The sequence below is a fragment of the Streptomyces sp. NPDC026672 genome, assembly GCF_040638185.1.
GTDB lineage: Bacteria > Actinomycetota > Actinomycetes > Streptomycetales > Streptomycetaceae > Streptomyces.
Genome location: NZ_JBEZXS010000014.1, coordinates 55122 through 103607 on the forward strand (window position 1 = coordinate 55122; position 48486 = coordinate 103607).

Sequence of the window (48486 nt, forward strand, 5' to 3'; positions counted from 1 at the left end):
GGGCCGTGGCCTTCCCCCAGGACCGCACCTGCCCCTACCACCCCCCGACCGCCTACGACCCGCTGCGTGACGCACGGCCGCTGACCCGCGTCACGCTCTTCGACGGCCGTCAGGCATGGCTGGTCAGTGGACACGCCGCCGCCCGCGCCCTGCTGTCGGACGCACGGCTGTCCACCGACCGCACCGCCCTGGACTTCCCGGCGACCACCCGCCGGTTCGCGGAGTCGTCCAAGGACCGCAAGGCCGCCCTGCTGGGCGTCGACGACCCCGAGCACCGCACCCAGCGGCGCATGATGATCCCCTCGTTCACCCTCAAGCGCGCGGCCGAGCTGCGCCCGGAGATCCGGCGGATCGTCGACGGCAGGCTCGACGCGATGATCGCCCAGGGCCCGCCGGCCGAACTGGTCGGCGCCTTCGCGCTGCCCGTGCCCTCCATGGTGATCTGCGCCCTGCTGGGCGTCCCGTACGCCGACCACGAGTTCTTCGAGGAGCAGTCGCGCAAGTTGCTGCGCGGCCCGGCCGCCGAGGACACCATGGCCGCCCGGGACCGCCTGGAGGAGTACCTCGGCGACCTCATCGACCGGGAGGCCGCCCGGCCCGAGGCCGGACCCGGCATCCTGGGCGAACTCGTCCACCACCAGCTGCGCGACGGCGATCTGGACCGCGCCGAACTCACCTCGCTCGCGCTCATCCTGCTCGTCGCGGGGCACGAGACCACCGCCAACATGATCTCGCTCGGCACCTTCACGCTGCTCCAGCACCCCGAACGGCTCGCGGAGCTGCGCCGCGACCCGGCGCTGCTGCCCGCGGCGGTCGAGGAGCTGATGCGGATGCTGTCCATCGCGGACGGGCTGCTGCGCCTGGCCACCGAGGACATCGAGATCGACGGCACCACCATCCGGGCGGGCGAGGGCGTGGTCTTCTCGACCTCGGTCATCAACCGCGACAGCGCCGTCTACCCGGACCCGGACAGCCTGGACTGGCACCGCTCGGCCCGCCACCATGTGTCGTTCGGTTTCGGCATCCACCAGTGCCTGGGCCAGAACCTGGCCCGCGCGGAGATGGAGATCGCCCTCGGCGCCCTCCTCGAACGGCTGCCGGGGCTCCGTCTCGCGGCCCCCGCGGCGGAGATCCCCTTCAAGCCCGGCGACACGATCCAGGGGATGCTGGAACTCCCCGTGACCTGGTAAGAGGCTCGACCCATGCACATCGAGATCGACACGGACCTCTGCATCGGCGCCGGGCAGTGCGCCCTGGCCGCCCCCGCGGTCTTCACCCAGGACGACGACGGGTTCAGCACGCTGCTCCCCGGCAAGGAGGACGGCGGCGGTGACCCGATGGTGCGGCACGCGGCCCAGGCGTGCCCGGTCGGCGCCATCAAGGTGACCGAACCGGCCGGCTGACCCCGCCGGCCGCCGCGACGAGCACCTCGGCCGCCGCCCGGGCCTGCCCGGCCGGTTCCGCGGTGCGGGTGATGCCCGCCGTGACCATGGCCCCCTCCGCCAGCAGGAAGAGCGGACCGGCCAGCACGGCGGGCAGTCCCGCGTCCGTCACCAGCGCGGTCAGGTACTCCCGGAACGCCCGCTTGTGCGCGAGCACCTGCTCGCGCACCCGCTCGGAGGTCGCCCCCAGCTCGCCGTTGGCGTTGATCCAGGCGCAGCCGCGGAAGTCCGGCTCGCCGAACCACAGCTCCAGCCAGTCGTAGACGGCGAGGATCCGCCGCTCCGGGTCCCCGTGCGCCGCCACATGGGCCGCGAGCCGCCCCCGCCAGCGCTCGTCGCGCCGCTCCAGATAGGCCACGACGAGCTGCTCCTTCGCGGGGAACAGCTGGTAGAGGCGCTTGAGCGAGACGCCCGAGGTGCCGCGCACGTCGTCCATGCCGACCGTCTGTATGCCCCGGCCGTAGAACAGCTTCTCCGCGGCGTCCAGCGCCTGCTCACGGGCGGCTGCGCTGTCCATGGACCATCACTCCTTGACGAGAGAACGTGCGTTCTCCTATGGTAGCAGCCAACCCGAGAACGCACGTTCTCCGCTGTCGGCGCAGCCCGCGCCCCGTCGAGGAGGAACCATGGCCGACCGTCCGCCCCTGCCGCCCTTCACCCGTGAGACCGCCGCCCGGAAGGTCCAGGCCGCCGAGGACGCCTGGAACACCCGCGACCCGCACAAGGTGTCCCTCGCCTACTCCGAGGACTCGGTCTGGCGCAACCGCGACACCTTCGTCACCGGCCGCGCCGCCATCGTCGACCTGCTCACCGCCAAGTGGGAGCGCGAGCTCGACTACGCGCTGCGCAAGGACCTGTGGTCCTTCGACGGCAACCGCATCGCCGTCCGCTTCCAGTACGAGTCCCGGGACGCCGACGGCCGGTGGTGGCGCTCGTACGGCAACGAGCTGTGGGAGTTCGACGAGCACGGGCTGATGACCCGCCGTGAGGCCAGCATCAACGACGTGCCGATCGAGGAGGCGGACCGCCGCATCTTCGGCCCCCGCCCCGAGTCGGAGCGCGGGCGGACCTTCCCGCTGCAGTAGGCCACCCGCCCGGCCGTCCGGCACAGGGTGACGACGTACGCTCCGTGTGACAACCGTTCCGAAGTCAGGAGCAGTGACGATGCAGTACGTGAAGCTCGGTTCGACCGGCCTGGACGTGTCGCGGATCTGTCTGGGCTGCATGACGTACGGCGATCCGGACCGCGGCAACCACGAGTGGACCCTCGACGAGGAGGCGTCCCGCCCGCTGATCCGGCAGGCGCTGGACGCGGGCATCAACTTCTTCGACACGGCCAACGTCTACTCCGACGGCACCAGCGAGGAGATCGTCGGCAAGGCGCTGGCGGACTTCGCCCGGCGCGACGAGATCGTCCTCGCCACCAAGGTGAACGGCCGGATGCGGCCAGGACCCAACGGCGGCGGTCTGTCGCGCAAGGCGATCATGTCCGAGATCGACCACAGCCTCGGCCGCCTCGGCACCGACTACGTCGACCTCTACCAGATCCACCGCTACGACCGTGAGACGCCGATCGAGGAGACCATGGAGGCGCTCCACGACCTGGTCAAGGCCGGCAAGGTGCGCTACATCGGGGCGAGTTCGATGTACGCGTGGGAGTTCTCCAAGGCCCAGTACACCGCCGAGCGACACGGCTGGACCCGGTTCGTCACCATGCAGGACCACTACAACCTCCTCTACCGCGAGGAGGAGCGGGAGATGCTGCCGCTCTGCGCCGACCAGGGCGTGGGCGTACTGCCCTGGAGCCCGCTCGCCCGTGGCCGGCTCACCCGCGACTGGGGCACGGTCACCGGGCGCAGCACCACCGACGAGTTCGGCAGCCGCCTCTACCTGGAGGGCGACCGCTCCATCGTCGAGGCCGTCTCCCGGATCGCCGCCGACCGCGGTGTGCCGCGCGCCCAGGTCGCCCTCGCCTGGCTGCTGCACCAGGACACGGTGACCGCCCCCATCATCGGTGCGGCGAAGCCCCAGCACATCGAGGACGCGGTGGCGGCGGTCGAACTGACCCTCACCGACAAGGAGACCGAGGAACTGGAGGCGCCGTACACCCCGCGCGCCGTCAGCGGTCACTGAGCAGGCCCTCGGGGCGCCGGAAGGCGCCCCGACAGGGGCGCGGGGAGCTGCGCGACCGACCACGACGGACCCGCGCTCCACGACGCCCCCGAGTCACTACGGCACCGGCCCCGGCGGGAACTCGGTGCCGCACGGCCCGGCACCCCCGCTCTCGGGGAGCGGCACACGGTCGCCCGACATCGACAGCGTCCGGTAGTGCGTCCCGACCTGCCGCGCCGACCGTCCCACGTAGTGCGCGATGAACGACCGCCGGAAGCGGTCCGCCGTGCGGTTGGGCTGCGAGCCGTGCACCAGGCTGCCGTTGAAGAACAGGACGTCCCCCGGCGCCAGGTCCACCGGGACGGCGCTCAGTCCGGGCGGCGGTGGCACGAACTCCCGGGCGAACGAGAGCCGTTCGTCCGCCTCCTCCGGGCAGAACAGATCCATCCGGTGGGTGCCGGGCACCACTTCGAGCCCGCCGTTGTCCCGGTCGATCGCCTCGCAGGCCAGCCACGCGGCCACACAGGTGCCCGGCTCCACGCGCAGATAGAAGTTGTCCTGGTGCAGCGCCTGCCCGCGTGCCCCCGGCGGCTTGAAGTAGAACATGCTCTGCGCGGCCAGCACCTCCTCGCCGAGCAGCGCCTCCAGGACCGTCCGCAGCCGCGCGTCCAGCAGCACGTCCCGCGCCAGGCCGTCGATCTCGTGCGGATGCATCACCCGCGGATACGCGTGCAGCGGGTCGACCGGTGCGCCGTCCGCCGGCACCCGGGGCTCGTAGTGCCCCGGCACCGGTCGGCCGGCCGCGTGCAGCGCCGCGAACACGGCGCACAGCCGGTCGACCTCGTCGCGCCCGAACAGCCCGGGTACGACCGTGAAGCCCTGCTCCTCGAACTCGGCGACCCGCCGCCGCAGCAGCGGCGCGGGCGGGGTGGGGGCGCCGGCGGCGCCGCTGTCCGTGGCTGTCATCCGTCCACTCCTCGGTCCGGTGTCCTCACTCCGTCACGCTAGGACGACCCGCACGATCGGAGGATGCCCATGACCGCTGCGCACCTGCCCCGGGCTGCCGTGCCCGGCGACCCCTCGCCGCCGCCGGGCCCGGTGGTCGTCGGCCGCTACGACCGCGGGCCCGGCTACGGCGTCGAGCGGCCCGCCGGCGCGGACAGCTGGCTGCTGACCTGGACCACGGCCGGACGCGGACTGGTGCGCCAGGGCACGGCCGAGGTCCACGCGGGCGAGGGCGACCTGGTGGTGCTTGCGCCCGGTGTCCGGCACCGCTACGCGGTCGCGCCCGGCGCCCCGCGCTGGGACTTCTGGTGGGCGCACTGCCAGGTCCGGCCCGGCTGGGCGGCCTGGCTCGGCCCGTACGCCGTCGCCGACGGGATGTACGCCGTCGGCCCCGTCCCCGCCGACCTGCGCGAGCGCGTCGACGCGGTGTTCCGGCGGATGCTCGCCGACGCCCGCTGGACCGGCGCAGGCGCACCCGCCCCGCTCGCCCCGGCCGAGGGCGAACCGGTGGCCGTCGCCCACGGCGGCGCCGCGCGTGAACTCGCCCTGTGTGCACTGGAGGAGGCCGTCGTGCTCGCCGCCGCCGCGGCCCGCGCGCCCGCACCGCCGCCGGGCGGCGACGCACGCGTGCGCCGGGCCGAGGAGCTGATCGCCGCCGACCCCGGAGCCCCGCACACCGTGCGCTCGCTCGCCGCGGACGTCGCGCTCTCACCCTCCCGGTTCGCCCACCTGTTCACCCGGCAGACCGGCCGCTCCCCGATGCGCGCCCTGCGCGAGGCCCGGCTCGGCCATGCCGCGCGGCTCCTGGAGAACACCGACCTGACCGTGGAGCGGGTGGCCGCCGCCTCGGGGTTCCCGAGCCCGTTCCACTTCCACCGGGTGTTCCGCGAACGGTACGGACTGCCGCCCGGCGCGTACCGCTCCCGCGCGCTGAACGGGCCGTAAAAAGAAATGTCGATTCGGCGACAACGCGTGAATGCGCGTTATTGACGGAGGGTCAAATCGCCTACCTCGTGAGGGAATCCGGAAAATTTCGGGATCGCTTGTTCTGACATGACGGGCTGTGCAAAGGTGAGTGCTGTTCGCATGCAGACATTCACGTATCCCTCTGCAGGCGCGTGGCCCCTCCCCGTACGCCCCCACGCTTCACAAGAGCCGCCGTAGGCGACGTCCGAGATGCCGCGGACCCCTGGTACGGACTAATTCCGCGTTGTGTCTGGGAGGAATGCAGCCGTGAATGACGCAGGCTTGTCGAATTCGCCGCGTCCCGCTCGTCCGTTCGATGTGACGGACGAACAACTCAGTGCCGAACTGAAGAAGTGGACCGGATCGACACCCGCGCTGCACCCCGTCGGTGAACTCCTCGACCGGCACTGGGAGGCGGCCTTCGCCTACGCCCGGCTGTGCACCGCCTCCACGCGCGCCGCCGGCATGCTCACCACCGCCGCGTTCACCCGCCTCTTCGGCGAGTCGCTGCGGCAGTCGGGCCCCAGCGCCGCCTGGCGCCCCCATCTGCTCGTCACCGTGCGGCGCATCGCCGCCGAGTGGGACAACGACGGACGCCAGGAACTGCTGCACCCCGCCCTGCGCACCCCCGACGGCGAGCGGACCGGGGCCCGGCTGCTGCCGCCCGCCGACCGACGGCTGCTCTCCCGCGCCTTCCAGCGGCTGCCGCAGTCCGCCCGCGCGGTGCTGTGGCACACGGAGGTGGAGGCCGAGGCCCTCGCCGTCCCCGCCGCGCTGCTCGGCCTCGACGAGGACGGCGCCCGGGTCGAACTCGCGCGCGCCCGCGCCCGGTTGCGCGAGGAATGCCTCCAGGTGCACCGCGAACTCGCCGACGACGACGAGTGCCTGCGCTACATCCGCATGCTCGACGTCACCTTCCGGCGCGGCGCCCTCCACGTCGACCCCGACCTCCACGACCACCTCGGCCGGTGCCGCCACTGCCGGCACGCCGCCGACCAGCTCGCGCAGTTCAACGACGGCCTCGGCCCCGCCCTCGCCGAGGCCGTCCTCGGCTGGGCCGCCCAGGACTACGTCCGGGCCCGGGCCGGCCTCCTCGACAACCCCGGGCCGCTCCCGCCCGAGTCCGCCGCACCCGCCGGCGGCGAGGCGTTCGGCGCCCCGGCCGCGCCCCGCCCGCGCGGCGGCTCCCGACGCTCCGCGCTGCGCGCCGCCCGCCGCGCCCGCCGCCGCAACGTCGCGCTCGCCGCGCTGACCGTGAGCGGCCTCGTCGTCCTGCCGCTCGTCCTGTGGTCGGTGCTCGGCTCCGGCGACGACGCGGGCCACCGGCCCGGCCCCCGGCAGACCGTCACCCCCGGCTCAGGCGAGTCCAAGTCCGACCCCACCTGGACCGGCACCGGCGCCCAGGGCGTGCTGCACGGCCGACTGCACAACCTCGAATCCGGGCTGTGCGTCGCGGTGACCGGCGGCCGGGCGACCGCCGGCGCCGAGGCCGCGCTCGCCAAGTGCTCCACCGCCGCCACCCAGCAGTGGACCTACGAACGCGACGGACTGCTGCGCAGCACCGCCGAGCCCGACCTCTGCCTCGACTCCCGCCTCGGCTTCTCCGTCCGGCTCGCCCCCTGCGCACGGGCGTCCGAGGCGAACGGCAAGAGCGTGCGCTACGACTTCACCCTCCAGGGCGCCCTCGTGCCCCGCTTCGACCAGGACCTCGCGCTCGCCCCCGCCGCCACCGACGGCGGGGGCGCCCTCGTGCTCAAGAACCGCGTCGACACCCGGGTCCAGCGCTGGGTCGTCGACACCTCACGGCCCGACCTCCAGATGGAGGTCGTCAACTGGGGCGCCGAGCGCACACAGTCCGCGTCCCCCTCCGCCACCCCCGCGCCCCCACCGCCCGCCGGCTCCCGCCCCTCGACCACCGCCCCGGCCCCGCCGGCCGCGCCGCCGTCCCCCTCCCGGACCCCCGGCCTCACCGACCCCTGCGTCCGCCACCCCGCCTACTGCGCCTGGGACCGCTGGGGCGACGCACCCGAGTCCGGATACGGCCACGACGGCGGAGGCCGGCGCCACCGCTGAACCCGCCCGCCCGCTCAGCGGTGCCGCGGCGGCGGGGGCGGCATCGTCGTCAGACCCGGCGCCGCCTCCGGCCAGACCAGCAGCACGGCGCACGGCGCGTGGTCCACCACGAACCGCGCGGCCGGCCCGAGGCTGTGCGGGCCCAGCCGGGAGCGGTCGCCGTCCCGGGCCAGCACCAGCAAGGAGGCGCCCTCCGCGGCGCCCACCACCGCCCGCTCCACCCGTCCCGTCCGTTCGAGCCGTGCGCACGGCCGCCCCAGCCGTCGCGCCGCCGCGTCCAGCAGCTCGGCCGCCGAACGTCCGTCCTGCTCGTCCATCAGATCCCCGGGGTCGTGCTCGTGCCCGCGCCCCAGCAGCCCCGCGAACGCCCCGTGCCCGAGGCCCGGCACCCCCGCCCCGGCGACATGCAGCAGCACCACCTCGGCCCCGTCCGGCACCCGCTCCCGCACCGCGTCCACACACGCGGGCCACGTCCCCTCGGCGACCCATACGACGACACGCATCCAGGCGACCTCCTTCGGCTCGGGCGGCCCGTGACGGTCAGGCGCCCAGCACCCGCAGCGACCCCCACAGTGCCACCACCGCCACACCCAGCGCGGACGGCACGGCGAGCAGGCCCAGAGCGGTGAACTCCTTCAGGTCCACGCCGTGTTCGTGCTGGTGCACGATCCTGCGCCACAGCAGCGTCGCGAGGGAACCGGCGTACGTCAGGTTCGGGCCGATGTTCACCCCGAGCAGCACCGCGAGCACCGCGCCCGGCCCGGCCGGCGCCACCGCGGGCAGCAGGACCAGGACCGCGGGCAGGTTGTTGATCAGATTGGCCAGGACCGCGGCCAGCGCCGCGATGCCGAGCAGCGCGGGCAGCCCCGACCCCGACGGCACGACGTGCCCGAGCACGTCCGCGAGCCCGTTGTCCACCACCGCGCGCACCACGATGCCGAGCGCCAGCACGAACGCCAGGAACGCCGGGGCCGCCGCCCGCACCACCTCCAGCGGTGTGGCCCGTCTCCGCAGCAGCGCCCGCCCGGCCAGCACCAGCGCGCCCGCGCACGCCGCCCACGCCGGTTCGATCCCGGCCGCCGACGTCACCACGAACCCGGCGAGCGTGCAGCCCACCGTGACCAGCGCGAACAGAGGCAGCCCGGGAGCCTCGCCCGCCTCCGGCGACACGGGCGCCGCCGCCGAGAGATCCCGTGCGAAGAACCGCCGGAACACCAGGTACTCGGCCCCGATCGCCACCAGCCACGGCAGCGCCATCAGCGCCGCGAACCGGGTGAAGGCCAGCCCGCTCGCCGCGAACGCCAGCAGGTTCGTCAGATTGGACACCGGGAGCAGCAGCGACGCCGTGTTGGACAGGTGCGTACAGGCGAACACGTGTGGCTTCGGCCGTACGCCCGTGCGGGCCGCCGTGGCGAACACCACCGGCGTCAGCAGCACGACCGTCGCGTCCAGGCTGAGCACCGCCGTGATCACCGACGCCAGCGCGAACACCGCGGTGAGCAGCGGCACGGGGCGGCCCGCCGCCCAGCGCGCCATCCACGCCCCGCAGGCCCGGAACAACCCCTCGACGTCGCAGAAGTGGGCGAGCACCAGCACCGCCGCGAGGAAGCCGACGACCGGCCCGAGCCGTTCGGCCTCCGCCCGCGCGTGACCGAGACCGATCGCCCCGCTCGCGATCGCGACGCCCGCGGCCGGCACCGCGAGCACCGCCTCGGGCAGACCGCGGGGCCGGATCACGGCCCAGGCGAGCACGGCGGCGAGCAGGACGACGGACAGGGCCTCGGCGAGTGCGGTGTTCAGGGCTCCTGCCTCCAGGACGGTGCGGACGGTGCCCGCCCATGAAAACAGACCCGGCCCTCATGCCTGCGCCGCCACCGGGGGACGGCGGCACAAGGACGTCGGGTTCAGGTTCCGGAGCCTGGGCCGAACACCGTGAGGCGGACGGAGGAGGAGTTGCCGGACACCGGCACCGCGCCCGCCTTCCACGTCACCTTCAGGCTGTCCCGTTCGTCGGGCGGGGTGACCAGCACCGCGGCCGGCTTCGCGCTCTTCGCCCCGCTGATCTCCGGGTTGGAGAAGGACAGCCCCGCCCAGGCGCGCTGTCCGGGCCGCAGCGTCACGGTCGTGGGCGAGCCGGAGGAGCGCTGCGGGTCGGCGCCCAGCTGGTCCCCCGAGGCGTTCACGAACGCGGCGCCGGGATAGCCGCGCAGCGTGCAGGTGCGGCCGGAGGTGTTGGTCAGCACCAGCGGGAAGTTCTCCTGCCCGGCGCCCGGGTCGTTGCCCCCCACGGTGGCGCTCAGCTCCGAGGTGTGGCACCGGCCGCTCGCGCTCGCCGTCCTCGTGCCGCCGCCCGAGGCGTCCGCGCCGCCGGACGCGGCGGACGACGGGGACGACTGCGACGTGCCGGCGGGCGGGGCGGCGCTCCGCGACGCCGACCCGTCGCCGCCCGTGCCGGACGAGGCGGTGCCGGTGGTGTCGTCGCCGGTGGCGGGCGCGGCCGTGCCCGAGACCTTCTCGGGGCCCGCCTGGCCGCCGGACCCGTCGCCGCAGGCGGTCAGCAGGCCCAGCACGGCGACCGAGCTCACGAGCAGGGCCGCCCGACGCGTGGAACGGGACGTGTACGCCATCTCTCAACACTCCTGACGGTCACGGCACGCGGTGGGGCGTGCCTACGGCGCCTCGTGCGCCGTCACCCAGGTGCGATGCGCACACCGCCGTAAAAGTTCGCGGCCGGGCGAAGATTTCTCCCGTACGGGCGACGGTCCCGTCCCGCCGCGTACCCCCGCAGGGGCATCTTCCCCGCCGCGGCCGTCTCCCGCCCTCCGGTCAGACGATCCGCAGCGAGCGCAGCACCGGGTCCGTCGCGTCGTCCCCGTCGCGCTCGCGGACCTGCACGTACACCCCGGGTCCCGATCTGCCGCCCGCCGGGGTCAGCGCGGTCTCGGTGATCGCGCCCCCGCCCGCGCAGCCGCTCCAGGCCCGGGTACGGCCCGTCCACGTGCCGTCCGCGAACCCGCGGGCGCCGTCGTAGTGGCAGCCCCGGTGGGCGAGGGCGGCCACCTTCGCCGCCAGGTCGCCCCGCTCGCTCAGACCGACGAACGCCCCGTTCACCGGGGCCGAGAGGTCCGGCCACTTCGTGAGGTCGTCGGCGACCGCGAGCCCCGGCTCGTGCCCGGCGGCCAGCCCGAGCGCCCGCGGGTCCCAGCCGGAGTCGCGCAGCCGGCGGCCCCAGCCCGCGGGCACCTCCACGCTGATCCGCCCGGTGGCGTCGGCGACCCGCACGGTGTCGGCGGGGCGGTCACGGGTCACCAGGGTGACGGTGACCGCCGCTGCCGCCGCCGCGAGGAGCGCGGCCCCGGCGAGCGCCCGGCGGCCCAGCCGCCGGCGCGCCCCGTCGCGCCGTCCGCGGGACGTGCCCCGCGGCGCCCGCGCGGCCAGCCGGTCCAGTTCGTCCGCGAACTCCCGCGCCCCCGGCCAGCGCCGCTCCCGGTCCGGTTCCAGGGCCCGCAGCAGCGCCCGTACGACGTCCTCGTCCAGCTCCGGACGCAGCCGGTCGGGCCGTACGATCCGGCCCGGCGCCCCCGGCACGGTGCCGGTCAGCAGCTCGTAGCCCAGCGCGCCCAGGCTGTAGACGTCGGCGCGCGCGTCGATGCCCGCGCCGGGCTCGGCCTGCTCGGGCGGCTGGTAGCCCGCCGAACCGGCGGCCAGGGTCAGCCCGGACGCCTGCGCCAGGCTCTTGGCCAGCCCCAGGTCCGCCAGCAGCACCCGGCGGGTGCCGTCCGGCGCGGTGCGCAGCAGCACGTTGGTCGGCTTGACGTCCCGGTGCACGATGCCCGCCTCGTGCAGTGCCGCCGCGCCCCGGGCGGCCAGCGCCGTCAGCGCGAGCGCCTCGGCCGGCGGCAGCGGGCCGCGGGCGAGCAGGTCGGCGAGGGTGCCGGCGTCGGCGTACTCCATCACGAAGTACGGCCTGCCGTCGTCGAGCTCGCCGATGTCGTAGACCTGGACCACCCGGTTCGAGTCGGCCCTGCGCAGCAGCCGCGCCTCGGACAGGAAACGCTCCCGGACGTCGAGGCGGTGCGACCAGTTCTCGGCGAGGACCTTCACCGCCACGGGGGCCTCGAGCTGGTCGTCGTGGGCGAGCCACACCGTGCCGAAGGCGCCGGTGCCCAGGCGCCGTTCGAGACGGTAGCGGCCGATCCGCTCGAGGGAGTGCATGCGACTATCATGCCTGGCCCGAGATCGACTCCGAGAGGGACTTCCGTGTACGACGGCGAGCTGACCGAGGACCTCGCCCGGAGCGCCGCCGCGGGCGACCCGGCGGCACTGGACCGGCTGCTGAGCGAGGTCGGGCCCGAGGTCGTGCGGCGCTGCGGGCGTTTCCTGCCCTGCCGCGAGGACGCCGAGGAGGCCGCGCAGGACGTCCTGCTCCAGATCGCCCGGAAGATCACCACCTTCGAGGGCCGCAGCCGCTTCAGCACCTGGCTGTACACCGTGGTCGCCAACTGCTCGCGGCAGAAGTACCGCGAGCTCAAGCGCCGCGCCGCCGAGCAGCCCGCCGTGATCGAACCGGCCCAGTACGTCGACCCGCGCACCACCAGCGTCATCGCGGGCTCCCGCGTCGACCTGCTGGAGGCGCTGGACCGGCTGGAGCGCGAGCACCCGCACCTGGTGGCGCCGCTCGTCTACCGCGACCTCTGCCAGCTGGAGTACACCGAGGTCGCCGAGCGTGTCGGCATCCCGCTCGGCACCCTCAAGTCCCGGCTGCACGAGGCCCGCAGACAGGTGCGCCCCTGGCTGGCCGCGCCCTGATCCGCGCCCTGATCCGCTCCCCGGGTCAGTCCTGCGCGAACAGGGCCAGCTCGGCCCAGATCGTCTTGCCCTCGGCCGTGTGCCGGCTGCCCCAGCGCTGGGTGAGCTGTGCGACCAGCATGAGCCCGCGCCCGCCCTCGTCCCAGGTCCGCGCCCGGCGCAGATGGGGCGCCGTGTGGCTGGCGTCGGACACCTCGCAGATCAGCGTGGCCGCGTCGTGGATCAGCCGCAGCCGCACCGGCGCCGAGCCGTAGCGGATCGCGTTGGTGACCAGCTCGCTCACCACCAGCTCCGCCGTGAACGCGGCCTCGGCCAGCGACCAGGCGTCCAGCTGCTCGACGACCTGTTTGCGGACGGGGGCGACCAGCGCCGGATCGGCCGGCACCTCCCAGGTCGCCACCTGGCGGGCGGGCAGGCCACGGGTGCGGGCCAGCAGCAGGGCGACGTCGTCCTGGGCGCCGCCCGGCGGCAGCAGCGCGCCCAGCACCCGGTCGCAGGTCTCGTCGAGGCGGTTCGAGCCGTCGGCCAGGGCGGCGCACAGCCCGCGGTAACCGGTGTCGGCGTCCCGCTCGCGGCTCACGATCAGCCCGTCCGTGACCAGCGCGAGCACACTGCCCTCGGAGAGTTCCATCTCGGCCGACTCGAAGGGCAGCCCGCCGAGGCCCAGCGGGGGACCGGCGGGCAGGGCCAGCCGCCGGGGCGGGCCGCCGGGCGGGACCAGGACCGGCTGGGGATGTCCGGCGCGGGCCAGCGTGCAGCGGCGCGACACCGGGTCGTAGACCGCGTACAGACAGGTCGCGCCGACCTCGCCGGTGCTGCCGTCGCCGCCGGCCTCCTCCGACAGCCGCACCACCAGGTCGTCGAGGTGGGTGAGCAGCTCGTCCGGGGCCAGGTCGAGGTCGGCGAGGGTACGCACGGCGGTGCGCAGCCGGCCCATGGTCGCCGACGCCTGGACGCCGTGCCCGACGACGTCGCCGACCACCATGGCCACCCGCAGCCCGGACAGCGGGATCACGTCGAACCAGTCGCCGCCCACCCCGGCGCGGGCCGCCGGCAGATAGCGCGAGGCGGCCTCGACCGCCGCCGTGCGCGGCAGGGAGCGGGGCAGCAGGCTGCGCTGGAGGGCGAGGGCGGTCTCCCGCTCGCGGGAGTAGCGGCGGGCGTTGTCGATGCAGACCGCCGCGCGGGCGGTGATCTCCTCGGCGAGCAGCACGTCGTCGGGGGTGAACGGCTCCGGACGGCGGTGGCGGGTGAAGACCGCCACCCCGAGGGTGACGCCCCGGGCCCGCAGCAGCACGGACATCACCGCGTGGATGCCGAACTCCGTCATCCGCCGGGCGCGGGCCGCGTCCCAGGCGGGCCGCTCCAGGTCGCCGGCCGCGAGCGAGCCGACGACGGTGCGGCCCGCGGTGAGCGAACCGGCCTGCGGGGAGGCCGCCGGGTACGTCGCGACCCGGCCCGGCTCGACCAGCGCCTCCGGGGCGCCGCCGAGCACGGAGCGGTGCGCGGCCCGGCGCAGCCGCACGGGCGCGGTGATCCGGGCCGGGCCGTCCAGTTCCTCGGGGTCCAGCAGGTCGACGCGGACGAAGTCGGCGAGGGCCGGCACGCAGACGTCGGCCAGCTCCTGCGCCGTGAGGGAGACGTCGAGGGTGGTGCCGATGCGCACGCTGGCCTCGTTGACGAGCTGGAGGCGTTCGCGGGCGAGGTGGTTCTCGGTGAAGTCGTGGGCGGCCAGGCACACCCCGCGCACCCGTCCGTCGGCGTCGGTGACCGGGGCCAGCCGGGCCAGCCAGGCGTGGGCGCGGTCCTCGCCGCCCGCGCGGGAGTAGGTGTGCACGTCGCGGGCCCTGCCGGTGCGCAGCACTTCGAGCAGTTCGCCCTCGACGGTGATGCTCTGCGGGGTGCCGCCGATCTCGGAGGCCCGCAGACCGCGGGCCCGCTCCTCGGGCAGGCCGATCACCGCGGACATGGCGTCGTTCAGCCGGCGCAGCCGCAGCCGGTCGTCGTAGACCGCGACGGCGCACGGCGACTGGGTCAGCGCGACATCGGCGAGCGGATCGTCCCCGGACGCCGGTGTGTCGCCTTCGAGAGGGGTGACCAGGAGCCAGTCGGCGGCGGGGCGGCGCTCGCCCGACGGCCGGTGGTGGGCGAGCAGCCACACCGTGACCGTGCGACCGTCGCGGTGGCGCAGACCGACCGTGCCGTCCCAGCGGCGGCCGGCGAGCGCGGGCGGGGCGGTGTCGTCGGCGAGGAGGTCGGTGGCGGGGCGGCCCAGGACGTCGGCGGCCCTGTGGCCGAGCAGCCGGCGGGCGCCCTCGTTCCACTCGGTCAGCGTGCCGTCGGCGGCGAGCACAGCCCGGGCCGTCGCCCCCTCGTCGAACGGATAGTCCGGGCTCATCGTCGCCACTCCCGAGCGCACACTCACAGTGAGCAGGTGCGTCACTTGGGTTCCAGCGTAGTGCGTCGGGGCCGTCCGCGAGGGGTCGCTGCGCAGGACCGGACCGGACAGGTCGCCGCTGGTCAAGCGGGGATTCCGGCCGTTGTGCCGCATGGCGTCGGACTCTGTCCGGAGTCTTGACGTCCCTGTGTGGCACACCGTCAGAATCTGTTTGGTCACGATCAGTTGTGAGCGCTTCCGGGTTCCGGCGCCGGGACGTTCCAAGGCCGCCCTAGCCGCGGCACCTCATTCCGGCTGGCTCAACCGTTCACCAACGCGCTGGGCTCTGAGGAGACGAGGAAGGGCAGGAGGCTTCCGCTGCGAGGCTGACCGGCAGGACGCGCATCGCCGACCGCCGTCGTTGCATCCCGCGCGGAGACGGCCCAGATGGCCAAGGCCCCCCGGGCCCGCGACACCCACCCGCAACTGTTGGCAGGCGCGCGGTGCCCGGAGGGGAAACGCTCACGACCAAGATCCATTTTCGCAAATAGACCCTAGCTAGCCCTGGGTCACCTGGTCGGCGGGGTGGCCGACGGGGGCTTCGGTGCCGGCGACCGAGAGGGAGCCGGGGCCGGCCGGGGGCGGGTCGGTCAGCCAGCGCTGGGACGTGGAGTGGTCGCGGGCCCGGACCTCCAGGCCGGTGCCCGCCACGGCCCCGGTCGCGGTGAGCGCGAGCGTCTCGTCCCAGTGCGGCAGGAACTCGCCCTGGACGGTGAGGTCGTAGCGCACGTCGTCGCCGCGGCCCGTGCCCTCGTCGGCGCAGGTGCCGAGGATGACCACGCCGGCGTCGGCGTGCGAGTCCAGGCACAGACCGGTGTCGGCCGCGGTGTGCAGCAGCCCGTCGTCCTCGTACGTCCACTGCTGGGTCGGCGCCGGGGAGCAGTCGGCGAGCACCACGTGCGCACCGGCGTGCGCGCCGCCTTCGGCGTCGAGGCACAGGTCGGCCGACGCGTTGCGCAGCCGTGTCGGCCGCCCGGCGGCGGGCAGCTGCGACGTGACGGGCGGGGTCGCGGCCTGGGCGTCGGGCAGCGCCTCGCGGGCGCCGGTGGCGGTGGTGGCGGTGACGGGACCGGAGTCGCCGCCGTCCGGCCAGGCGCTGACGGCGAGGACGGTGGCGAGCAGTCCGGCACCGGCGATGCCGACGCCGGTGAGCAGGGTGCGGGAGGCCCGCGCGGTGCCGTCGGCGCGGCGCGCGGGCAGCGGGATGCGGGCCAGCAGCCGCTGCCGGCCGCGTGCGTGGCCGCGTCCGCCGCCGTGCCGGGAGGAGCCGCGGCCCCGGGTCCCGGTGGAACTGCCGCGGCCCGGACGGGAGTCGAGGTAGCGGCGGGCTCCCCAGCCGAGGACGGCCTCGGCGAGCAGCGCGCCCGGCGCGGTCTCGATCTGGCCGAGCTGTTCGGCTGCCTGCCGGCAGTAGCGGCACTCCCCCAGGTGCTGCTGCACGTCGGGCAGCAGGGCGCCGCCGCGCCGGATGGGCACGTCGAGGAGCCGGTTGTAGTAGCGGCAGTCCTTGGACGGCGCGAGGTCGCGGTGGGCGCGCACACAGCCCTCGCGGAACCGCTCCTTCGCCTGGTCGAGGGCGACGGCCGCCGAGTCGGGGTCCATGCCGAGCAGCGCGGCGGGCACGTCGAGGGGCTCGGCCTCGACGGCGGTGTGCCACAGCAGGCACTGCTCCATCGCCGACAGTCCGTGGAAGGAGCGTTCGGCGAGGGTGCGGTTCTCGGGGATCATCGACTTCGTGGCACGCATGCCACGGCCCCCGGCGGGTTTCTGGAGGGCGGGGAGCACCTCCGATATGCGGTCCTCGGCGGACCAGTTGGCGACCGTGTCGCGGACGGCGACGAGCAGCCGGGGCCGCAGTCCGTCGGCGGGCTCGCCGAGCACCAGCCGGTCCAGGATCTGGTGGAAGGCGCCGGCGGTGACCATGTACGCGACGGGGCCCGAGGTGGCCAGGCAGATGGCCGCGTACTCCTGGGCGGGCCGCCAGTGCCGCGCCATGAGGAGCGCGGCGGAGCGGGACGCCTCGGCGTCCGAGCCGGCTCGCAGCGGGGCGGCGAGCGACTCGTCCGATTCTCCCGCTGGGCCGCCGGGGGGCGGATAGGGAGGGCGAGGCGGGTGGGGGGTGGGCACGAAGCGGTTTCCTTTGGTGCGTGGGATGCGTACCGGGACGGAGCGTGTACGGGCGGAGCGTGGACGAGGTGTACGGGGCGGCGGCTCGACCGTCGTCGTGTCGACGCGGGTTCCTCGGCCGGTCACCGGGAACCGGCCGTCGTCACCGCACAAGCGTTTCAGCCTTGCACAGGTGCCTCACGGGCAACAAGGCGCGCACGTCACATCCATGGCTTTGAAAGAAAGTCAGAACACGTGCGGGGCCTGCGCTTCGTATGTGCTCGGACGTCCCCGGATCGGCCAGGAGCGCAGCCGGTCGGCCACGCCGTACAGGTCCGTCCTGCCGGACATCACGTCGCGGGCGAGGCCGGCGAGGGCGCCGCGGGGCGGGTCGACGCCGACGCCGCTGACCACGAGGTAGGCCATCGCTGTGGCGCAGGCGAAGCGGGCGTTGGCCGTGGGCAGCGGTTTGAGCAGGGCGAGGGTGTGCAGCAGGGCGGCGGCCCGCCAGGCGGGGTCGGAGGCGACACCGGGGCGGGGCGGGTCGACGCGGTGCCTGGCGACGGCGGCGACCAGGGTGGAGAAGTCGTTGATGGCGGGCTGGCCCGGCAGGACTTCCTCGTGGCGCTGGAGCAGCCAGGGTACGTCGATGTGGAGGACCGGCGGCATCGCTCAGGCGGCCCGCTCCTTCGCGGCGGGCGGTTCGTCGTCGGGGAACGCGGCGGCGAACTCGTCGGCGTGGGCGGCGAAGAAGCGGCGGAACGCCTCGGCGCCCTCCTGGAGGGCCCGGTGCCGGGCGATGTCGGCGGCGGCGGCCTGCCGGACGAGGGCCTTCATCGACGTACCGCGCTCCTTGGCGATCTCGCGCAGGTCCTCTAGCTCGCGGTCGCTGAACTCCACATTGAGAGCTGGCATGCGTTCACGGTACCGCGCGGGTACTTGACCGTAAATCAGCCCAGGTCGTCGCCGACGCCGCACGGTACCCCGGGCGGTGGCCCCGCGGGACCGGCGGGTTGACGGCGGACGTGACGTGTGTCACACATCCGCCCCGGTCTGTCACATCCGGGCCTCCCGGACGCCTCGCAGGGGTGGGCGCACACCGCGCCGGGAGGGAGAGCGATGAAGGGCGAAAGGGTCGCGGACTGGCTGGACGGGCGCCTCGGCGTCCACGGTCTCGGACGGCGTTACCTGCGCAAGGTGTTCCCGGACCACTGGTCGTTCCTGCTCGGGGAGATCTGTCTCTACAGCTTCGCCGTGCTGGTCCTGACCGGTGTGTACCTCACCCTGTTCTTCCATCCGTCGATGAACGAGGTGACGTACCACGGCAGTTACGTGCCGCTGAACGGCATCCGCATGTCGGAGGCGTACGCGTCCACCCTGCACCTCAGCTTCGACGTGCGCGGCGGGCTGCTGGTGCGCCAACTGCACCACTGGGCGGCGCTGGTGTTCGTGGCGGCGATGCTGACGCACATGATGCGGCACTTCTTCACGGGCTCCTTCCGCAAGCCGCGCGAGGTCAACTGGCTGTTCGGCTGGAGCCTGTTGTTCCTCGGCCTGTTCGAGGGCCTCTTCGGCTACTCGCTCCCGGACGACCTGCTGTCCGGGACGGGGCTGCGGTTCGTCGACGGCGCGCTGCTGTCGGTGCCGGTCGTGGGGACGTACCTGTCGATGTTCCTGCTGGGCGGCGAGTTCCCCGGCCATGACATCGTGCCCCGCTTCTACGCGCTGCACGTGCTGCTGCTGCCGGGGATCATGGTCGCGCTGGTCGTGGTCCACCTCCTGCTGGTCGTCCACCACAAGCACACCCAGTTCGCGGGGCCCGGCCGGACCGAACGCAACGTCGTGGGCTCGCCGTTCCTGCCGGTGTACCTGGCGAAGGCGGGCGGTTTCCTCTTCCTGGTGTCCGGGTTCCTGACGCTGATGGCGGCGGTGGCCACCGTCAACCCCGTGTGGCAGTACGGCCCGTTCCGCCCCGACCAGGTCTCCACGGGTGCGCAGCCCGACTGGTACCTGGGCTTCGCCGAGGGGCTGGTGCGGATCATGCCGGACTGGGAGATCACCCTGTGGGGCCACACGCTGGTCCTCGGGGTGCTCGTGCCGGTCGTGGTGTTCCCGCTGCTCCTGCTGTTCATCGGCGCCTACCCGTTCCTGGAGGCGCGGTTCGCCGGGGACGGCCGCGAGCACCACCTCCTGGACCGGCCCCGCGACCGGCCCGTGCGCACCGCGATCGGCGCCTCCTGGATCAGCGTCTATCTGATCCTGCTGGCGGGCGGCGGCAACGACGTCGTCGCCACCCGCCTCCACCTGTCGATCAACGCGGTGACCTGGACCGTCCGGATCGCGGTCCTCGTGGTCCCGGTGGCGGTGTTCGTACTCACCCGGCGCGTCTGCCTGGGGCTGCGGCTCCGGGACCGCGAACTGGTGGCCCACGGCAGGGAGACCGGGGTGCTGAAGCGGCTGCCGCACGGGGAGTACGTCGAGGTGCGCCGGCCGCTCGACCCGGCCCGGCTGCACACCCTGACCGCCCACGAACGGCCGGGCGCCCCCGTGGAGCACCTGCCCGCGGTGGAGCGGGCCGGCGCGGCCCCACCCTCCCCTGCGCCCCCGGCCGACTGACCCGCACGGCGCCCCGGGGTCGGCGGGGTGGGCGCTGATCAGAGTGAGCCGGACGCGGGAGCCGTGCGCCGGGTCGAAGGTGATCACGGTGGGGGCGTCGGACTCCGTCGCCCAGTCGACGGCCGCGCCCCGCACCGGTCGAAAGGCGTATCCGTCCCACACGGCGGCCTCGACCGACGCGGGCCGGGTGTGGCCGGCGTCCACGGTGAAGGACACCTCGACCCGGTCCAGGGTCTTCCGCCGCCCGAGGGATCGCCGTCGAGCACGGCGGCGGGCAGGGCGTCCGGACGGTCGGAGTAACTGGCGTTGCAAGCCGTGGCCACTCAGGGAGACGCGGTAGTGGACGAATCCGTTACGCCAAATGCGGCCAACGGATCACCGTCCCAAAATCGCCTCTCGTGCAACGCGCGACCAGATTGCTTGCTGCCTGGTGCTGAAGCCCATGCGGTTCCAGTGGAAGAGGACATGCCGGGCCAGGACGCCCCTGAGCCCGAGGCTCAAAAGGTTGGTCCCAGCGGCGTCCTTGAGGCTTCTGCCGCCGTCCTCGAAGCCGGTGATCCAGTCCGCCAGGTGTTGGAGCGGGCCGTCGACGAGTGCAGGTACAGGGTCGAAGGAGACAAGCGCGCGCATCGTGTCTGCCATGGCGCTGACCTTGTCAGGGGAGACAGTGGCGGGTAGCGGCCGTTTGGCCTCGACGCTGCCCCACACGTCTCCCTGCTCACCCCATTCCAGCCCGGCAGCGCGGAGGAAGAGCGTGAGCACGCACAGGGACGTAGCCTTGGCGTCAAGAACCATTTTTGGGTGTATTTCGGAGATTCGGTCGTAAGTGAGCACACCCACGCTGTCGACGTGGAAGATCCGCTCGGCGACCGCTATACCGTCGAGTCCGCCGAAGGCGATGATCTCCGGTTCGTACAAGGACGCCTGCCACTCCTTGACGACCCTCTGGGAGACCGCTGAGTCCAGAGCCTTGGCCAACTGTTCGACGGTTTCTTCCAGAGATCCGTTCGCAGCCGGCCGCACGCGCAGTCTCCAGCACGGATACTTCCGGACGAACCACCAGGCGCCGACAGCCGCGCTCTGCAGAGTGGGCAGAAGGCAGGTGCGAAACGCGGGGGCGGCAGACGGATAGTCGGCGAACGCGACGTACACCTGGTACCAGCCCGTGGGCAGGGGGTCGATCGCGGCCCGGCCGGCAGCACGGTAGCGCTCGACTGCTTCGGCTAGCTGCAGAGGCGATGTCGGTACCCGCAGGGCCACTTCGACGAGCGGGGGTGCCGCCGAGGACGGCCAGGACGGCGTCCTCGCTGAGGCTTACGGTGTTGCGGTGCTGCATGTGGCCGACTCCTAGATCAGCAGAAGGCAGGCGTCCCAGTCCGTGGTGGCCGCGACACCCGGCTCAGCACTCATGAATGCGAGTGCGGCCCCGGCCGTGCCCTCGATGAAGTCGGACCGTTCCGGCACGGGGGCCGCGAGGAAGCGTTCAGGTGCACGCCTGAGCCAGTCGTGGAACGCTTTCGGCTTCTCCGCGTCTTCGGCGACGCGTTGGACGGTACGGATCAGCCCGCCGACACCGTGGCACAGACCGCGGCTGTTGAGCTGGTCGAGCTGCCGGCGGTCGGCCAGGCAGTACAGCAGGGCGCGCTCGGCCATACGCTTGCGGTCCTCGTCCCCGAGGGCGATGGCGGCGAGTTGCTGTGCGCGGACGATGCCAGGGGTGCCGTAGCACCAGGACGGTGCGGCTGCGTGAGTAGGAGCAGGGCCGAGCGCGCTGACCCAGCGGGGCCAGCGGGTTCCGTAGTGGTCGCTTCGCCGGATGGAGTCCAGCCAGCGCAGAATCCGCGCCATCGCGTGTTCGTGACCGTCCACCCTGACGCCGCGGCGCTTGGCCAGAGCGAGCAGGGCAAGGGGTCCCGTGATGCCGTGGGCGAGGCCGGCGTTGGCATGACCACCGGGGGCGGCTGCCTCATTGCTGGCTGGTGCATGACCGACCCACCAGCCAGGCAGCGGCCGTCCTTCGGGATCGGCCATCGGCTCCGTGAGCCGGACCAGGTACTCCAGGACACGCCGCAGCTCCTGGCTGTGGGGCTGCCGGAGCAGTAAGAGTGCACCGATCCCGGTCAGCCCCCGGAAGAGGTCGTACTCGGCGAACACGGTGTGCCGCCCTTGGTCGATGCGTGCGTGAGCTGCGGCGACGCGGCGTCGGGCATGGGCCGCTATGACGTCGTCCAGGGTGCGAAGGGCGCCGCTGTACCGGCCGGTCTCGGCGGCGGCCATGTGCAGGACGTAGGCCATCGCGGGGGCGCCGAGGAACAGGTTGGCGTCCTCGCCGTCGATGAGGGGGCCTGCGCCGGCGAGTTTGCGGTGCGCGACCTGGAGCGTGGTGAGTCCGGCGGCGGCTCGCTCGATGTCGAGGAGGGCTGTGCCGAGCGGACCGTGAGCGAGGGACTGCCGGGTGGCAGAGGTCGGGTCGGTCGGGGCGGTGGTCACCGCGGGGCTCCTTCTGAGCGGGTGGTCCAGGACAGCGCGGCGGTTCGTGCCAGGCGGCGGCAGGCGGCTTCGGCGCTCGGGTCGATGCCCACGGCACGGTTGTGGTGCATGTGGAGCAGGGAGGGCAGCACGCCGACGGGATCGTGTCCGGCATTTTCGAGGGCCTGCCGGTAAGCGGACAGGTGCTTACGGCGTAGCGCCCAGGCGCTGGCCATGTGGGTGCCTTGCGGCACTTCCCGGAGCGTGCTGGCTACGGTGTCAGGGTCGGCGCTGAGCTGTACGGCCAGGGCTTGGACGGCGCGCGGGGCGGTGTTCCCTTCGTTCTTCAGGAAGTTGTTCGTCAGCCAGGTCCAGCCTGCTGCCGGGGATCCGAGGAAGCCGGTGGCGATGTCGACCATGCTGGCAGCGGTGAGGGCCGGCCGATCGCTGTCGGCGATGGGCAGGACGATTTGCGCGAGGGCTGCGGCAGAGTCCGCGGTGAAGTACCGCTCGGCGGCTTCCAGGACGGTTCCTGCTCCGTAGCGGCCGGTCTCCGGAGAGTCGGTGTCCCACTGCACACGTTGGATCAGGCCCTCGCCGATTAGCTCGGACGCCCATGCCGCAATGCGCTGTGCCGCTTCGCCGAAGGCCGCTGCGGCAGGCAGCTTCAGGCGGAGGCGAATGTGGCTGTCGGGGTCGGCGTAGCGGACGAACCAGATGTCCGATGGCGCGTTTTCTCCGAAGTCGCCCAGCAGCCGCGGCAGATGAGAGGTCAGCACCTCCGAAGCGCGGTCGGCGTTCCCGTAGACCTTCAGGTACGCCGACGCGGAGGCGCCGGGCAGCCGTGCGGTTGCCCGGCTGTGGATGGCCGCCGGCGGACAGCCGGGGCGGGCCGGGGGCTGGTCGGAGGCGAACGCCATGGTGACTTCGTGGGCGCGACCGATCCAGCCGAACAGGCTGTCGGCGGGCGCCGCCTGCAGGACGGCTGTGCCATGGCGTCTCACTTCGGTGTGCAGGAGGTACTGGTGGGCGGGCACGTCGAGGTCCAGCCTCAGACGGCGGTCGTCGGAGCCGACGTAGACGGTGCGCGGCACCCCGTAGCGGATACGCCAGTTCATCAGGGCGCTCATCCAGTTCGGTCCGTTGCCCAGGTCGCGGTCGTGCAGCCGCCAGCGGGCAGGTGCCAGGACGGTGCGGCCGACGCGGATCTCGGGCAGGAACGGCAGGCTGGAGGCGGCGCCCCAGGCGAAGGGGATGAGGATGGCGCAGTGGGAGCGGTGGAGTTCGCAGACGAACCGGATCAGCGGGTGGGTGGCGTTGCTCAGTTCTACCGCGTTCATCACAGCCGGTTCGAGGAGCTGGCCCGTCGACAGCTGCGTCAGGTAGAGGCGGGTGGAGTCGGCGAAGACGCCGAGGTCGTCCAGTTCGAGGGTGGCGTTCGGGTTGTACTCGCCGAGGGACAGCATGGCGGGGACGACGGCCGGTGCGCGGCTGACGTTGTACGTCGGGATCTTCAGCGGAGGACCGGAGACCTGCGCTCGCTCGGCGCCCTCAGTAAGCGTGGGCAGCGCGGCGTAGGCGGCGGTGACCCGGTTGCGGTCGGTCGGTTCGAGGGTGGTGAGGAACCGGCCGGTGGTGGTGCCGGCCGTGAGGGAGAGCCCTACCACGGACAGGTTGAAGCGTCCCTCGTCCAGTTCCTTGCGGGTCTGGGCGAGCACTGTGAAGCAGAGTTCTATGTGCGCCGGCACCTGGGACGGCTCGCCGACGGAGAGTGCCGTGATGTCCTCCTCGGTCAGGTCGACTGTCAGTCGGTGGTCCAGCGCTGCGTTCTGGGCGAGCGTCAGCAGGTACTCGTCGCGCAGACTGGTGGCCAGGACCGGGCGCTCGAAGACGGTGCCCCGGTAACCGACGGGAAAGCCCAGACCGGTGTCGGGGTCGGTGAGGTCGCGCAGTGGCACAACGGTGCCCATGCTGTAGCGCTCCAGGAACCGTGTGCGATAGTCCGACCAGGCCGGAGTGCCGTAGGGAAAGGGCGTGATGCGGGCGATGGCCTGCAAAGCGGCCTCCGCCTCCCGGGCGACGCTCTCGGGGAGGACGACGTCGCAGTGGGGCCGCAGGTTTACGGCGAGGCTGGGCCCGGCAAGACTGCTCAACTCGGTCATGGCCGTCGTTGCCTGCGCCCTCAAAACCCGCTGCGCCCTGGGGGCTGCGTGGTCGTGTCGGCCCAGGATCCGATGGACCCGGCGCAGCGCCGGAACAGCCGGCAGCAGTGATGCGGCGCCGATGCGCTCAAGCTGTTCCAGCAGATGGGCGAGGCCGTCGGTGCTCGTCATCGGGGCGTGCAGGCTGCTCAGGAGTACCCGGTGCTTGACCAGGTCGCCCACCATCGCAGTGATCGTCTCGGCGGGGGTGTTCGGGTACTCGGCGTGCAGCTTGTCGACGATGTCCCCGACGGTGGTGGGGAACTGTGCGAGGGACAGTGCCTTCTCAGCGGCCCGCGTACGGCGGAGGGTGGTCGTCGTGGGCCCGTCGGGGCCCGGTTGATGGTTGATGGTGATTCGGGTCCCTCGAACCGTGCACGTGGGGTCGGCGATGACCCGCAGGTGCCGCAGTACGTTCGGATCGAGTTCCAGGCCGGTGATGATGTTGCGGAGCCACTCGGCGTCGGCACTGGCGAAGGCCCGGTGTGCTGTGCCGAAGCGGACACGTACGGTAGGGCCGAGGCGCAGCGGGGCAGGTCCGGCGAAGAGGCCGAACGGAGTGGCTCGGTACCGCATTCGCAGCAGGTAGCGCATCAGTGAGGTGACGGTGCGGACGGCTCGGGGGCGATGGACGGTCCTGGCGAGAACCCTGCTGACACCGTCGGCGAGGGCGGGTGCGGCAAGTTCGATGGCGGCGCGGGTGTCGTCCGTCCACACCTTCTCGATCCACGCCTGGGAGTGTGCGGGGTCGATGCCGCCGTTGGCTGAGACGGTGGGCCAGGCCGACACCGGGTTCGTCAGCGAGAATGCCGACACTCTGATCATGCTCGCGTCAATAACGTGGTACATGGCTCTGCCTCCTTCGGATGGTGATGCCGTGGGGTGAGACCGGGCCGGCTGCTCGGTCCCACCCCACGGCGAGAGCGGCGTCAGCCGCTGATGCAGGTGCTGTTGGAGCAGGCGGACTGGCAGGTCGCGCCGCAGCCGTCACCGGTGTCGTTCAGCAGCGCGCCGGGAACGGCTGCGGAGGTGACGGTCTCGATGTCGAGGTCGAAGTCCGACCCGGTCTCGCCCGTGAAATCGGTCGCGGCCTTCAGGGCGGTGGTGCCGTTGTGCGGTGCCATCTCGTACTCCTCCAGGAAGGGGGTGGATGTGCTCTGCCAACCTGGTCACAACGTCAGCGGCGTCATGGCCAGGAGATCGTGACCCGTGAGTGCGGCCGGTCGATGATCCGGCCCGCGGGAAGTTGGTCGTCCGGTGTTCCGGCCGGGTAGACCTCGATGTGCGCGCGGTCGCCGCGGTGTACGCGGTTCCACGTCTGCATCTCCTGGACCAGCCGCTCGGCGACATCCTGGGCGCGAGGCCCGTGGCCGATCGCGCCGAGTTCGAACCGGTCCGGGTCCTCGGTGCCTCGTACGGTGCGGTAGGCGAAGCTGCCGCCGTCCACGAGAGTGGGGATGCCGAGTGGGGAGGCGGAGGCGACCAGGCCGCGCTGCCGGGCGGCGGGCTGTGCCGCCATGAGGGGCAGGTTGTCCAGGGCAGTCGTCAGCCACAGGTCCAAGTGCTCGTTGGACTCGTCACCGGCGAGCATCACGCCGGACCACACCTCGCGGCGGGCCGTGGCCAGTGCTTCCGCCAGGGCCTTGGTGTCCGGCTCGGGGTGGTCGTCCAGGCGCAGACCGATCTCCTCGCCCTCCACGTCGTGAATGAGGGCCACCCGCATGCGGTTCTCGCCGGCACCCTGCATCGGGACGAAGCCACACAGCTCGAAACCGTCGCTGATCAAACGGTGATCGTCGCGGACGAAGGCGATGGTCCGGGTCATGCCACGCATACGCAGCGGGACGACGAGCCGGCCGCCTTGGGCGAGTTGGTGCACCCAGGAGGGCGGGATGTCGGCGGCCTGCACGGTGACGACGATGCGGTCGAAGGGCTGGAAGTCGATCATGTCGCCTGCGCCGTCGGCGGTGATGGCGGTGACGTTGCGGTAGCCGGTCTCGCTGAGGAAGTTGTTGGCTCGCTGGATGACATCGGGGTCGATGTCGACAGTGACGACACGGCCGTGCTCTCCGACCATCTCGGCGAGGTAGGCCGCATTCACTCCGCCGGATCCGATCTCCAGCACCTTCATACCGGGCTGAATGTCGGCCTGTTCGATCTGCATGGCTTGGATTCGAGGAGCCGACACCGAGCTGATGTCTACCCCGGTCGTGTCGGTCTTGGTGATCAGCGCGGACTCGGCGTCGTAGCTCTTGGCCATCTCCACGCCGGGTGCAGCCAGGTGCCGGGGCACGTGGCGGAAGGCGGCCACAACGTGCGGGTTGCGGGCGGCTCCCTTCTCGATGAGCTGTCGCACCATTTCGTCACGCAACTCCTGCTCGGTGGCAGGGGCAGTCTGGGGGGCGTCGTTCGTCATGGCGGGGACGTTATCCACGTGCGGTCTCCTTCTCGGCGCTTGTGCGCCAAGGGTCAAAGGGCTGAGAAGGTGCGACGGCGCAGCCGAAGGCGCGTGGGGCGCGCGAAGCGCGCCCATGGCCGGGAGGCGATCCGGAAGGGGCCGGCGCGGAGCACCGGGGAAGAGGAACGCGGGATGGTCGGGCTGCACCGTCGTTGGACGTCGGGCCCGCGCACGGTCATGCGGATGTACGGGGGACGACCGTGGGCGGGAGTTTTGTCAGGGCGTGGGTGAGGGAAGCTCCGTCAACGATGGACTCCGGGGCCTGGTGTTCTGGATGATCTTGGGGGTTTTTATGGCCTTTTCCAGGTCCCAGCCCAAGTTGTACCGGTTGTAAAGAACGTTGCCGTTAACCTTGCACCGTGGGTCCTGCGCCCATTCGGCGAGCGTGCGGGTTTCACCGAAGGCTTCCAGCTTTTGCCTTCCGGGCGTCCGGCGCGCGGACAACTGCAGCAGTTCTTTCACTGGAATTTCGATGATCCGGTGAGAGACGAATCTGAACCTGACGTTCTGGACTTCCAGGATCCCCTGTCCCTGCAGAGCCCTCACGGATTTTCGAACCGTGGCGATGGATACTCCGAACTCCTCCGCCAGGACATGCAGTTGAGGAAACAGTTCCCCGGGCTTGTAGATCTTACGGTGAAGGCGTGCCCTCAGGACGGCCTCGATGTACACGTCGTGGGGGAGGCCTGAATTTTCGTCGGGAGGACTCCACGACTCCCCTTCTATGACTACCCGTATGCCCACACGCGGGCGGCTTTCCAGTAGTCCTTCTTCACGTAAAGTCCGTACGGCAGGAAAAATGACGTACGGCATGTGGTTTACCGTGAGGGAGAACTCTTCCGCCACTTGCAGATAGCTGAATATGTGGCCTGGCGGCCATTTCCGGGTTTCGATGCGGAGGCGGAGTATGCCCGTCAGCTCTATGGCCTGGTCTTTCATGAGCCCAGGCCGCAGTTGCTGCCTGTTCACTTGCTCGCCGAATGAAAGGTGAGGATCGGTCATCGGTTTGATCGCCTGCGGACTAGACGCTCACCGTCTCGTCGGTCACCGGGGGCTGGATGGGGTTGGCGTGCAGTGCGGACCACGACGTGCGTGGGCTGCTGCCGGTCTCCTCTTCCAGGAGGCTCTCGGCGAGGCGTCGGCGTTGGACTTCTCCGGTGCCGGCGGGAGCGTAGGTGGCCTGCATGTCGCGCCAGACGCGTTCGATGGAGTGCCGGGAGTCCAGGCCGTTGGCGGCATGGAGCTGCATGGCGTCGTTGCCGGTCTCGGAGGCGAGATCGTGTCCGAGAGCCTTGGCGGCGATGAGTTCGTCGTCGCAGGACAGGCCGCGGTCGAGCATGTCGACGGCGTGGTAGGCCAGGACTCTCGCCATGATGAGCCGGGCGGACATGCGGCCGAGCCGTTCCCGTATGACGCTCAGGTCGGCGAGTCTGCCGTTGTAGCGAGGGCGGTTGCTGACGTACTGGGCGGTCAGGGCTACCGCGGCCTCGTGCAGTCCGAGTGAGACCGCGGTGAGGTTGGGGCGGCCGTAGAGGATGCTGCTGGACTGGGCGATCTCGAAGCCCTGGCCGATGTCCCCGAGCACGTTGTTCGGGTAGACCCGTACGCGGTCGAAGCCGATCTGGCCGAAGCTGAAGCCGTGCAGCCCCAGCTTGCCGGTGTGCCGCACGAGGGACACCCCTCGCTGATCGCTCTCGACGAGGAATGCGGTGAGGGCCTGCGAGGTGCGGGTGCCGGCGGGGGCGGTGCGGGCGACGACGACGTGGAGATCCGCGATGTGGCTGTTGCCGACGTGGGCTTTGGCTCCGGTGAGCACCCATGCCTTCCCGTCCCACTCGGCCGCGGAGGTCATGCCGCCGATGTGGCCGCCCTGGTCCGGCTCGGTCACGGCGATCGACATGAGTTTGCTGCCGTCCGCCACGCTCGGCAGCAGCGTGGCGTGCTGGTCCTCGGTGCCGTAGTAGAGCAGGGCGGCGACAGGGATCAGGCTGGCTTGGAGCGTGCCGGCAGCCGCGCCGGAGACACGAGCCAGGCGGTGGATGAGAATCGTCTTGGCGACATGACCGGCGTCCATACCGCCGAAGGCCTCGGGCGTGGTGACACCGAACCAGCGCTGTCCGGCCATCAGGCGGGCGAGCTTGCGGTCCACGCGGTGCGGGGTGCCCTCCATACGCTCTACGCGGGGCAGGACCTCCTGAACGGCGAAGTCGTCGACGGCCTCCCACAGCGCCCTGTGGGCAGGCGTGAGAACCCTGTCGAGGTTGGTGGGTGTGGCGGGCATGGACATGAACGATGCCTCTCCCTGGATGAGCGCTGATGGTGGGTGTGGCTCCGGTGGGGTTCCGGTCAGGGCGTGCGTCAGGGGGCGGGCAGCGTCGGGATCTTGAGGACATCGGCCGCCGCGCGGGCCGCGTTCCGGACGATGGTTTGCAGCCGGGCCGCGTCGGCGAGGGTTCGCGGTTCGGGGTCGATGACGCAGACAGTGAGCAGAGCGAGGCCGGTCGCCTCGTCGATGACGGGGCTGCCGAAGTAGGACTGGATGCCGATGGAGTCGACGATCTGGTTGCTCTGGAAACGCGGCGAAGCAGCCACGTCCGGCAGCGGCAGGCCACGCCTGCGCTGGATGACCTCGGGGCACCAGCCGTGGTCACGGCTCATGGTGCGCCCGACGATGGGGTAGCCGGACTCCTGCGGAGGGTTGTGCAGGCCCAGGAACGTCTGCTCGTCGCTGAAGGCGTTCACCATGCCGTAGAGGAAGCCGCTCTTGCCGGCCATGTCGGTGGCGATGTCATCGAGCACCTCCCGTCCCTCCATGCGAATGCCCAACTCGGCGAAGCGGGTGAGACGGGTCGCCATTTCGGACAGTTCGGTGGCCGGGTCGTCCGTGAATGCCTCGACCTGGTGCTGCGTGGTGGAGGGCGTGCCAGGGGCGTAGAGGGAAGTCATCAGGCGTCCAAGAGGGAGGAGTTCGGGGAACGGGTCTGTACGGCGTGCTGGACCAGGGTGAGGAGAACCGAGGCCACGGATTCGGGGTTGCGGGCGTCGCAGAACAACAGCGGCACACTGTCGTCGACGTCGAAGGCATGACGGATCTCCGCGAGGGTCCGCGGGGCGGTGCCGGGGAAGCGGTTGACCGCAATGACGAACGGCATACCGAGCTGTTCGAAGAAGTCGGCCGCGTGGAAGCTGGACTCGATCCTTCGGGTGTCGGCGAGGACGACGGCTCCGAAGGCGCCTTCGGCCAGGTCGTGCCAGAAGCTCCAGAAGCGGGGCTGTCCCGGGGTGCCGAACAAGTACAACTCGATCGGCTCGGGGACGTCCCAGCCGACCCGGCCGAAGTCGAAGGCGACCGTCGTGGTCGTCTTCTCCTCGATGCCATGAAGGCTGTCGGTCGCCGCGCTCTGCCGGGTGAGCACTTCCTCGGTGCGGAGCGGTGCGATGTCGCTGATGGAGCCGATCGCGGTGGTCTTGCCCACCCCGAACCCTCCGGCAACGACCACCTTGACGATCATCCGCTCACCCGGCTGGACCGGCTGCGTCATGGTGCCGTCACCCGGCCTTCGCGGTCGCGTGCGGGTACCGGCGTTTGAGAGCGGCGCTCAGCGCGAGCAGCTTCTGCGTGTCCTGGGCAACACCAGGCGTGTCCGGTACGGGCAGGCTCAGGGCCCCGGCGTCGATCAGGTCGGAGACGAGGACTGTCACCGCGGCGACGTGCAGACCGAGCGTCCCGGCCAGCTCGACGAGCGGCCGCGTGCGCTGCCGACACAACGTCATGATCCTCATGCTCTCCTCCGGAACACCCTGCGGAGAACGTGGGCCGGGGCCGAGGACGGTGTGCATGCTGAGGGTGTGACGGGCTCGGGTGCGTCCGTCGGTCACCGCGTACAGCCGCACGATGCTGTCTGTCTCGTCCGGCACGGATTCCGGGTCGACGCGGGAGTTCATTCGACACCGGGGCCCTGACCATCACGCGTGCGGACGGGGGTAGTCATGAAGGGGGTGAACCGCTGCACCAGGCGGCCGGCCGAGAAGGCGACCGTTCCCACGTTCGCGTCCGTGCGGGCGAGGACGACCAGGATCGTCGCCACCGCCTTGCCGTTGAGGGCGAAGGCATGCCCCGTGCCGGCCTCGGTGGCGAGGAAGAGGGTGTCGTCCCGCTCGATGAGGATCTGTCCCGCCGGCATCTTCTTGGAGGTCGGACCCGTGACGCCCTTGGCCAGCCCCACCATTCCGGAGAACGCCGCGGCCACCTCGTCCGCCCAGTCGGGATCCATGTGGGAGGGGATCGCCTGCTTCAGCCCGTCGCGGGAGACGAGCAGGGCGTGCGTCACTCCGGCGGTGTCGTTCACGAAGTCGTCCAGCAGCCGCGCCATCTGGCCCTGGACCTCCTTGGGAGGAGTCACGGGGGCGGTCGTGTCGATAGTCATGTCGAAAGGTCTCCAGGGGGATCAGGGCTGTGTGGGGGAGTTCTCGGCTCGCAGCCCGGCCTGCAAGCCCGTGCGCCAGTCGGCGGCGACCGCGGGGTTTGCCGCACGGGGAGGCAGGGAGGAATCCGCCCTGGCGGGCATGGGGCGCTGTTCCCGTCGCCGCCGAGGCAAAGGGGCCTCTTCGCTGTCGGTGGTCCGTGGCGTGGGAGCGACGGCGCGAGGGCCAGGAGACTGATGTGAGACGTCCGTATACGCGCCCTCTCGGGGCAGTCGTGTGATCGGCACCGAGACAGTTCCGACGATGGGCGCGGTCGCGACGAGGTACTGGTTGGGGACGACGACGGTGGCGGTGGTGCCGCCCGTCGGGTTCATCGCCAGATAGACCTCAAGTCCGTACTTTTTGGCGATCTTGGCGGTCGTGACCAGGCCCAGGCTGCCCTTGCGGACCTGATCCGCGACGTCGGCGTGGCTCGGGTTGCTCAGCAGAAGGTTCAGCCTGTCCCGCTCGGCGGGATCCATCAGGAGCAGCGCGCGGTCCTCGACCTCGAAGGCCAGACCGCGGGCCACCTTCTGCGCCCGGACGACGACTTTGGACGCCGGGTCGGAGCTGTCCAGGCCGTTGTCGATGAGCTCGGCCAGCAGGTGGGTGACGTCCGGGTGCACGTGCGCGGGCAGCGCGAACGTGGCGCCCACGTCGCCGGCGGCGGTCTGGACGCGGGTGTACTTCACGACCTCCGACTTTGCACCGCGCAGCACAGTGTTGACGGGAACGGGCGCCCGGGTCTCGCGCAGGGACTGACCGCCCAGTACGACAGAGACACTCTCGACCATGCGGCGCAGCCGCGTCGCGAGATGGTCGATCTTGAAACTCCGGTCGAGCAGTTCCGGGTCCTCGGTTGCCTTCTGCAGAAGCGTGAGGTGCTCCAGCATTTCCCCGATCAAGCCGTGCTGACGTCGGGACAGCGTCTGGTGCATTGTCACCAGAACGGCAGCCTGCGATTCGTCGTGCACGCGCAGCAGACAGTCGGCTCCCTGCACCTGCAGGTTGCCGATCTGCTCCAGAACCTTGACGAGTGAGTCGGGTCCCTCCCAGCCGGCCTCTGCGGGGAGCGGGGGACGCGAACCCCGGCACAGCTCCTCGGCCGTCCAGATCACACTTTTCTCCGCAGCCCCTACGGCGTCCGCGATCCGCTGCAACTCGGCGTCACGGTCGGCCTGCAGGGAAACCGCCACTGCGCGAACACGGACGCCACCGACGACTCCGGTGACGAGCATGCTGCCCGCGAGACAGAGGGCGATCTGCGCGGGGGCGAGGCGGTAGGACCAGCTGACGGCCACCGTCAGGCATGCGGTCACGGCGATGCACGCCAACGGGACGTACAGGACGCCGGCGACCTCGCTGAAGAGGCCACGATCTAACCGGGCACGGGCTCGCCTGCGGCGGGGGTTGGCCGGGCAGGAGAGGGATCGGGGGGAGGGCATGGGGTCCTCGGGATGGGATTGGTTTCAGCAGGGGAATGCAAGAGATGGTCAACGAGGTCTCAGCGCGGCCTGTTCGGTGTCGCCAGGCCGGGCGGGTACGCGGTGACCAGCGGATACCGTGGTCAATGAGAGAGGCCATCAGGAGGGCTCTTCCTCCGCAGGCCCTCGCCGCTCCCGGCGGGCCTGGCTCAGAGCGTTGTGCAGAGCATCGGGCCGTGTCAGCGATCGCGGGCCTTGAGGGAAGACATGCCAGTACATGCCCGGCGGCGTGGTGCTCTCCGCGGACGGCACGACGACGTGGCATTTCTGTCCAAGGGCAACGGTCCCCGGCTCCTCCCATCGGGCCGCGGTGCCCACGGGCACGAGGAAGTAGAGGCGGGGCTCCGGCCCTCCGGGGTCGAGAATCACGGGGCCGATCGGTTCCTCCCTCTCAGCGAGGATCTCGATCGCGCGTCGGCCCACGGCCTCCACAGCGCGGACGGCGTCCCACCACTTTCCCGCCGAGCACAGCTCGGGCTCCTCGCCGATGGGCATCCAGCGCGGCGGGATCGCGCGAGCTGCGGGATTGTCATCGGACATGGAAATGGCCTCCTCACCACTGTGTGTGAAGAGACCATTCCATTCAGCAAAGCGTCCTGTGCGTACAGTCTGTCCGTGGGCTCCGCTCACCGAAGCCCTTGACACAGCATCAGGTTGTGCTAATGCCCGTCCAACTGCCAAAGGCTGAGAGCTCGTTGGACGGATGCGTATCCATCCTGAGCAGTGCAGCGGCGGTCTCGCGAACGGACGGATGGAACCGCGTGTGGTTGGGTGCGACCTTCCGGGCGCGCTTGAGATCCGCGAAGGCACCGCCCCGGTCACCCGTGGCGAGCTTCGCGGAGGCCACGTCGATGAAGTGGTGACTCGACCGCTCGCCGACGGTCGAACTGGGCGGCGCCCACTCGCCACCAGAGACCGGAGACCATTCGGCGAGGCGGGCGAGGGCCTGCTCGCTATCGCCCATATCGATCATCGCGTGCACCTCATGGATGCGGATGTTTGTCGGCCCGAACGACATCTCGTACGCCAGGGAGTCCCGGCTTCCCGCCGTACGTGCGACCTGCTCAGCCTCCCGCAGGTACGCGTCGGCACGGTCGGAGTTGTTCTCACGTGCTTCCAGGACGGCCAGCTTCAGCAGCAGCGCACCGTCAACCGCCAGCGCGTCCTCCGTGAAGGAGCGTTCAGGCTGGAGCCGCTCCAACTCGGTACGTAGCGCGAGGAGCTTGCGACGGGCCGGCGCGTACGCGCCCTGGCGGAGCATTGCTCCTGCGACGAGGTAACCGGCGGTGAACTGCATCAGGGGGTCGCCTGAGTGATCAGCCGCCCAGCGGACACGCTCCAGCGCCGTGTTCGAGAGGTCATGGTGACCCATCTTGTGGGCCAGGGAATTCACCGCACGGTAGGCGCGCGCCAGGTGCCAGAACGCCTTACTACGGTCACCGTTGCCGCCGCCGAGGGCCACATGCGTCAGCTCAGTGATGATCGGCGGCAGCAGGGGTCCCATCGGCGCGTACCGGGCGTCGCGACGCAGGGCAGACACCTGGTCGACCTCCGACGCGAGTACCGGAAGTGCACGGGGAGCGATGTCGAGGTCGTCGGGGCTGTCGTAGCAAAGCAGGAGGCGACGCAGTTCGGGGATGACAGCGTGCACACCGTCCTCAGCCTCTGGCTCACCGTAGTACGGCTGGCCGGTCAAAACTTCAGGACCGAAGCGCAGTGCCTTCGCGAGCGCCAGGAGCAGCGAGGGTGAGGCCTTGCGCGCGCCCGACTCCAGCTTCTGCACGTAGCTCGGGGAGATCGCCACCTTCTGTGCCAGTTGGGCAGCAGACAGCTTCCGCGTCCTGCGAGCTACACGAAGACGGTCTCCCAGCGTCAGATTTTCACTCATCGTTGGATCATCCCTTCGGATGGAGCACTCGAATCAGAGTACGGAAAAGACCTTGGACCGTGACCGCGGTCGCCAAGTGTTAACAGAGCCGGAAGCGCCGCGATCAGCGGACGATGCTGCCGGTACGACGTCCAAGACCTCAGCAAAGCCTCTTGAGGTGGAGCGAATATGGGCAATCCGCCACGATGTGGCCAGTATCTAGACCCCATTGAGACTCTGCCGTCAAGAGCTCACGAAGAAGAACCTACGCACAAAGTGTCCGTGCCGCTTTTTACTCATGCTGTCGTGCACCTCACCGGCCGAAGTGAGGACGCAGGACAAGTTCCATGCGGCAGCGGCGATTCTGGCGAGTGTTGGTTCACCGACCCTACGAAGCCAGATCTGGTGAAGGCCGTAGAGGCTGACGAGCTGACGCAATGCCACTTGCTCTTCGGCCCCAGAGGCATCTCGCAGTGCCGCGTGCCCGTGCCGGAGGAGCTGGGGCAGGCGGGCCCCCACGTCCTGGTAGCGGTCCTTGGGCTGCGTCTCGTAGATCCTCCACGCCTCATCGACGGATGCCTTGAATTCACTGACGGACACAGAACCGGCAGCGGCAGGCAGCAGCGACGAGGGAAGGGACAGAGCACTCCGGATCTCAGGAACGTGCTCGTGCTCTGTGTCCAGGTCGGCCCCGACGCCGGACAGGAAGCCGCCTGTGAGGTCTTCCAGGCTGCAGCGCAGGACCCGCGCCAGGTCGAAGAGCAGCGAGATCTTGTCGATCGGGATCTGCTCGTGCTCTACCTTGTAGACCCAGTTCTCCGAACGGCCGATCAACTCCCCGAGACCCTTCTGTGCCAGGCCGCGGCGCTCACGGAAGTACTTGACCCGTTGCCCGATGGTGAACAACTCGCGCAGATTTAACATGGTTGTGGGAGGGCATTCAAAGGTCCCCCACCGAAAATGGCGGGGGGCGCCTTACGAAGCGCGTCTCGCAAGGAGTTTCTCTTGTCGTCCTCCTACCGCGGCCTGATCCTCGACTTCGGTGGAGTCCTCACCACGCGGATGCGGCTCAACGGCCAGGCATTCGAACGCTCTGAGGGCCTGGAGCCGGGTGCCTACTTCCACGCCCTCAACGACAACCCCGAGGGCGTGGCCGTGTACTCGAAGCTCGAAGTCGGCAAGGCATCCCAGGAGGACTGGAACCGGGTCATCGGTGGCATCCTCGGCATCGACCCGACTGACCTCATGCGCCGCGCACTGGCCAACCTCCGACCAGAGCCGGCCATCGTGGCGGCCACGGACCGGGCCCGCGCTGCAGGGATCAAAGTGGCGATGCTTTCGAACAGCTTCGGTCTGGAGCCCTACAACCCTTACAAGGCCTTGGGGATGTGGGAGGACGCGTTCGACGCGGTGATCCTTTCCGAGCGGGAAGGCGTACGGAAGCCGTCGACCTTGATCTACCAGCGGACACTCGATGCTCTTGGACTGACCGGGCCCGAGTGCGTGTTCGTCGACGACCACGCCGAGAATCTGCCGCCGGCCGAAGCTCTCGGCATCCGCACCATCCACCACACGACGGACCCTGAGTCGACTGTGGCGAAACTCGACGCCTTTCTTGAGCGCGCTGCCGCCTGAGCGGTCGTGATTGTGTGGGTTGTTACTGGATTAGCGCATGAGGCTTCCAGGCCCCTGCGCCACCGGGCCCGCGACGGACGCCTCGCCGACGGCGCCCGCCACGGGCCCGGGGCCACGGCCCGGTGACCCCGGGCGGTGTCACGCGGGGGAGTCCGTCAGGTCCGACGCGGTGAGCGTGGCGGGCTTGGCGTGGCCCGAGAGGGCCAGCGTGAGGTCGAACTCGGCCAGCAGACAGCGGATCACGTGTTCCACGCCGGGCTGTCCGTCCAGGCCGAGCCCGTAGACGTACGGCCGCCCCAGCAGGACCGCGCGGGCGCCGAGCGCCAGGGCCTTGAAGACGTCGTCGCCGGTGCGGATCCCGCTGTCGAACAGCACCGTGAGCCGGTCGCCGACCGCCTCGGCGACCCGGGGCAGCGCGTCGGCCGCCCCGACGGCCCCCGCCACCTGCCGGCCGCCGTGGTTGGACACCACCACGCCGTCCATCCCGGCGTCGGCCGCGAGCCGGGCGTCGTCCGGGTGCAGGACGCCCTTGAGGACGATCGGGCCGTCCCAGTGCTCCCGCAGGAACGCCAGGTCGGGCCAGGTCCTGCCGGGGTCGCCGAACATGCCGGCGAAGTGCAGCACCGCCGCGTTCGGGTCCTCGTGCACCGGCTTGGCCAGCCCGGCCAGGAACGCAGGGTCGGAGAAGTAGTTGGCCGTGCCCACCCCGTGCAGGAACGGCAGGTACGCCCGGTCGAGGTCGCGCGGCCGCCAGGCGAGCAGCGGGGTGTCCAGGGTGACCACCAGCACCGAGAACCCGCAGGTACGCGCCCGCTGAAGGAAACTCCGCGTCACCTCGCGGTCCTTGGCCCAGTACAGCTGGAACCACCGCTCGGCGTCCCCCATCGCCTCGGCGACCTGCTCCATGGGTGTGCTGGACGCGGAGGACAGGACGTACGGCACCCCCTGGGCGGCGGCGGCCCGCGCGGCGGCGGTCTCCGCGTCCGGGTGCACGATCGACAGCACGCCGACGGGCGCGAGCGCCAGCGGGGCGGGCAGCGGCCGGCCCAGCACCTCGACCGACAGATCGCGCTCGTGCACGTCCCGCAGCATCCGCGGCACGATGCGGCGCCGCTCCAGGGCGGCCCGGTTGGCGCGCGCCGTGCTGCCGTCTCCCGCGCTGCCCGCCACGTACCCCACAGGACCGGCCCCGAGCCGACGCTCCGTCAGCTCCTCCAGGGCGGTCAGATCGGTGGGCAGCCGCGGGACGGCCCCGGACATCCCCTGGAGATAGATCTCGTACTGGAAGTCCGCCCAGTGCCCGGCCATCCGTCCCGCCCCTCGTCGTCGAGTCCGTCGCCCGCCGACCATACCCGCGGGTAGGCGTGGAGTGTTCCAGGCCCGTCGGGTGGGCGGCGCGGGCCGCGCGAGTCGGGCCCCGGCACGGGGGAGGGGCCGCCGTCTCCCTGCGGACGGCGGCCCCTCGGCCTGTGGGTGTCGCTCCGCCCGGCGGCTTCTCGGGCGGGTCGGGACGTCACATGTGGACGACCGTGACGGCGTCGGCGTCCTGCCGGGGCACCCCGGGCCGGAAGAGCAGGAACGCGAGGACCGCGCCCGCCGCGAAGAAGCCCGCCGACCACCAGAACGCGGTGGTGTAGCTCTCGATGGTGGCCTGCGCCTGGACGAGCTTGCTGGTGCGGTCCCGGCCGGCCAGGTAGTCGCTCGCGGCGCTCGCGGCCAGGGTGTTCAGCAGGGCCGTACCGATCGAACCGCCCACCTGCTGCATGGCGTTGACGGTCGCGGAGGCGACACCCGCGTCCTCGGCCGCGACCCCGCCCGTGGCCATCTGCATGGCCGGCGGCATCACCAGGCCGAGGCCGATGCCGGTCACGATCAGCTGCGGCAGGACGGCGCTGGTGTAGTGGGAGCCGACGCCGATGCCGGTGAGCCAGGCCATGCCCGCGAGGGCGATCGCGAAGCCGGCCGGGATGACCGTGCGCGGGCCGAGGCGGGGTACCAGGAGCGTGGTGCCGAGCTGCGCGGCGATCATCAGCGCGCCGACCATCGGCAGGAACGCCACACCGGTCTTCGTGGGGCTGAAGCCCAGGTTGAGCTGGAGGTAGTAGGTGAGGAAGAGGAACACGCCGAACATGCCCGCGCCGGTGATGAGCACGGCGACGAACGAGGCGGCGCGGTCGCGGTCCAGCAGGATGCGCAGCGGCAGCAGCGGGTGCGCGGCGCGCGTCTGCCACCAGGCGAAGGCCGCGAGCAGCAGCCCGCCGGCGATCAGGAAGCCCCAGGTGAGCGGCGAACCCCAGTCGTGGGTCTCGGCGTTGGAGAAGCCGTAGACGACGGCGAAGAGACCGGCGGCGACCAGGACCGTGCCCGGCACGTCCAGCCTGGAGTTCTCGGCGTCGCGGTGGTTGCCCAGCAGGACCCAGCCGCCGGCGAAGGCGACGACCGCGATGGCCACGTTGACGTACAGCGTCCAGCGCCAGTCGAGCGCGTCGGTCAGCACACCGCCGAGCAGCAGGCCGACCGCGCCGCCCGCGCCGGCGATGGCGCCGTACACGCTGAACGCGCGGGCCCGTTCGCGGGCGTCGGTGAAGGTGGTGTTCAGCAGGGACAGGGCCGCGGGCGCGAGCAGCGCGCCGAAGGCGCCCTGGAGGGCACGGGCGGTGACCAGCATCCCGAAGCCGGTGGCGGCGCCGCCGAGGGCGGAGGCCACCGCGAAGCCGACGACGCCCGCGAGGAAGGCGGGCTTGCGGCCGAAGAGGTCGGCGATGCGTCCGCCGAGCAGCAGCAGGGAGGCGAAGGCGAGGGCGTAGGCGGTGACGATCCACTGCCGGTTGCCGTCGGAGAAGCCGAGGTCGGCCTGGGCGGACGGCAGGGCGATGTTCACGATGGTGGCGTCGAGCACCACCATGAGCTGGGCGACGGCGACGACGCCGAGTATCCACCACCGCCTGGAGGAGGCGGCGGGCGCCTCCTCGGCGCGGGTGACCGCGCCCTCCGTGAGGGTCTTCTGGTCCATCGGAAACACTCCAGGGAAAGCGTTCGGGGCCCGCGCGGCGGGCAAAGAGAACGTAAACGAAACTGTTTCGTACACATGGAGGCTACGTCACGGCGAGCGAAACGGCAACGTTTCGCTAGAAGGGGCGGCGGCGCGGGTACCCGAAAGGGGAGGGGTAACCGCGAGGAAGGACCGATCAGCCATGTCCGCCCAACTCACCGGCACGTTCCTGACCTCGGACGACGGCCGTCCCGCCGTCCGCTTCGAGCGCGTCTGGGACCATCCGCTCGACCGCGTCTGGCACTTGGTGACCGACCCCGACGAACTCGCCCACTGGTTCCCGTCGCGCGTCGAACTCGAACCGCGCCCCGGCGGCACCGTCCGCTTCAGCGGCGACCCGCACCTGCCCGAGTCGACCGGCCGCGTCGTCGCCATCGACCCGCCCCGCCGGCTGTCCTTCGTGTGGGGCGGCGACGAACTCCGCTTCGACCTGGAGGAAGCCGAGGAGGAAGCCGAGGAGGAAGAGGAGGAGAAAGCGGCAGAGGAAGCGGCGGCGGGGGAGGCCGGCCGGGGCCGCACCCGGTTCACCCTCACCGACGTCCTCGCCGCCGAGGACACCGCCGCGCGCAACGGCGCCGGCTGGGAGGTGTGCCTGGCCGCCCTCGACGCCAGGGCCCGCGGCGAACGCCCCGCGGGACCCCACGCCGGGGCGGACGCGTCCTGGAAGGAGTTCTACGACGGCTACCTCGCCGCCGGGTTCCCCTCCGGCGCCCCCGTGCCCGCCCCGGAGTGAGCGCTCAGGTCAGCTGGCGGCGCACCAGCTCGTGCAGCCGGCCCCCGGTGTCCGCCAGCAGCTCGGCGGGCGGGCCCTGCTGGGCGACCTTGCCGTCCTCCATCACGATCACCCGGTCCGCGTCCAGGACCGTCGACAGCCGGTGCGCGATGACCACCCGGGTGGCGTTCAGCTTGCGTGTGCTCTCGATGACCGTGCGCTGCGTGTCGTTGTCCAGCGCGCTGGTCGCCTCGTCGAAGAACAGGATGCGCGGGCGGCGGATCAGCGCCTGGGCGATCATCAGCCGCTGCCGCTGCCCGCCCGAGACGGCCCCGCTGCCGGCGACGATCGTGTGCAGGCCCATCGGCATCCGCTTGATGTCCTCCGCGAGCCCCGCCATCTCGGCCGCCGCCATCGCCTCCTCCGGCGTGTACGGCTCGGTGCCGCAGATGACGTCCAGGATCGAACCGGTGAAGGGCTGGGCGTGCTGGAGCACCACCCCGCACTGCCGCCGCACCGCCGACCGGTCCAGCGCCGCCAGGTCCTGCCCGTCGTAGAGCACGCTCCCCGACACCGGCCGGTCGAAGCCGATCAGCAGCCTCAGCAGCGTGGACTTGCCGCAGCCGCTCGGCCCGACGATCGCCACGAACTCGCCCGGCCGCACCTCGAACGACACGTCGTCCAGCACCAGCGGCCCGTCGTCCGCGTACCGGAACGACAGCCGCCGCGCTTCGAGGCCCCCCGACAGCGGACCCGGCCGGGTGCTCGCCGACCGCACCTCGGGCGTCGCCTCCAGGACCGGCCTGATCTCCTCGAACAGCGGCAGCGCGGCCACCACCGACACGAACGAACCGGTGAGCTGGGTGACCGAGGTCAGCAGCATCGTCACCGACGTGCTGAACGTCAGGAACCCCGCCGCCGACATCGCGCCCTTCGCCGGACCCGCCAGCAGCATGAACATCAGCAGCGTGCACACCGGCAGGTAGACCGAACCCAGCACCGTCGTCAGGTTCTTGATCCGGCCCACCCTCTGCTGGAGCTCACGGCTGCGCGCGAACTCGCCCGCCCAGGCCGCGTACGCGTAGTTCTCGGCCGCCGCCACCCGCAGCTTCGGCAGCCCGCGCAGCGTCTGGAACGCCTGGTTGTTCAGCTTGTTGCCGAGCACCACCAGACGCCGCTGCCAGCGCACCTGCCACAGCCCGAGGCCCAGGAACACGGTGGCGATCACCGCGAGCATGCCGAGCGCAGCCAGCGCCATCGGCACGCTGAACCAGAACAGCAGCGCCAGGTTCATCCCGCCCACCGTCACCGACTGCGCCACCACCGGGCCCACGCCCGCGAGCAGCCGGCGGATCGAGCTGATCCCCATGGCCGCGCTGGCCAGTTCACCCGTGGAGCGCTGGGTGAAGAACGCCGTCGGCAGCCGCAGCAGCCGGTCCCACACGGCCGGTTGCAGCGTCGCCTCGATCCGGCCCTCCAGACGCAGCATCGTCAGGTTCTCCAGCAGCATGAACGCCGCCGCCACGATCCCGCTGACCATCACCGCCAGACAGACCTGCACGATGAGGCTCTGCTGCGCCTTCGGCACGTACTCGCCGAGCACCTTGCCCGTCGCGATCGGCACCAGCGCGCCGATCGCCACCGTCACCAGACCCGCGAGCAGCAGCGCGAGGACGTCGCCGCGCGTGCCGCGCATGCTGAAGCGCAGCAGTCCGAGCGGACCCATCGCCCGGTCCGGCAGCCGGCGGTAGAACATCACCGCGCGCGGTTCGAACTCCTCCGCGTTCGCCTTCTCGACCGGCGTCTCGCGGCCGGTCGCCGGATGCACCGCCACATAACCGCCGCGCCGCCACAGCAGCGCGACCGGCGCCCCCGACAGCGCCCGGTGCCCCACCAGCGGACCGATGTCGTCCCGCCACCAGGCCCCGTCCAGCCGCACCGCGCGGGTCCGCACCCGGGACGCCAGCGCCACCCGCTCCACCGGGTCCAGGCGCTCGCTCTCGGTGCCGCTCTGCGCCGGTTCGGCGAGGACGATCCCGGTGGCCCGCGCCACCAGCACACAGGCGGCGTACGTCGCGTCGGCGTCGGCGGCCGTCGCGCGCTGCGCCGGCGCCCTGCCGATGGAGGCGAGCAGTGTCCGGTCGGCCTGCGCGCGCACCGCCTCACCGGCCTTGATGCCGGCCGCCGTCCGGGTCTCGTGCGTGCGCTCCAGCTGCTCGATCCAGCGGTCCAGCGTGGTCAGCAGCCGGTACTGCTGGTCGACCATGCTCTGCCACACCGCCGGGTCCATCAGCAGGTCGGCGGCGGCCTCCGCGCCGTACACCGAGCCGTACTGGACGCTGCCCGGCGGCACCTGCATCCAGAACACGTCGTCGTCGTCCCCCGCGCTCGAATACGCTCGCGCGGGGGCACCCCCACCCTCGGCCGGGCGCTCCGTGGCCATGGGCGCCTGGAAGAGGACCGAGAGGCCGCGGCCGACGCCCAGGGCGAGGGCGTACTCCAGCGGGCTCGTCGTCGGCGGCACGTACTGCGGGTTGCCGTACTCGTCGTAGGACCAGGTCTGGGTGTTCGGCGGCTGGTACAGCTCGCGCAGCCCGATCCGGCGCACCACGCAGTCCCGCTGCGGGCGGGCCACCAGCGTGTGCTGCGGGCCCGCGACCGGGCCGAGCAGCAGCGCGCCCGTCTCCAGTCGGCCGAGGTGGTGCCAGTGGCCCTGCTGCCCGGCGTCCACCGCGAACAGGTCCAGGGCGCCCGCCGCGACCAGCCACAGCACCTGCGGGCCGCCGAGGTCCAGTCGGCTCAGACCGGCGCAGTCGACCGGCGCGCCCAGCGAACCGAGCGCGCCGAGAACCAGGTCGCCATCGTGCACGGAGGTCATCTCACCGCTCCCTGACAAGTGCGGCGTACGCCCCGCCGCGCGCCACCAGTTCGTCGTGCCGTCCGCGTTCCACGACCGTGCCGTGCTGGAGCACCACGATCTCGTCGCTGTCGCGCACGGTGCTCAGCCGGTGGGCGATCACCACGCAGGCACAGCCGCGGCGGCGCAGGTTGTCCATGACGACCTGCTCGGTCTCCGCGTCCAGCGCGCTGGTCACCTCGTCCAGCACGAGGATGCTCGGCCGGCGCACCAACGCCCGTGCGATCTCCAGGCGTTGGCGCTGCCCGCCGGAGAAGTTGCGGCCGTCCTGCTCGACCCTGCTGCGGATGCCGCCGGGCCGGCGCGTCACCACGTCGTACAGCGCGGCGTCCCGCAGCGCCTCCACCACGGCCTCGTCCGGGATCGACGGGTCCCAGAGGGCCACGTTGTCGCGCACCGAGCCCTCGAAGAGGAACACGTCCTGGTCGACGAAGGACACCGACGCCGCGAGCGAGCCGCGCGGGATGTCCTCCAGGCGCCGCCCGTCGATCCGGATGGTCCCTTCCCAGGGGGCGTACAGGCCCGAGATCAGCCGGGACACCGTGGACTTGCCGCTGCCCGAGCCGCCCACCAGGGCCACCTGCTGTCCGGGTCCGACGGTCAGGTCGAAGCCGGTGAGCAGGGGCTTGTCGAGCGGGCTGTAGCCGAAGGAGATGTTCTCCAGCTCGACGTGGCCGTGCAGCCGCCGCGCCGAGTCGCCGGTGCCGGGCCGGTCGTAGAGCGGGTCGGCCTGGAAGTTCTCCACGTCCTTGAGGCGGGCCACGTCCGCCGCGAAGTCCTGGATGCGGCCCGCGACCCCGTTGAGCCGGGTCAGCGGGGCGGTGAAGCGGGCCACCAGCGCCTGGAACGCGACCAGCAGTCCGACGGAGATGTGGCCCTCCACCGCCCGCATGCCGCCGATCCACAGGATCAGCCCGCTGTTGAGGGTGGCGAGCGTCGGCGCGACCACCCCGAGCCAGGCGCTCGGCACCCCGAGCCGCTGCTGCTCCTCCAGGGTCGAGGCGTGCTGCCCCGCCCACTTGCGGAAGTAGCCGTCCTCGCCGCCGGTCGCCTTCATGGTCTCGATCAACTGGAGCCCGGTGTAGGCGGTGTTGGTGAGCCGCGCGGTGTCCGCGCGCAGCTTCGCGGTCCGGGTCGCGCGCAGCCGTACGACCAGCCGCATCGCGACCAGGTTGAGCAGGGCGACGCCGATGCCGACGAACGTCAGCTGCGGGTCGTACGTGTACAGCAGCACCGCGTACAGCACGACGACCACCGCGTCCACGCCCGCCGCGGCGAGGTCGCGGGCCAGGGTCTCGGCGACCTGGTCGTTGGACTGGAGCCGCTGCACCAGGTCGGCGGGGCTGCGCTGGGAGAAGAACGTCACCGGCAGCCGCAGCAGATGGCGCAGGAAGCGGGCGCTGGAGAGCGTGGAGGAGATGATCCGGCCGTGCAGCAGATTGGCCTGCTGGAGCCAGGTCAGCACCAGGGTCAGCAGGACGCAGGCGCCCATCGCGGCGAACAGCACGCCGAGGAGGGAGGTCTGGCCGCCGATGAGGAACATGTCGATGTAGGTGCGGCTGAGCGCGGGCAGCGCGGCGCCGACCGCCACCAGCAGCAGGCTCGCGAGGACGGCGGCGGGCAGGGTGCCCGCGGTGCCGCGCAGCCGGGCCGGCATCGCGCCGAGCACCCCCGGCCTGCGGCCGCCCTTCTCGAAGCCCTCGCCCGGCTCCATCACCAGCACGACACCGGTGAAGCTGCCGTCGAACTCCTCCATGGGCACGAACCGGCGGCCCTTGGCGGGGTCGTTGATGTAGACCCCGCGCCGGCCGAAGCGGCGGCCCATGCCGTCGTAGACGACGTAGTGGTTGAACTCCCAGAACAGCACGGCCGGGGCCGCGACCTCGGCGAGGGCGGCCAGGTCCATCTGCATGCCCTTGGCCGTCAGCCCGTAACTGCGGGCCGCCTTCAGCAGGTTGCTGGCGCGCGAGCCGTCGCGGGAGACGCCGCACGCGATGCGCAGCTCCTCCAGCGGGACGTGCCGGCCGTAGTGGCCGAGGACCATGGCGAGGGAGGCGGCGCCGCACTCGACGGCCTCCATCTGGAGCACGCTGGAGGTGCGGACCGTCTTCGTACGGCTCTTGGGCACCGGGCGTTTGGGCGGCGCGGTGCGCCGTCTCGAGCGGGTTTCCTGGGCGGTGGTCACGGGAGCAGCCAATCGAGGGGACGCTGGTCGGCCAGCCGGACGGAACCCGTGGCCAGGGTCATGGATTCGAGGGCGAAGGGAGGACCCCCGGCCGAGCTCCACCGGTAACCGCTCTTGGTCTTCGAGGACTTGTCGAGCCGCACCAGCACGGCGACGGGCCGGCCCTGCCTGGTGAACTGCTCGCCGAGCTGCTGGTCCCCGAGGAACGCGGCGATGGACTGGGCCGACTGGGCCGTGCGGTCCACCGACTTCACATGGCCGCGCAGCACGCCGTACTCCTGCGTGGACACCGAGGAGACGGTGAGGTCGACGGCGGCGTCGGCCGGGATCGAGGAGGCGCTCTCGGCCGGGGCGAACACCGTCGCGTACAGCGGGTCGGAGGCGCGGGCGGCCTTCTCCACGGCGGCGACGTCCGCGCCCGTCCGGATGATCTGCCCGACGGTGGCGGCGAGCGCGGTGACGCGGCCCGCGGCGACCGTGCGGACCACGGAATCGCCCTTGTCCGTACGGACCTCGAGGACGGGCGCGTCGGCCGCGAGCCGTTCGCCCTGCTCGGCGAGTACGGCGGTGACCTGGCCGGCGACGGGGCTCTGGAGGACGTAACTGCCCTGCCCGTGCGTGAGGATGGCGGGCGCGGAGACGGTGGAGGCGACCGAGCCGGTCACCGCCCACACCGAGGCCGCGGCCATGACCACCACGGTGACGGACAGCGCGAGCCAGCCCTGCGGGCGGGCCAGCCGCACGGGGAGGTCCAGCTCCTCCGGCGACTGGAGCTTGGCGAGGGCCTGTTGGCGGAACTGCACGGGACTTCCCTCACCTGTGGGAGAGACTGCGCTACGACGTGGTTTCGGACACCCGAGAGCCCCGGAGCCGGGGAACGGCTCCGGGACTCAGCGGTGACGAGGTGCGGTCAGAGACCGGCGACCAGGCCGGTGACCGGAGCGGTGTTCAGACCGGTGACACCCTCGACCGTGCTGACGGCCGTGCCGACCAGGCCGGACACCGGGGCGACGCCGTCCACCAGGCCGGTGACGGTGCCGACGGCGTTCAGGGACAGACCGCCCGAGACGTTGTCGAGGTCGGCGTCGGAGATCTCGGCGGTCTCGACCTGGGGGGTGGAGTTCATGATGGAACTTCCCTTCATATGGATATCTCACAAGGGGGGAGCGGCCCCCTCTGGGGACAGATGGACGGCCGCGACCGCGGGCACCGGGCGCCCGTTGCCGGGAGCCCGAGCGGCCCCCGCGGTGCGATGGATCAAAGCACGCCCGGCGCTCGCGCTTCCAATCAATCACCAGTCCCACCAGGGAACTTGAGTCACACAAGGAAACAACCGTGCAGGTCTGCGCACGGCATGTCGGCGACTCCTTCACATGCGTCACGGCATCGGCGCACGCCCTCGCTTGCTCCCGTCCGGCCGAATCCGGCACTCCGCGCCAAAGGCGCGCACGGGGGCGCGCGCATGTGCAGATACGCCGCACTCGGTGACCCGATTGGGCATTGGATGTGCAGATTCCCTGGAGCGGGGATTCCGGCGCGAGTTCAGGACGGACCGTGTCCGGCCGGTCGCCGAACGTCATCGGCCGGCGGGTGGTGGGCCCGGGGCGGAGCGTGGCCGATTCGCAGTCGTGCACGACCTGTTGGCGACTCCCCTTGAACACACCTCGCGGACCGTCCGTACCTACAGCCATCCAGGCGCCCATGAATCAGCTGCCGCGACGGCGGCACGGACCCCGTCCCCCCAGGAGGTCGAGAAGTTTGAGTCACAAGCGGATTCCGAAGCGCAAGGCGGCCATAGCCGTCGGTTCGGTGGCGGCACTCGGCGCGGCGGCGCTCCTGCTGCCCAACGCCAACGCCTCCCAGGACGAGGCCGCCGGCGACACCGGTGCCCCCAAGACCCTCAAGGCGGCGGACGCCTCGGATCTCGCCGCACAGCTGCAGGGGCTCCTCGGTGACGCGTTCGCCGGTTCCTACTACGACAGCGGCAGCAGCCAACTCGTCGTCAACGTGATCAACGGCGATGACAACAACGTGATCGTGCAGGCGAAGAAGGCCGGCGCGGCCGTGCGGGAGGTGGCCAACAGCACCGCCGAACTCCAGGCCGCCGCGAGCACGTTGAAGAAGGACGCGACGATGCCCGGTACGTCCTGGGCCGTCGACCCGCGCACCAACAAGGTGGTCGTCACCGCCGACAGCACGGTCACCGGCGCCCGCTGGGACCGGCTGGAGTCGACGGTCCGGAACCTCGGTTCCGGCACGGCCGTCCTCAAGAAGTCCTCGGGCACCTTCAAGACGTTCGTCTCCGGCGGCGACGCCATCTTCTCCCAGGTGCAGGGCGGCACCGTCCGCTGCTCCCTCGGCTTCAACGTCACCGCGTCCGACGGCAGCCCCGCCTTCCTGACGGCCGGTCACTGCGGTGTCGCCGCCAAGGAGTGGTCCGACTCGGAGACCGGGCAGCCCATCGCCACGGTCGACCAGGCCACGTTCCCCGGCGAGGGTGACTTCTCCCTCGTCAAGTACGACGACCCCGCCACCGAGGCGCCCAGCGAGGTGAACGTCGGCAACGGGCAGACCGTCCAGATCACCCAGGCGGCCGAGGCCACCGTCGGTACGAACGTGTTCCGGATGGGCAGCACCACCGGGCTCCACGACGGCACGGTCACCGGACTCGACGCCACCGTCAACTTCCAGAGCGAGACCGACCCGAACGGCGTCGACACCGTCACCGGACTCATCCAGACCGACGTCTGCGCCGAGGCCGGCGACAGCGGCGGCTCCCTGTTCACCCAGGACGGCAGCGCGCTCGGCCTCACCTCCGGCGGCAGCGGCGACTGCACCAGCGGCGGCGAGACGTTCTTCCAGCCGGTGACCACGGCGCTCCAGGCCACCGGCGCCAGCCTCGGCGACGGCGGTGCCGGAGCGGGCGCGGGCGACGAGGCCGGCGCCGGCGCCGGTGACCAGTCCGGCGCGGGCACCGACCCCTCGGGCACCGGCGAGCAGCAGGGCACCGGTGAGGAGCAGGGCACCGGTGAGGAGCAGGGCACCGGCGAACAGCAGGGTGGCGGCGACGCGGTGGGCGGCTCCGCCGACCCGTCCGGGACCGGCGCCGAGTCCGGAGCGGGCGAGTCCCAGCTCACCACGACCCACTGACCGGGGCTCACCCCGGCCCGCCGACCGGCTCCGGCCGGCCGGCGGACGGTCCGGCCCTCCGGCGGGAGGACCGGACCACACCGACGTCCCGGTGCCGTCGGGGGCTTTGGCCTCCGCGCGAGCGCAGCAGCAGAACTGCACCGGCGTCCCGGGGCCGTCGGGGGTCTCACGTCCCGTGTCGGGATCGTCGGGGGACCTCATGCCTCCGCGAGTGCCCCCAGCAGCAGGACCGCACCGGCGTCCCGGGGCCGTCGGGGGTCTCACGTCCCGTGTCGGGATCGTCGGGGGACCTCATGCCTCCGCGAGTGCCCCCAGCAGCAGGACCG

At 71.7% G+C, this 48486-nt stretch carries 42 protein-coding genes and 1 pseudogene (1 of these 43 cut by a window edge); 11 read left to right on the forward strand and 32 right to left on the reverse strand.

From position 1 onward, the window contains the following. On the forward strand, positions 1–1190 hold the 3' portion of the coding sequence (locus AB0F77_RS18285) for a cytochrome P450 (RefSeq protein ID WP_361949033.1). Its footprint begins 52 nt before the window's first position; only the last 1190 of its 1242 coding nucleotides appear in the window; its start codon lies off the left edge, out of view; the stop codon is at positions 1188–1190. A 12-nt stretch (positions 1191–1202) separates the two neighbouring features. Further along, positions 1203–1403 (forward strand): ferredoxin, encoded by a 201-nt coding sequence (locus AB0F77_RS18290; RefSeq protein ID WP_361949036.1) that lies wholly within the window; start codon positions 1203–1205, stop codon positions 1401–1403. Here AB0F77_RS18290 and AB0F77_RS18295 read toward each other — a convergent pair. Then, the gene (locus tag AB0F77_RS18295) at positions 1378–1959 is read right to left on the reverse strand and encodes a TetR/AcrR family transcriptional regulator (protein ID WP_361949039.1); all 582 of its coding nucleotides are present in this window, start codon (positions 1957–1959) and stop codon (positions 1378–1380) included. The genes AB0F77_RS18290 and AB0F77_RS18295 overlap by 26 nt on opposite strands. A 109-nt stretch (positions 1960–2068) precedes the next feature. Between AB0F77_RS18295 and AB0F77_RS18300 the strand changes: the two genes are divergently transcribed. Together AB0F77_RS18300 and AB0F77_RS18305 are read left to right on the forward strand one after the other, a co-directional pair. Continuing rightward, positions 2069–2527 carry a nuclear transport factor 2 family protein gene (locus AB0F77_RS18300; RefSeq protein ID WP_361949042.1) on the forward strand — a complete coding sequence of 153 codons (459 nt, stop codon included), beginning with the start codon at positions 2069–2071 and terminating at the stop codon, positions 2525–2527. Between the two features lie 79 nt (positions 2528–2606). After that, positions 2607–3575: an aldo/keto reductase gene (locus AB0F77_RS18305; protein WP_361949045.1), complete on the forward strand. Its 969-nt coding sequence runs from the start codon at positions 2607–2609 to the stop codon at positions 3573–3575. A 96-nt stretch (positions 3576–3671) separates the two neighbouring features. Here AB0F77_RS18305 and AB0F77_RS18310 read toward each other — a convergent pair whose 3' ends face one another. Then, positions 3672–4520, reverse strand: coding sequence for a phytanoyl-CoA dioxygenase family protein (locus AB0F77_RS18310; protein ID WP_361949048.1), 849 nt, complete (start codon positions 4518–4520; stop codon positions 3672–3674). A gap of 69 nt (positions 4521–4589) precedes the next feature. On the opposite strand from AB0F77_RS18310, the gene AB0F77_RS18315 reads away from it, so the two are divergent. Beyond that, complete coding sequence (locus tag AB0F77_RS18315) at positions 4590–5504, forward strand: AraC family transcriptional regulator (RefSeq protein ID WP_361949051.1); 915 nt, start codon at positions 4590–4592, stop codon at positions 5502–5504. Between the two features lie 288 nt (positions 5505–5792). After that, positions 5793–7598, forward strand: a complete 1806-nt coding sequence (locus tag AB0F77_RS18320; protein ID WP_361949054.1) for a ricin-type beta-trefoil lectin domain protein — start codon at positions 5793–5795, stop codon at positions 7596–7598. A 14-nt stretch (positions 7599–7612) separates the two neighbouring features. Here AB0F77_RS18320 and AB0F77_RS18325 read toward each other — a convergent pair whose 3' ends face one another. The 4 genes from AB0F77_RS18325 to AB0F77_RS18340 form a co-directional block, all read right to left on the reverse strand. After that, positions 7613–8101 carry a universal stress protein gene (locus AB0F77_RS18325; RefSeq protein WP_361949057.1) on the reverse strand — a complete coding sequence of 163 codons (489 nt, stop codon included), beginning with the start codon at positions 8099–8101 and terminating at the stop codon, positions 7613–7615. Between the two features lie 37 nt (positions 8102–8138). Beyond that, the gene (locus tag AB0F77_RS18330; protein ID WP_361949386.1) at positions 8139–9398 is read right to left on the reverse strand and encodes an arsenic transporter; all 1260 of its coding nucleotides are present in this window, start codon (positions 9396–9398) and stop codon (positions 8139–8141) included. Positions 9399–9502: 104 nt separating this feature from the next. Beyond that, positions 9503–10225, reverse strand: a complete 723-nt coding sequence (locus tag AB0F77_RS18335; protein WP_361949060.1) for a DUF4232 domain-containing protein — start codon at positions 10223–10225, stop codon at positions 9503–9505. A gap of 199 nt (positions 10226–10424) precedes the next feature. Further along, the gene (locus tag AB0F77_RS18340; protein WP_361949063.1) at positions 10425–11813 is read right to left on the reverse strand and encodes a serine/threonine-protein kinase; all 1389 of its coding nucleotides are present in this window, start codon (positions 11811–11813) and stop codon (positions 10425–10427) included. A gap of 45 nt (positions 11814–11858) precedes the next feature. Here AB0F77_RS18340 and AB0F77_RS18345 point away from each other — a divergent pair, with 45 nt between their 5' ends. Further along, on the forward strand, positions 11859–12407 hold the full coding sequence (locus AB0F77_RS18345) for an RNA polymerase sigma factor (RefSeq protein ID WP_361949066.1): 549 nt from the start codon (positions 11859–11861) through the stop codon (positions 12405–12407). 25 nt (positions 12408–12432) lie between these two features. Here the strand turns inward: AB0F77_RS18345 and AB0F77_RS18350 are convergent, their stop codons facing one another. The 4 genes from AB0F77_RS18350 to AB0F77_RS18365 all read right to left on the reverse strand — a co-directional run bounded on the left by AB0F77_RS18350 (position 12433) and on the right by AB0F77_RS18365 (position 17865). Then, a complete protein-coding gene (locus AB0F77_RS18350; RefSeq protein WP_361949069.1) occupies positions 12433–14805 on the reverse strand; it encodes a SpoIIE family protein phosphatase in 2373 nt (790 codons plus the stop codon). A 537-nt stretch (positions 14806–15342) separates the two neighbouring features. Beyond that, a complete protein-coding gene (locus AB0F77_RS18355) occupies positions 15343–16971 on the reverse strand; it encodes an RICIN domain-containing protein (protein ID WP_361949072.1) in 1629 nt (542 codons plus the stop codon). A gap of 225 nt (positions 16972–17196) precedes the next feature. Next, positions 17197–17619: a toxin Doc gene (locus AB0F77_RS18360; protein WP_361949075.1), complete on the reverse strand. Its 423-nt coding sequence runs from the start codon at positions 17617–17619 to the stop codon at positions 17197–17199. 3 nt (positions 17620–17622) lie between these two features. After that, positions 17623–17865 carry a hypothetical protein gene (locus tag AB0F77_RS18365; protein WP_361949078.1) on the reverse strand — a complete coding sequence of 81 codons (243 nt, stop codon included), beginning with the start codon at positions 17863–17865 and terminating at the stop codon, positions 17623–17625. A gap of 204 nt (positions 17866–18069) precedes the next feature. Between AB0F77_RS18365 and AB0F77_RS18370 the strand changes: the two genes are divergently transcribed. Then, the gene (locus AB0F77_RS18370) at positions 18070–19566 is read left to right on the forward strand and encodes a cytochrome bc complex cytochrome b subunit (RefSeq protein WP_361949081.1); all 1497 of its coding nucleotides are present in this window, start codon (positions 18070–18072) and stop codon (positions 19564–19566) included. Here the strand turns inward: AB0F77_RS18370 and AB0F77_RS18375 are convergent. The 16 genes and pseudogenes from AB0F77_RS18375 to AB0F77_RS18450 form a co-directional block, all read right to left on the reverse strand. Next, positions 19559–19874: pseudogene (locus AB0F77_RS18375) on the reverse strand (beta-galactosidase); the annotation flags it as partial. The gene AB0F77_RS18370 and the pseudogene AB0F77_RS18375 sit on opposite strands and share 8 nt — an antisense overlap. Before the next feature lie 67 nt (positions 19875–19941). Further along, on the reverse strand, positions 19942–20826 hold the full coding sequence (locus AB0F77_RS18380; protein ID WP_361949084.1) for a thiopeptide-type bacteriocin biosynthesis protein: 885 nt from the start codon (positions 20824–20826) through the stop codon (positions 19942–19944). Positions 20827–20913: 87 nt separating this feature from the next. Continuing rightward, positions 20914–22056, reverse strand: a complete 1143-nt coding sequence (locus tag AB0F77_RS18385; protein ID WP_361949087.1) for a lanthionine synthetase C family protein — start codon at positions 22054–22056, stop codon at positions 20914–20916. After that, positions 22053–25085, reverse strand: a complete 3033-nt coding sequence (locus AB0F77_RS18390) for a lantibiotic dehydratase (protein WP_361949090.1) — start codon at positions 25083–25085, stop codon at positions 22053–22055. The genes AB0F77_RS18385 and AB0F77_RS18390 overlap by 4 nt, the downstream gene beginning before the upstream one ends. Before the next feature lie 80 nt (positions 25086–25165). Continuing rightward, entirely contained in the window at positions 25166–25360 is a 195-nt protein-coding gene (locus AB0F77_RS18395) for an FxLD family lanthipeptide (protein WP_361949093.1), read from the reverse strand. 62 nt (positions 25361–25422) lie between these two features. Then, positions 25423–26652 (reverse strand): methyltransferase, FxLD system, encoded by a 1230-nt coding sequence (gene fxlM, locus AB0F77_RS18400; protein ID WP_361949096.1) that lies wholly within the window; start codon positions 26650–26652, stop codon positions 25423–25425. A 258-nt stretch (positions 26653–26910) separates the two neighbouring features. Beyond that, positions 26911–27696, reverse strand: coding sequence for a GntR family transcriptional regulator (locus AB0F77_RS18405; RefSeq protein WP_361949099.1), 786 nt, complete (start codon positions 27694–27696; stop codon positions 26911–26913). A 19-nt stretch (positions 27697–27715) separates the two neighbouring features. Then, positions 27716–28981, reverse strand: a complete 1266-nt coding sequence (locus AB0F77_RS18410) for an acyl-CoA dehydrogenase family protein (protein ID WP_361949102.1) — start codon at positions 28979–28981, stop codon at positions 27716–27718. Positions 28982–29052: 71 nt separating this feature from the next. Beyond that, positions 29053–29640, reverse strand: coding sequence for a GAF domain-containing protein (locus AB0F77_RS18415; protein WP_361949105.1), 588 nt, complete (start codon positions 29638–29640; stop codon positions 29053–29055). Further along, on the reverse strand, positions 29640–30236 hold the full coding sequence (locus AB0F77_RS18420) for an ATP/GTP-binding protein (RefSeq protein WP_361949108.1): 597 nt from the start codon (positions 30234–30236) through the stop codon (positions 29640–29642). The genes AB0F77_RS18415 and AB0F77_RS18420 overlap by 1 nt, the downstream gene beginning before the upstream one ends. Positions 30237–30243: 7 nt before the next feature. After that, positions 30244–30612 carry a DUF742 domain-containing protein gene (locus AB0F77_RS18425; protein WP_361949111.1) on the reverse strand — a complete coding sequence of 123 codons (369 nt, stop codon included), beginning with the start codon at positions 30610–30612 and terminating at the stop codon, positions 30244–30246. A 23-nt stretch (positions 30613–30635) separates the two neighbouring features. Further along, positions 30636–31121 (reverse strand): roadblock/LC7 domain-containing protein, encoded by a 486-nt coding sequence (locus AB0F77_RS18430; protein WP_361949114.1) that lies wholly within the window; start codon positions 31119–31121, stop codon positions 30636–30638. Between the two features lie 21 nt (positions 31122–31142). Continuing rightward, positions 31143–32492 (reverse strand): ATP-binding protein, encoded by a 1350-nt coding sequence (locus AB0F77_RS18435; protein ID WP_361949117.1) that lies wholly within the window; start codon positions 32490–32492, stop codon positions 31143–31145. 249 nt (positions 32493–32741) lie between these two features. After that, the gene (locus AB0F77_RS18440) at positions 32742–33182 is read right to left on the reverse strand and encodes a hypothetical protein (RefSeq protein WP_361949120.1); all 441 of its coding nucleotides are present in this window, start codon (positions 33180–33182) and stop codon (positions 32742–32744) included. 109 nt (positions 33183–33291) lie between these two features. Then, positions 33292–34530: a helix-turn-helix transcriptional regulator gene (locus AB0F77_RS18445; protein ID WP_361949123.1), complete on the reverse strand. Its 1239-nt coding sequence runs from the start codon at positions 34528–34530 to the stop codon at positions 33292–33294. Positions 34531–34752: 222 nt separating this feature from the next. Beyond that, entirely contained in the window at positions 34753–35433 is a 681-nt protein-coding gene (locus AB0F77_RS18450) for a helix-turn-helix domain-containing protein (protein WP_361949126.1), read from the reverse strand. Positions 35434–35514: 81 nt separating this feature from the next. Between AB0F77_RS18450 and AB0F77_RS18455 the strand changes: the two genes are divergently transcribed. Continuing rightward, entirely contained in the window at positions 35515–36144 is a 630-nt protein-coding gene (locus AB0F77_RS18455; RefSeq protein ID WP_361949129.1) for an HAD family phosphatase, read from the forward strand. Positions 36145–36282: 138 nt separating this feature from the next. Here the strand turns inward: AB0F77_RS18455 and AB0F77_RS18460 are convergent, their stop codons facing one another. Both AB0F77_RS18460 and AB0F77_RS18465 read right to left on the reverse strand, forming a co-directional pair. Further along, a complete protein-coding gene (locus AB0F77_RS18460; RefSeq protein ID WP_361949132.1) occupies positions 36283–37452 on the reverse strand; it encodes a lactate 2-monooxygenase in 1170 nt (389 codons plus the stop codon). Between the two features lie 205 nt (positions 37453–37657). After that, a complete protein-coding gene (locus tag AB0F77_RS18465; RefSeq protein WP_361949135.1) occupies positions 37658–39157 on the reverse strand; it encodes an MFS transporter in 1500 nt (499 codons plus the stop codon). A gap of 181 nt (positions 39158–39338) precedes the next feature. On the opposite strand from AB0F77_RS18465, the gene AB0F77_RS18470 reads away from it, so the two are divergent. Beyond that, positions 39339–39929 carry an SRPBCC family protein gene (locus AB0F77_RS18470; protein ID WP_361949138.1) on the forward strand — a complete coding sequence of 197 codons (591 nt, stop codon included), beginning with the start codon at positions 39339–39341 and terminating at the stop codon, positions 39927–39929. A gap of 4 nt (positions 39930–39933) precedes the next feature. Here AB0F77_RS18470 and AB0F77_RS18475 read toward each other — a convergent pair whose 3' ends face one another. The 4 genes from AB0F77_RS18475 to AB0F77_RS18490 all read right to left on the reverse strand — a co-directional run bounded on the left by AB0F77_RS18475 (position 39934) and on the right by AB0F77_RS18490 (position 46136). Continuing rightward, positions 39934–42786, reverse strand: a complete 2853-nt coding sequence (locus AB0F77_RS18475) for an NHLP bacteriocin export ABC transporter permease/ATPase subunit (RefSeq protein WP_361949141.1) — start codon at positions 42784–42786, stop codon at positions 39934–39936. 1 nt (position 42787) lies between these two features. Next, positions 42788–45010, reverse strand: coding sequence for an NHLP family bacteriocin export ABC transporter peptidase/permease/ATPase subunit (locus AB0F77_RS18480; protein WP_361949144.1), 2223 nt, complete (start codon positions 45008–45010; stop codon positions 42788–42790). Then, positions 45007–45813, reverse strand: a complete 807-nt coding sequence (locus AB0F77_RS18485; protein WP_361949147.1) for an HlyD family efflux transporter periplasmic adaptor subunit — start codon at positions 45811–45813, stop codon at positions 45007–45009. Before AB0F77_RS18485 ends, AB0F77_RS18480 begins: the two co-directional genes overlap by 4 nt. A 107-nt stretch (positions 45814–45920) precedes the next feature. After that, the gene (locus AB0F77_RS18490) at positions 45921–46136 is read right to left on the reverse strand and encodes a type A2 lantipeptide (RefSeq protein ID WP_361949150.1); all 216 of its coding nucleotides are present in this window, start codon (positions 46134–46136) and stop codon (positions 45921–45923) included. A 632-nt stretch (positions 46137–46768) separates the two neighbouring features. On the opposite strand from AB0F77_RS18490, the gene AB0F77_RS18495 reads away from it, so the two are divergent. Beyond that, the gene (locus tag AB0F77_RS18495; RefSeq protein ID WP_361949153.1) at positions 46769–48160 is read left to right on the forward strand and encodes a S1 family peptidase; all 1392 of its coding nucleotides are present in this window, start codon (positions 46769–46771) and stop codon (positions 48158–48160) included. The last annotated feature ends 326 nt before the right edge of the window (positions 48161–48486 follow it).

What these genes read in the sequence shown, in the direction of transcription:
- AB0F77_RS18415 (WP_361949105.1), bottom strand. Translation starts at nt 29,640, where the DNA reads ATGACTTCCCTCTACGCCCCTGGCACGCCCTCCACCACGCAGCACCAG.
- AB0F77_RS18420 (WP_361949108.1), bottom strand. Translation starts at nt 30,236, where the DNA reads ATGACGCAGCCGGTCCAGCCGGGTGAGCGGATGATCGTCAAGGTGGTC.
- AB0F77_RS18390 (WP_361949090.1), bottom strand. Translation starts at nt 25,085, where the DNA reads ATGTACCACGTTATTGACGCGAGCATGATCAGAGTGTCGGCATTCTCG.
- AB0F77_RS18490 (WP_361949150.1), bottom strand. Translation starts at nt 46,136, where the DNA reads ATGAACTCCACCCCCCAGGTCGAGACCGCCGAGATCTCCGACGCCGAC.
- AB0F77_RS18405 (WP_361949099.1), bottom strand. Translation starts at nt 27,696, where the DNA reads ATGACCGATCCTCACCTTTCATTCGGCGAGCAAGTGAACAGGCAGCAA.
- AB0F77_RS18440 (WP_361949120.1), bottom strand. Translation starts at nt 33,182, where the DNA reads ATGTCCGATGACAATCCCGCAGCTCGCGCGATCCCGCCGCGCTGGATG.
- AB0F77_RS18410 (WP_361949102.1), bottom strand. Translation starts at nt 28,981, where the DNA reads ATGTCCATGCCCGCCACACCCACCAACCTCGACAGGGTTCTCACGCCT.
- AB0F77_RS18300 (WP_361949042.1), top strand. Translation starts at nt 2,069, where the DNA reads ATGGCCGACCGTCCGCCCCTGCCGCCCTTCACCCGTGAGACCGCCGCC.
- AB0F77_RS18305 (WP_361949045.1), top strand. Translation starts at nt 2,607, where the DNA reads ATGCAGTACGTGAAGCTCGGTTCGACCGGCCTGGACGTGTCGCGGATC.
- AB0F77_RS18475 (WP_361949141.1), bottom strand. Translation starts at nt 42,786, where the DNA reads ATGACCTCCGTGCACGATGGCGACCTGGTTCTCGGCGCGCTCGGTTCG.
- fxlM (WP_361949096.1), bottom strand. Translation starts at nt 26,652, where the DNA reads ATGACGAACGACGCCCCCCAGACTGCCCCTGCCACCGAGCAGGAGTTG.
- AB0F77_RS18315 (WP_361949051.1), top strand. Translation starts at nt 4,590, where the DNA reads ATGACCGCTGCGCACCTGCCCCGGGCTGCCGTGCCCGGCGACCCCTCG.
- AB0F77_RS18465 (WP_361949135.1), bottom strand. Translation starts at nt 39,157, where the DNA reads ATGGACCAGAAGACCCTCACGGAGGGCGCGGTCACCCGCGCCGAGGAG.
- AB0F77_RS18460 (WP_361949132.1), bottom strand. Translation starts at nt 37,452, where the DNA reads ATGGCCGGGCACTGGGCGGACTTCCAGTACGAGATCTATCTCCAGGGG.
- AB0F77_RS18470 (WP_361949138.1), top strand. Translation starts at nt 39,339, where the DNA reads ATGTCCGCCCAACTCACCGGCACGTTCCTGACCTCGGACGACGGCCGT.
- AB0F77_RS18370 (WP_361949081.1), top strand. Translation starts at nt 18,070, where the DNA reads ATGAAGGGCGAAAGGGTCGCGGACTGGCTGGACGGGCGCCTCGGCGTC.
- AB0F77_RS18325 (WP_361949057.1), bottom strand. Translation starts at nt 8,101, where the DNA reads ATGCGTGTCGTCGTATGGGTCGCCGAGGGGACGTGGCCCGCGTGTGTG.
- AB0F77_RS18350 (WP_361949069.1), bottom strand. Translation starts at nt 14,805, where the DNA reads ATGAGCCCGGACTATCCGTTCGACGAGGGGGCGACGGCCCGGGCTGTG.
- AB0F77_RS18335 (WP_361949060.1), bottom strand. Translation starts at nt 10,225, where the DNA reads ATGGCGTACACGTCCCGTTCCACGCGTCGGGCGGCCCTGCTCGTGAGC.
- AB0F77_RS18295 (WP_361949039.1), bottom strand. Translation starts at nt 1,959, where the DNA reads ATGGACAGCGCAGCCGCCCGTGAGCAGGCGCTGGACGCCGCGGAGAAG.
- AB0F77_RS18450 (WP_361949126.1), bottom strand. Translation starts at nt 35,433, where the DNA reads ATGTTAAATCTGCGCGAGTTGTTCACCATCGGGCAACGGGTCAAGTAC.
- AB0F77_RS18365 (WP_361949078.1), bottom strand. Translation starts at nt 17,865, where the DNA reads ATGCCAGCTCTCAATGTGGAGTTCAGCGACCGCGAGCTAGAGGACCTG.
- AB0F77_RS18445 (WP_361949123.1), bottom strand. Translation starts at nt 34,530, where the DNA reads ATGAGTGAAAATCTGACGCTGGGAGACCGTCTTCGTGTAGCTCGCAGG.
- AB0F77_RS18290 (WP_361949036.1), top strand. Translation starts at nt 1,203, where the DNA reads ATGCACATCGAGATCGACACGGACCTCTGCATCGGCGCCGGGCAGTGC.
- AB0F77_RS18340 (WP_361949063.1), bottom strand. Translation starts at nt 11,813, where the DNA reads ATGCACTCCCTCGAGCGGATCGGCCGCTACCGTCTCGAACGGCGCCTG.
- AB0F77_RS18360 (WP_361949075.1), bottom strand. Translation starts at nt 17,619, where the DNA reads ATGCCGCCGGTCCTCCACATCGACGTACCCTGGCTGCTCCAGCGCCAC.
- AB0F77_RS18395 (WP_361949093.1), bottom strand. Translation starts at nt 25,360, where the DNA reads ATGGCACCGCACAACGGCACCACCGCCCTGAAGGCCGCGACCGATTTC.
- AB0F77_RS18430 (WP_361949114.1), bottom strand. Translation starts at nt 31,121, where the DNA reads ATGACTATCGACACGACCGCCCCCGTGACTCCTCCCAAGGAGGTCCAG.
- AB0F77_RS18310 (WP_361949048.1), bottom strand. Translation starts at nt 4,520, where the DNA reads ATGACAGCCACGGACAGCGGCGCCGCCGGCGCCCCCACCCCGCCCGCG.